The organism is Sorangiineae bacterium MSr11367 (assembly GCA_037157805.1).
In the GTDB taxonomy this organism is placed as follows: domain Bacteria; phylum Myxococcota_A; class Polyangia; order Polyangiales; family Polyangiaceae; genus Pendulispora; species Pendulispora rubella.
In genome coordinates this window covers 8,848,259-8,905,929 of sequence record CP089983.1, presented here as the reverse complement: position 1 = coordinate 8,905,929, position 57,671 = coordinate 8,848,259, and the positions used below count along the sequence as shown (strand labels likewise).

The following is a 57,671-nucleotide window of genomic DNA, read 5'->3' as shown; positions in this document are numbered from 1 at the left end:
GCCGACCACGCTCGTTTTGCCATTGCGCACAGCCGCCGTCCCGTCAAAGTCGCGCTCCCCAGTCCGTACCTTCTCAGCGTGCGGATGTGGGACGAGACGGTCTCCAAAAATGTGTATCCTACACGCGAAGACTTCGCCCGCGCGATCGTGCCGATCCTGCGTGCACAAGTCGAGGCGCTCGCCGCGGCCGGCGTCCACACCGTGCAGCTCGACGATCCGCACCTTTGCCTCTTCGTCGACCCCGAGGTGCGAAAGACCTTTGCCGACGCCGATCGGGAGGCCATGCACTGTGCCTCGCTCATCAATGAGGTCTTCGCGGGAATGACCGGCATCGTGAAGGCCGTGCATCTTTGCCGGCGAAACAAGGGCCGGCAGGGTTGGATCGGTGAAGGGTCGTACGATCGCATCATGGGGCCTCTCTGCGCGCTGGACGTCGACCAGCTCATGATGGAGTTCACCATCCCGGCCGCGGGCGACATGCGCTGCCTGCGCGATTTGCCGACGCACTTCCGGATCGGACTCGGCTGCGTCGACTGCCGGGGGGAGGTCATCGACACGCCGGAGACCATCATCGGTCGCGTGGAGAAGGCCATGGAGCACGTGGCCAAAGAGCGCTTGGTGCTCGCGCCCGATTGTGGCTTCGCCCCGGGCAACGCGGCCGATATCCCGCTCGACGAAGCGTATGCGAAGCTTCGCAACATGGTGAAGGCGGCCGAGGTACTGCGCGAGCGGTACGCGTAAGATGCCCGAGGTTGCGCTCGACCAGATCCACAAGCGCTACCCCGACAGCCCGGGCGCGGCGCTCGCGGGCGTGAACCTCGACGTCGAACGCGGTGAGTTCGTCGTCATCGTGGGACCCTCGGGGTGTGGAAAGTCGACGACGTTGCGGCTCATCGCCGGGCTCGACGAACCCGACGCGGGCACCATTCACGTGTCGGGGAAGAACCTGAAGAACGTCGCGCCGCAAGAGCGGGACGTGGCGATGGTCTTTCAGGGCTACGCGCTTTACCCGCAAATGACGGTCGGCGAGAACCTGGCGTTTCCGCTGCGCATGCGCGGCGTGGCGAAGCCGGAGCGCGCGAAGCTCGTGCGCGAAGCGGCGGAGCTTCTGCGCATCGAAGCGCTCCTCGATCGGCTGCCGGCGGAGTTGAGCGGCGGCGAGCGCCAGCGCGTCGCGATGGGGCGGGCCATCGTGCGCAAGCCGAAGGTGTTTCTCTTCGACGAGCCGCTTTCGAACTTGGACGCCGCGCTCCGTGCCGACCTGCGCGTCGAAATCGGCGCGCTCGTGCGCCGCCTGGAGGCGACGGTGATCTACGTGACGCACGACCACGTGGAGGCGATGACCCTCGCCGACCGCATCTGCGTCATGCAGGCGGGGAAAGTCCTTCAATTCGCATCGCCGCGCGAGGTGTACATGAAGCCGAGTACATCCTTCGTGGGCACCTTTCTCGGCTCGCCGAAGATGAACGTGCTGCACGGGACGCTCGACGGCGACGCCTTCGCCTGCGGACCGTTTCGTATCCCCAAGCCGGCCGGTACGCGCCTTCGTGAGGTCCACGTCGGCGTGCGATCCGAAGACGTGCGCATCTCGGAAACGGGCCATGCGTTCGAGGTGGTGGCCGTCGAGCCGCTGGGGGCCGAGACCCACCTGCTCGTGCGCCATGGCCAATGCGACATGCGCGTGCGCTCCCCGGGGTTCGATGCGCGCAAACGGGGGGATACCCTCGGGCTCGAGCTCGATCCGTCGCTCGTTCACCTCTTCGATCCCGCGAACGGCGGGGCGCGCGTCGAATGAGGCGGCGCGCGTTCTTGCAGGCGCTTTCGGTGCTCCCCTCTGCGGGTGCGGCGTGGGGCTGCCGACGAGAGCCGGCGCGGAAAGACGGACGAACGATCGCGACCCTTTGGTTCAGTTACGGCGGCAAGAACCGCGAAGTTTTGCTCGATCTGGTGAAACGCTTCAACGAGAGCCAGCCTTCGGTGCGCGTCGAGGCGACGTTCCAGGGCGACTACTTCGAGGCGCTCGCCAAGCTCCGCACGGCGCTGGCCGCGAAGGTCGCACCGACGTTCAGCCATGTCGTGGGGGAGGTCGTCCCGTACCTCGCCGAAGCCCAAGTCTTGGAGCCGCTCGACGGCTACGAAGGCGCCGAGGCCATCGCCTTCGTTCCCGCGCTGGCGCAGTCGGGGGCGTACCTGCGCGAGCGAACGGGAAGCTCCCGTTCGCTGGTGGCGATCCCGTTCAATCGTTCCACGCCCATCATGTACCTGAATGGCTCGATTCTCGAGAAGGAGGGGCTGAAAGCTCCGCGCACCTGGGACGAGCTCCGCGAGGCGGCGCGCGCGCTCACACGACGGGGCGAGGGCGCGCGATGGGGGTACGAGGTGCCCATCTCGTGGTGGTTCTGGGTGGCGATGGTCGGACAAGCCGGAGGAACCCTGATGGGCGACGATGGAGACCCGACCCTCGGCGGTGAAGCCGGAGAAAAGGCCCTCGCGTTTTGGCAACGCCTCGTTCACGAGGACAAGGTGATGCGGCCGCCCCCGGGTCGCGACTACAACGCATGGCAGGCCACGAACCAAGATTTCCTCGCCGGAAAGGCCGCCATCACCTGGACCAGCACGGCCTTTCTCCGTTACCTCGAGGAGAACGCGCGCTTTCCGGTGGTCGCGGCGAATCTGCCTTACGACGTCCGCCCTGCGGTTCCCACCGGCGGCACCTTCTTCACCGTTCTGCGCCAGGCGCCCCGTGAGGAGAAGGAGGCGGCGTGGAGCTTTCTCCGCTGGATGTGCGGCGCCGAGCAAACCATCGAATGGGCGACGCGCACGGGCTACCTTCCGGTCACCGAGCCCGCCGTCCAGCGATTGCGCGAAACAGGGTATTACGCGAAACACCCCAACGACGAAATTGCCCTTTCCCAGCTCGCGCACGTGGAACCGTGGCCGTGGGCCACGGAGCTTTTTCGCATTCAACGCGATGTGGTGGAGCCTCGTCTCGAGCGCGCCGTCTTCGACGGGACCAATGCCCGCTCCGTCATGTCCGAAGCCCGTGCCGTGGCCCGGGCGCGGGTGGTGAGGTCCCGATGAGGGCGCGCACGCCGAGCTCCCCGTGGATCCTGCTCGGTCCCTCGCTGGTCCTGCTCGTGGTCTTCGTGGTGTTCCCCGTGGGGCTCGCCGTGTACGAAAGCTTCTTCCAGTGGGATTTGCTCACCGACCCGATTTACGTCCAAATCGACAATTACCGCGCCCTCGCCGAGCGGCGTGAGCTCCTGCACCTGGTGTGGCGAACCCTCTCGTTCAGCGTGATGGTCGTCGCGGGGGCGATGAGCCTCGGCTTGGGCCTCGCCGTGCTCCTCAATCGACGAGGGCGTCTCTTTGCGTTTGCACGTGCCGCGATTTTCAGCGCCTACGTCGTGAGCTGGGTCTCGGTGGCGCTGTTGTTCACCTGGTTGCTCGATGCGGACCACGGCGTGTTCGCGGCCATGCTGAAGTTCGTGCATCTGCCCCGCGTTGGCTTCTTGACCGATCCGAATACCGCCCTTGCCACCTTGGCTGGGGTGACGGTGTGGAAGATCACCGGCTACGCGCTGGTCGTTTTCCTCGCCGGCCTCCAGAGTGTTCCGCCCTCGCTCTTGGAGGCCGCGGCGCTCGATGGTGCGGGGCGTTGGTCGCGGTTTCGATTCGTGGTGTGGCCGCTCCTTCGCCCGACGGCGGCATTCGTGGCGACGACCAGTTTGGTCATTTCGTTCCAGACGTTCGACGTGGTGCGGATCATGACCCAAGGTGGCCCGGCGAATGCGACATCGCTTTTCGTGTATGCGATTTACGAGCAGGTCTTTCTCGATTTGAGCATCGGCAAGGCCAGCGCCATCACCGTCATCTTCTTCGTCGTGCTGGTGGCCGTGGCGAGTCTCCAATTTCGCTTCTGGTCTGCGTCGGCCTCAGCCCGCGCGCGCGGCGAGAGGCGCACATGAACCCGCGGGCCAGTTACCTCGTTCGCATGGGTCTCGCGTGCGCGGCGGCCTTGGTTTGGCTCGCACCCTATGCCTGGATGGTCACGACCTCGTTCAAGCCGCTGTCCGAAGTCCTTGAGCACCCCGCGGGGCTCGTGCCCAAGAGCCCCACCGCCGCCGCCTACCGCGAAGTATTCAGTGCGATCCCGGTCGGGCACTACATGCTCGTGACCTTGGCCATGGCGGTCTCCATCGCCTTGCTGCAGATCGTCCTCGCGCTCCCGGCCGGCTACGCCCTCGCGAAGCTCCACTTCGCGGGGCGGCGCGTGGCCTTCGGCCTCGTTCTCGCGTGCCTCCTGGTGCCCGCGCAGGTCACGTTCGTGCCGGTATTTCTCTTGTTCGCGAAGGCGGGCCTCGTCAATACGATGCCGGCCCTGGTGCTGCCCTTTGCGGTGAGCGCGCTTGGAACCTTCATGGTGCGGCAAGCCCTCGCATCCGTACCCGACGAGATCATCGAAGCGGCCCGTCTCGACGGCGCATCCGAAGCGACCATCATTTATCGCATTCTCGGTCCCGTCCTTGCGCCCACCTTGGTCTCGCTCTTTCTGGTGAGCTTCGTCTTCCATTACAACGATTACTTTTGGCCGCTGGTCATGACCACCAACGACGACGTTCGCACCTTGCCGCTCGGTGTCGCTCTCTTGCGGGAGCAGGGCACGGGCATGCGATGGCACATCGTCATGGCGGGCAATGTCATCTTGTCCTTGCCCGTGATGGCCCTTTTCGCAGCGGCCCAGCGCCACCTGGTGCGCGGCGTCGGCGGCCGCGCGTAAGCCGTTAGAAGCGCCCCTCGACCAGGGCCGCGCCTCCCGTGACCGTGAGTCGCAGGCGCGGTGGTTCGCGTTCGACCCGTGTGCTTCGCCAAAAGAGGAACCCGGAGACCCCCAGGGTCACGATGCCCGCCCCGAGGAATAGGTCGGTGAGGAGCGCTTTCGTCTTGAGGGAATCGATGCGCGACTGATCGTGCGGGGCGCACTCGTTTCGGTTCGATCCGCAGTCGCGGGTGAGGTCGTCCGAATCCCCCATGGCCGTCAGGCCGAGGATGCCCCCCACCGCGGCCAGTGCGAGACCGGTCCCGCCCAAAATGTAGGACGCGGTTCGTCCGGGCTTCGGTGGGGGCGGCGCCGGTTCGAGCATCACGGAGGCCACCATCGTTCGCTTCTCGCCATCCTCGAGCTCGATGGACCTCTCCCAGACTTCCTTGCCCTGCCGGATGCGGAGGCGATGCTTCCCCGGGTCGATGGGGTAGCTGGCTTTGTCCAGCGGCATCTTTTCATCGTCGATGAGAACCTCGTCGATGTGCGCATGCTTGGGCGTGCGTCGCTCGATGGTGAGCGTGGCGATGCGCGCCTTCAGGGTGGGAAGTTCGGTGGCGGCCTGGCTCTTGGCCATGACGAACGCCTCCGGCGCATCGGCTGCGAGCTTGGACCCGACGATGCCTTCGAGCGTGGTGCTCGCCTCCACGACGTGCCCCAGCAGCGCTTGGCAGTGGGCGACGCGAAGCTCGATGGTCGGAGCGGGAAAGATGGCGTCGGCTTCCTTCCACAGCCGAATGGCGCGATCGCACCGGCCCGCGGCAAATTGCGCATCGCCCGCGCCCGCGATCGCGCGCGCCCGGGCCCGCGGATCCTCTTGCGGGGAGGGCGTTTGCGCGTGGACGGGGGCCGACAGGAAGACGAGTGCGGCGCCCAAACGAAGAACGGTGCGCGTCATATGCCGAGCGGGGGAAGGGTGAAAGGAGACGAAGACGACGGCGAAGGAGGTCGAGGTGGCGGTGCGGCCGAGCTGGTCGCTTTGCTCGTGGCGGACGGCTCGGCGGGGGGCACGTCGCGCGGTGAGCGACCGCGCCCTTTGCCCGCACCGGCAGAAGCCTTTGGCGCCGGCGACGTGGACGCTGCGGCGGACGCGGACAGTGCGGCCTCGCGCGCCGAAGCCGAAGGCCCCGGCGCCACGGGCGCCACGGGTGCAGGTTGCGTCGTGCTCGCGGTCATCGTCGGCATCGCCGATGGCTCGCGGGAAGGCGGCGCTTCCTCGTGCCGCCGCATCCGCAGAACACCGAGGACCCCCACCGTCACGAGTGCGACGGCGGCCAACGCCGCCCATGCGCGTGACGGTCTGCGCCGTTCGATCACCGGCGCCGGGAGAATGGCCTTGGCCAATTCGGTGATGGCCCGATTCGGATCCGCAAATCGATCCGCCGCTTCGAGCGCCGTAGCCCGCTTGAACCACGCATCGAACGCCGCCGGTACATCCGGATGGAGCTCGTGCGCCGAAGCCGACTTTCCGAGCTGAATGTTCGCGAAGAGTCCGAGCACATTCGGCGCGCTGAAGGGCGTGGATCCGGTCAAGCACTCGAAGGCCACCACCCCGAGCGCCCAAATGTCCACCGACGGTCCCATGTTCTGCTGGCGAATCTGCTCGGGCGACATGTATTGCGGCGTGCCCACCAACCCGTTCGTGCGCGTCAGGGTGCGACCCGCCTGGACGGCGAGATCTTCCGGGGTCACCGATGACCGGGCCTCCTCCAGGGTGCCAATCAGCTTGGCGATGCCGAAGTCCACGACCTTGACCTCTTCGCCGTGGTCGTCGCCTTCCTCGCTCACCGTGAGAAAGATATTGTCGGGTTTGAAGTCGCGGTGAACGATGCGCAACGCGTGGGCGCGGGAAAGTGCACGCGCCGCTTTTTGCAAGATGATGACGGTCGTTTCGGCATCGAGCTTGCCAGTCCGCTCGAGGCGTTTCGCCAACGTTTCGCCGTTCAGCAGCTCGAGCACGAAGTAAGGGTGCCCATCCACGGTTACCCCGAAGTCGTACACGTGCACGGCATGCCGCGAGTTCAACTGGGCGGTGACCTGGGCTTCGACGAGGAAGCGGTCGCGCGTCTCTTCCTTCTGGGCCAGCGCACCGGAAAGGAACTTGATCGCCACTTGGCGCCGCAGCGATTTGTCTTTTGCGCGCCAGACCTCGCCCATCCCTCCGACGCCGATGCACGCCTCGAGTTCGTAGCGCTCGTTGAGGGTCGCTCCGATGCTCGGCTCGAAGGCCTCGGTTGCTTGTGCGGGCGCCATCTTCACGGACACACCGAGTTGGTGCATCCACCATGAGCGCATACTTTCTTGCAGGCGCCGCAGTTCTTATCGTCGTTCGTCAGATTGACGCAGGTGTTGTCGCAGTTGGTCTCACCTTCGCCGCATACGACCACACAGTTTCCGTTGTCGCACAACTGATCGGATTTGCACGCTTTGTTGCACCCGCCGCAGTAGTTCGGATCGTACTTCGTGTCGACGCACGTGCCGAGTCCGCAGCGGGTGAGTCCGTAGAGCGCGCAATTCCCGCTCAGGCACTTGCCATTGATGCACACCTCCGCGCCGGCGCAAGCGTGCCCGCACGTGCCGCAGTTTCTCGGGTCGCTCTGGGGATCGCGGCACACGCCGTCGCAGGCCACTTGGCCGCCCACGCACCCGGATGCGCACGTCCCGCGCGAGCAGATGGTGCCCTTCTCGCATGCCTTGCCGCACGTGCCGCAGTTGGAGGGATCCGACGCGGTATTGACGCACGACGAATTACAGAGCGTCGTTCCGGCGGTGCACTGGGTTCCGCAGCTTCCCTCTGAGCAGACCGTCCCCGATGTGCAGGCCGAGTCGCACGTGCCGCAGTGATTTCGGTCGAACTGCCCGTCGAAGCATGCCCCGCTGCAGGCGAGGTAGCCTTCCGGGCAGTCGACCGTCGTCTTGAAGTCGCCCGAGTGGGTCACGACTTCGCACGCGGTGATGCCCCAAACCGCGAATGCCACCGAAAGATACCGGGAGAGCGCACGGCTCATGCCCCGATACTGTAGTCGGGATTGGGGCGGTCGGGCCACTTACTCCGCGGTCAGACCATGTACGCGCATCACGCGAAGGTCACTGACGTGCTCGCAAGGCCTCCAGGCCCTGGGCCCGCGGCGGATTTCATGCTTTTTGGTGGGATCGAGTGGTTCTCACGAAGGTGAAGCGAGCTACTTGAAGTATTTTTTGCGCTCGAGATTCTCCGGCGTGCACATTTGCTCGATCTGCGACTTGAGCTCTTTGGCCCTTGCGTCGCCCTTCACCTCCTCATCCTCGATGTAGGTCATCGCGCGCGTTCCCATGTTGCAATTGCTCGTAAAACCAGCCCAATAGAGTTGTTCGAAACTGCGGTCTTTCTCTTTCTGGGCTCCGAGCATTTTGTCATAGGACTCTTTGATGCTGGCGACGTGACGTGCCAGCCCGACCTCGAGTTCGCAGAAGACATGAATGTCTTTGAGTAGGGCTTTCCCTTCGGCGGATTTGTCCTTTTTTACGTCGTATTCGACCCTGGCCAAGTCGAGACAGTCTTGATGGGCATTCTCGTTACGGGCGTGCTTGTCCTTCGCGTCGGCCAGCTGCTTCTTGACCATGTCGACGACCAGCTTGTTGCCCATTTCTTCGCCGAGTTGCTCGGCCTTCTTCGTAAGTTCGGCATCGCTCTTTCCGCAGCCCGGAAGGAGTGTCAGTGTTGCGAAAAGACTGGTGGCGAGAAGAAATCGGTCCACGGTCATGATGAGTGCCTTCTGCTTTCGAGAAGTGTTGCTAATGATCGTATTCATTGCCCGACGGGGATTCGATTGGGCGTTCTGCAGCTACCTTACGCAGCCTCGATCGAACATCTCCCTCCTCGTCGACTGGGAAGAAATGTTTCCCTCGTGGCGCGCGATTGGCGTTGCAGTTGATGATTAAAATATAAAATAGTGTCGAGGAAGGGTTGGTCGAGAATGCCGTAGGAAGACGACATGGCATTTCGATTTACGGAGCAGCATGCGCTGTCTCTCATTCGTCCGCAGTTGTTTCCGGGAGAGCACCTCCTCTTTCGTATGCGCGGGGTGCAAAAACCTTGGTACAGCCGCATCCTCGCGAGGGCGGGCTCGCTTCTATGGCGCAACTTTCTCGTGGTGGGAACCAACCAACGCGTTCTTCTCCTCCGGCACCGCTCTCTGCTCGGCGGGTATGCGCTGATGAGCGTCGAGGGGCACGCTTATGGCGATATCGATTTCATGAAACTCGGTTGGGGCCTCTTCACCAAGAGCCTCAAATTGCGCCTCTCCGGTCAGCGACTGTCTCGAAAAATCGTCCTCGGCCGATTCTGGATGGCCGGCAACTTCAATGAGGCGGCAAACCTCGTCAAAGCTTGGCAAGAGCAGCGGCGAGCCCTCGCTTCGGGAGCCAGCCCTCTGAGCCTCGTCGGCCGAAACGCGGCGTAATCCGAGGGGCGGGGCTATCCCCCGGACGGCGATTGCGCGGCTGCGCGCGCGTAGAGACTCGCCGCTCGTTCGACTTCCCCGCCGAGGGCATAATGCTCCGCCAGTACGCGTAAATCGTTTTCTCCTCGCGCTTGGAGGAACTCCGCTGCTGCGCGGTGTCGCGCTTTCAAGGCTTCGTCGGTGAGCAGGCTGTGCGCAGCCTCGCGCACCAGCGCGTGGCGGAAGGCGTATTCGGTATCGCCGCGCAGGCGGCTCGTGACGCATTTGACGATGAGGTCGCGATGGCCGAGTTCCTCCAGGCATTCGTCGACGTTGGGCGCCGAGGCGCGCTCGCCCAACAGGGCGACGATGCCGCTGCGCCAGAACGTGCCGCCGTAGACGCTCGCGGCGCGAAGCACCCGTCGCAGCGCGGGTTCGAGGTTTTGCAGCCTCGCCTGGAGGATCGCGAGCACGGTGTCCGGCATGCCATCGGATGGGGCGTGGGCGACGTAGCGGATCAATTCCTCCAGGAAGAGCGCATTGCCCGCGGCGTGTTCGACGATTCGGGTCACGAGCTCCGGCGCCGCATCGGCCCCGAGAACCAGGGTGACGAGCTGCGCGCTCGCCCGCTTGGACAATCCGTCGAGGTGGAAGTCCTGCCGTTTGCGCTGGGTCCAGAGCCTGGGAAACACGTCATGGACGTCCGGCCTGGCCAGCGCGAGAACCATCACGGGCTTGTCGTGGCAGTCGCGCAAGGCAGCGTCGATGAGGCGCAAGGTGGGGCCGTCGGCCCATTGAACGTCTTCCAGGACCAAGAGCACCGGATGGGCGCTGGATTCGGCGCGCAGGTACGAGATGAAGCTGCTCGTTGTCTGCGCAACCATCTTGCGCGGATCCATGCGCGCCTGCCGGAGCTGCGGGCTTCTCTCGGAAGGGAAGGCGATTCCGCATAGCTCGCCGAGCAGCTCGGTGACCCATTGGGCTTCGCGCGCGGGCACATGGTGCCGCACACGTTGACCGAGTTTGTGCTGCTGCGCCTCGAGGTCGTCTCCATCCCGCGCGTCGACGAGGCGGCGCAGGGCATCGGCAAGCAGCGCATAGGGTGGGCCACCACAGGTCGGATCGGCCCGCCCGATCCACACGTCGGCCCGGTGGCTTCGTTGCACGCGCCGCACGAATTCACGCCGCAGGCAGGATTTCCCCATGCCCGATGGCGCCGTGACGACGGCGAGCCGCGCGACCGAATCTTCGCAGCATTCGTCGAGGAGCAACTGCAACTCGGTGAGCTCGCGGTCTCGGCCCACACAGGCCGCGGGCTTGCCGAGAAGAAGACGTGCTTCGTCGATGCCCAGCTCGGACTCCAAGACGTAACACCCCGCGTACGGTCGTTTCGTCACGTGAAATTGCGCGTCGAGCAGGTGCGCGCTCATGCTGTCGAGCCAAATGGCGTGCGAGGTGTCGTTCGCGTACGCCCCGATCCGCTCGACGTCACCGAGCAGCGTGTCCGCGCGGTCCAACACCTCGCCGGTGAGCAAGTGATTCTCGACGACGATGCTTCGGCCGGTGGCAATCACCATGCGGTGCAAGGGGAGGTGCTCGCGCAGAAAGATCGCGCACCGCGCGGCCTGCGCGACCTGATCGCTCGCCGTTCGGCGCGGGCTTTGGGCGATGGCGACCACCATCGAGCCGTCGAGCAAAATCTCGACGTGGGCATCGAAGCGACCCCGGAGCGCGTCGCCCAGGGCCCGCCGCTGCAATCGGCGGCTCGTGCCTTTGAGCACTTCCTCTTGCGTGGGCAGGTTCGTCACCCGCTCCTCGACCACCAAGAGCATGCTGACCAGCTGCAGTTCGTCCTCGCACGTGATGTTCACGTTGCGCTCGGCATGCCATTCCGGCGCCGATACGTCCGACAGCGCATCCAGCGCCTTCAACTCGTCGAGCAGCGCGCGCCCATCCGCAGGCCGCTGCCGCGGATCCTTGGAGAGCATGCGCCCGAGCAACGTGTCCAAGGCTTCGGGCAAGGCCGGCCGAACCGCTCGGAGCTTCGGATAATCGTCGAACACCAGGCTGGCCAACACGACGGTGGGGTGGCCATTCGGAACCGGAGTTCGCCCCGTCAGGCATTGGTAAATCACGCACCCCAGCGCGAACACGTCGGCGTTGGGCCCGACATCCCGGTCGCCCCGCGCTTGCTCGGGGGCCATGTAAAGCGGCGTGCCGAGCGCAATGCCCGCGGCGGTCAATTCGGACGCCACCAGCCGCGCGACACCGAAGTCGAGCAAGATGGGTGAATCCGGCGCGCCGTTGCGAAGGAAGATGTTCTCCGGTTTGACGTCCCGATGAACGAATCCGCGGCCGTGCGCCGCAGAGAGCGCGTCCGCCACCCCGCGAAAGAGCCGGAGGGTATCGCTCAGCCGGAGGCCGGAGTGTTCGAGGCGATGGCCAAGGTCTTCGCCATCGAGCCACTCCATGGCGAGGAAGGGGTGCCCGTCCGGTGTGACGCCGTGATCGACGTAGGCCACGATGCCCGGGTGCTGCAGCTGCGAGAGCATGTACGCCTCGCGGGAAAATCGCAGCAGAAAATGCCGATGGTTGCCAAAGGACGGGAGCACTTTGAGCGCGACCGTCGCATCATCGCGCGCCTGATCGCGGGCGCGGTACACGGTGCCCATGCCCCCTCGGCCAGCAACGCGCTCAACGATGAACCGGTTGGCGAAGACCGTTCCGGGCACGAGTTCCGAGCCCATAGGATGAGTTTTCCCCCTTTAGGTAAAGGTGTGAATATCACATCCTGTAGGTGCGCGCGAGCGAGCTCACGATTCGAGGCGTTTGGATGCCTCTTCGAGCACGCGCCGGCTGGTGGCGTTCTTCGTGAGGTAGCCCATCCGCACCGTCGGATCGGCGATGGCGTCGGCGCGGATCCGCACCTGTTCGACGGCGCCTTGGAGAAGTTGGTTGGCCCCGGCGTCGTCGCCCGAGGCGGCGTACGCTTCGAACGCCGCGAAGCGGAGTCGGACTTCGGCAAAGCCACCACCGCCGAGCTGATCGAGGTGGGCCAACGCCACGTCCGCGTGCGCGCGCGCTTCGGCGAGTCGGCCGCTGCGCAGCAGGATCGTCACCAGTGCCGCATCGGCGTACGGACGAACGACGATGAAGAGGGTCATCAGCGAGAGCGCGCGGCGGGCCTGTCGTTCCGCGGCCTCGAAGTCACCGCGTTCGAGGAGGATCTGCGCAAGGACGGAGTGGCCCTGACCGCGCAGGCCTTCGTCGCCCGCCTGGTCGTCGCACACGTAGCTTCGAAGCAGCTGCTCGGCCTCATCGCGTGCGCCCTCGTCTTCCCTGTCGACCAGGGCCATCGCCAGCTCGGTGGTGGCGATGCCGGTGGTGATCCGATCGCCGTCCACGAGCGCATCGGCGCGTGCACTTCGGAGCATTTCCTCGCCGGCGTCGAGGCTACCCATATGGGCGAGCGACGCCCCGCCATAGGCGCGCGTATGCGAGAGAAGTCGCCGATAGCCGATCGGCGCGAACGTCGTTTCGGCACGTGCGGCGGCCGTCGAGACGGACCAGGGATCGCGGGAAAGGTACCAGCTCGCGTGCGCGCGCGTGTAGTCCGACACGGCGCGGGCAAAGACGTTGTCGGTCATGGCGCTCATCTCGTCGATGCGGGCCAAGTAGGTCTGGACCTCCGCGGGATGCCCCATCCAGGTCATCATGGCGACCAGAACGCACAGCGCTTCGAAGTAGACCCCGAGGGCTGCGAGTTCGGGATCCGTCGTCCGAAGGGTATCGCCCCAGAGGATCACGTCGTCGTAGCGGCCTTGGGTGGGGGCGGCCCCGAGCATGGTTCCCACGGCGTAGCACCAGTCATCGCTCCCCCGGCGCAGCAACGGGAGCGCTTCGGAGACGCAGGCGTACGCCTTCGCGAAATCGCACTCGAACAGGAGCGCGCGTCCCTGGGCATTGTGGAGCGTGGCCAGGAGTTCACCCGTGGCACCGCACGCGATGCCTCGCTCCGCGAGCTGGGTCGCCTCCCGCAGATTGGCAAAGTCGGCCGCCTTCCGGGCCGCGCGCGCGTAAAGCGTGGCCGCTTGCTCCATCTCGTGGCCGAGCGCATGGTGTTCGGCCAAAACGGAGGGATCGCGTTCGCCCATGGATTGGAGAAACGCGGCCGCCGCGCGATGCCCTGCCTCACGGTCCTCGTCGGTCAACAGGCCGTGGGCCGCCTCGCGCACCAGGGCGTGGCGAAAGGCATATTCGATGTCGCTCAGCAGCCGGGTCGTGCTGTTCTGGGTGATGAGCTCGCGATGGACCAGTTCCTCGAGGCGCTCGTCGAGGCTGGCCATCGAAACCGACTCGCCGAGCAAGGCGAGAACGCCGCCGCGCCAGAACGTGGCCCCGTAGACGCTCGCGGCGCGGAGCACCCGTCGCACTTCGGGCTCGAGGCGCTGCAGCCTCGCCTGGAGCATCGCCAGGACGGTATCCGGCATGCTGTCGGAGGGGCCCTCCGAAACGAAGCGGATCAACTCCTCGAGAAAGAGCGCGTTGCCCGCCGCCTGCTCGACGATCCTCGCCACGGTCTCCGGGGCGACGTCGGCCTCGAGGGTTCGGCGGACGAGCTGTTCGCTGGCGCGCTTGCTCAACCCATCGAGCACGAAGTCCCGACGCTTTCGCTCGGTCCAGAGTTTCGGATACAGCTCTTTGACCTCGGGTCTGGCCAGCGCCAGAACCATCACGCGCTTGTCATGGCAGTCGCGGAGCGATGCATCGATCACGCGCACGGTGAGCGCGTCGCTCCAATGCAGATCTTCGAGGACGATCAGCACCGGATGGGCATCGCATTCCGCGCGCACGAACGCCACGAAGGCGCCCAGGATCTGCGACACCATCGCGCGCGGATCGGCGCGTGCGAGCATGAGCTTCGGGCTCGTTTCCGAGGCGAAGGGAATACCGCAAAGCTCGCCTAGAAATTCCGTCACGAACGCCGCTTCGTCGGGTGGCACATGCCGTCGCACGCGCTCACCGAGTTTGCGTTGCTGCTCCGCGAGATCCTCGCCCTCGCGCACGTCGATGAGGCGTCGCAAGGCATTGGTGAGCAGGTCGTAGGGCGCTCCCGCGCGCGTCGGATCGCCGCGGCCGAACCAGACGTCGACCCCGTGCACGTTGTTGTGGTGAACGCGGCGCAGGAACTCGTGGCGCAAGCGCGATTTGCCGATCCCGGGGGCGGCGATCACCACGGCGAGGCGCGCCACGGATTCCTCGCAGCAGTCATCGAGAAGCAGCTGCAGCGCCGTCAATTCGCGCTCGCGGCCGACGCACGGGGTCGGCTTGCCGAGCAGCGGGCGCGCCTCGTCGATGTCGAGCTCGGAGTCCAAGACGAAGACGCCGGAGTCCGTGTGCCTCAATTGAAAGCGCGAATCCAGCAGGTGCGCGGTCATGTCGTCGACCAGAATGCCGGGCGAGCTGTCGCGGGAGGTCAGCGCCTTCGTCGTCGAGCGATGGAGCAGCCCGTTGGCGCGATCGAAGACCTCCCCGTTCGGGAGGTGCTCTTCCGAAACGATGCCCCGGCCCGTGGTGATCGCGATGCGCTCGCCGCCGCCCAGCGACGACGCCTCGGGCGAAGCGAGGTTCTCGCGGAGAAAGAGGGCGCATCGCGCAGCCTGCGCGGCCTGATCGGTCGCGGTCATGCGCTCGGTTTGCGCCAAGGTCACGATCATCGACCCGTCGCGCATGACCTCGACGCACGCGTCGAAGCGACCTCGGAGCGCGGAGGCAAGGCCCTGACGCCGCATCCTCAAGAGCCGTCGGGCCGTGTCCTCTGGGAGCTCTTGCAGTTCTTGCAGCAGCTCCTCCTGGACCACCAAGATGACGCTGACCAGCTGCTGCTCGATGGAAAGCGGGATGGCGACCTGGGTGATTTTCTCGGGCGCCGGTTCATCTGAAAACGATCCCAGTGCGTTCAGCTCCTCGAGGAGTGCATGGGCATCCTTGGGGCGCCGCGCGGGCTCCTTGGCGAGCATTCGCTGGAGGAGGTGGTCCAGCGTCTCCGGCATGCTCGGCCGGAGGGTGCGCAGTTGCGGAACATCGCCGCGCAGGATGCGCGCCAGCACGACGGTGGGGTGCCCTTCGTCGGGAAAGGGCGTTCGCCCGATGAGGCACTTGTACATCACGCACCCCAGCGCGAAGACATCGGCGCTGGGCCCGATGTCTTGATCGCCGCGCGCCTGCTCGGGGGCCATGTACAGCGGCGTCCCCACGGCGACGCCCGCCGCCGTCAGGTCCGACGCCGGAAGCCGCCCCACCCCAAAGTCGAGCAGGATGGGGACCTCGGGACGCCCATCGCGGAGAAAGATGTTTTCGGGTTTGAGGTCGCGGTGCACGAACCCGCGCCGGTGCGCGGCGGAAAGGGCATCCGCCGCGGCACGGAACAGATGCACGGTCTCGACCAACGTGAGACCGCCGTGGTCGAGGCGTTGTCCGAGGTCTTCCCCTTCGAGCCACTCCATCGCGAGGAAGGGATCGCCTTCGGGGGTCACGCCGTGATCGATGTACGCGACGATGCCCGGATGCCGGAGCTCCGACAGCATGTACGCCTCGCGTGAAAATCGCTCCCGAAATGGCTGACGCTGCCCCGGCGTGCGAAGCACTTTGAGCGCGACCTTTGCACCGTCGCGCCGTTCATCACGCGCGCGGTAGACCACGCCCATGGCTCCTCGGCCGGCCACGCTCTCAACCGTGAACCGATCCGCGAAGACCATTTTCGGAGCGAATTCCGGATGGCTCATGGCGACGGCAATTCCAGCTTACACGGCGTGGACGCGACGTGATGGTAGCACGCGAAACGCATGCGACGTGGAGCTCGCCACTTGGGTTGACCTACCTACCGTCAAGCCTCGCATCGATGGGAGTTGGCGCGTGCGGCGCGTCGACGAAGCTCGAGTTCGATGCAAAACTCCGATGTGGGGGCGAGACATGAAGTCTGAGTCTCGAAGGCGTTTTCTCTCGGCAAGCGCGGGTGTGACCGCGGGCCTCTTCGGATGGGCCCCGCGGTTTCGCATTCCCGTGGCCAGCGCGGGGTCCACGCTTCCGGCGCCCCCGGGCTTTCCGCCAGCCATTTCACTTTATCAGCAAGCCTATCAAAATTGGTCGGGCCAGATCTTCGTCGACGGGGTGTGGACCTGCGCCCCAACGGATGCGGCCGATGTCGTGACCGTCGCCAATTGGGCTTACCAAAACGGGTACCGCCTCCGTGCCAAGGGAATGGCGCACAATTGGTCTCCGCTCCTCCTCCCGAACCGCGCGGACGTGTCGAAGACGCTCCTCGTCGATACGACCGCGCACCTCACGCACGTCCGCGTGGACACGGCCGGTGCGGGCAAGACGGTGACGGTGGGCGCGGGAACCACGATGGACCGATTGCTCGAACAGCTCGAGGCGCGCGGGCTGGGTTTCGCGGCCATCCCGTCGGCCGGTGATCTCACCGTGGGCGGTGTGCTGGCCGTGGGCGCCCACGGCGCGTCGGTTCGTGGGCGCGGCGAGTCTCCCGTCGCGGGCCAGAGCCATGGATCGCTCTCGAATGCGATCCTGTCGCTCACCGCGGTCGTTTGGGACGACGCGCAGAAGCTCTACGTGTTGCGCACCTTCCGGCGCGATCATCCGGACATCCGCGCCTTTCTGGTCCATCTCGGTCGCACCTTCGTCACCGACGTGACGTTGCAGGTGGCGAGCAACGCGCGGGTTCGCTGCGAGAGCTGGTACGATATTCCAATCGGTACCGTGTTTGCGCCGCCGGCGTCGGCGGGGCCGCATTCGCTTGCGGGGCTGGTGGAGCAGTCGGGTCGGGTCGAGGTCATCTGGTTTCCGTTCACCGCCACTCCCTGGATCAAGGTCTGGTCGCTGGCGCCGGACAAGCCCTCGATGTCGCGCGAAGTGCGGTCGCCGTACAATTACCCCTTTGCCAATGCGCTCGATGAACGAGCATCGAATTTTCTCGAGGCGATCAACGCGGGCAATGCCGCGCTCACGCCGCTCCTCATGAATCTCTTCATGGTGCTGGCCGCGACCGGATTGGCCTTTACTGGTGCGCGGGACGTCTGGGGATGGTCGAAGGACGTGATGCTCTACGTCAAGCCGACCACGTTGCGGGTCGGTGCCGCCGGATATGCCGTTGTCACGTCACGAAACAATACGCAGCGGGTCGTTTGGGAGTTGTACGAGGAATACCGACGGCGGATTGCTGCTTATCAAGCAAAGGGCCAATTTCCCATGGCCGGCCCACTCGAAGTCCGCGTGACGGGGCTCGACCACGTATCCGAAGTTCAAATGCCCGGGGCGCAACCGCCCCTTTTGTCGAGCAGCCGCCCGCGCCCCGATCATCCGGAGTGGGACACGTGCATCTGGTTCGATATGCAGAGCCTCCCGGCCATGCCCCATGCCGACGCGTTCTACGCGGAGATGGAACGATGGATATGGGCGAACTATTCGGGCAACTACGCCACCGTCCGGCCGAATTGGCCCAAAGGATGGGGCTTCACCCCTGCGTCGGGTTGGGCCGATAGGACCGCGCTCACGCGCTTCATCCCCGACTCTTTCCGAGCGGGACAATCCCAGGGGGACGATTGGGACACCGCGGTGGCCATCCTCGACGCCTACGACCCAAATCGGATTTTCGCCAACGCCTTCCTCGATACGCTCCTTCCGTAATCGAGCACCGCCCTCATTTGTTCGTCTGCGCAACGGTCTCTACCGACTGTTTCGTGGGCGGCCCGCTGCGGCAGTCGGGGGCGAAAGGGGGGGCGCGGCATTCGCAATTCGCAATTCGCGAATCGCGAATCGCGAATCGCGAATCGCGAATGTGCCGAACCCTCCATGGGCTGGCCCCGAGCGTTACGGATCCCCGAGAAAAATACCGTGCGCGCGCGATCGTCTGTGGTGCGAGTGCGCTGAGCCGTGCTCGCCGGGTCACGTTTCCGGATGGTACATATCTGGTACAGACTGTACCGAAATGATGGCGCTGGAGGGCAGACTCGCTCGTGCTCGTGCTCGTGCTCGTGCTCGTGCTCGCGGTCGTGCACGTGTTCGTCTTCGGGCACGGGCACGGGCACGATCTTTTGGAATCGGCAGATGCGAGCCCCGAGCGGCGATATCAAATATAGCCCGACAACGAATCGAAGTTGCCCCTCGAGAAGCGCTTTCTCGCGACCTCGAGTACGCGTCGGTTGATGGCGTTTCTCGTGAGAAACCGCGTTCGCGCGTCGCGATCGTCGATGGCTGCGGCGCGGATGGCAATCTGCTGGATCGTTTTCTCGAGGAGCTGGGCGGCGGCAGGGTCGCCGGCCTTGTCGTAGGCCTCGAATGCGGCGAACCGAAGGCGCACCTCGTGAAAGCCACCGCCGCCGCGCTGCTCCAGACGCGCCAATGCCCCATCGGCGTACGCGCAGGCTTCGGCGACCTTTTCGGCGCGCAGCAAGATCTTCACCCGCGCAGCATCGGCGTAAGGGTGGGCCACGACGAGGTACGTCAGCATGCCAAGTGCCTTCAAAATGTGCCGCTCCGCCGACTCGACCTCACCGCGGTCGAGCAGAATTTGCGCGAGGATGGCGTTGGCGAATCCCTTGAGGTCCTGATCGCCGGCGTGATGATCGGCCACGAAGCTTCGAACCATGGGCTCGGCTTCGTGGATGGCTTCGGGGGTCTCTTTGTCGACCAGGGTCATGGCCAACATCGTCGTGGCCACGCCGCTCGTCCATCGATCGCCGTCTTGCAGAGCATCCTCGAGGGCGGCTCGGAATTGTGGTTCTCGGGTGTCGACGCTTCCCAAGTGCGCGAGCGAGGCTCCTCGGTAGATTCGCGCGAAGGTGACGCTGCGCCGGGAGTTCGCCATTTCGAGCAGGTCCTCCGCGCGGGCGGCGGCGAGCGATGCCGCCCAGGGATCGCGGGAAAGGAACCAGGCCACGTGGGCGTGCGAATACTCGCGCAGACCTCGGACCAAGACGTTGTCGGTCGTGCCGGTTACGTCGTCGATCCGGGCCAAGTAGGTTTGGACCTGCGCCCGCCGCCCGAGAAATGTCAGCATGGCCGTCACGAGGCGCAGCGACTCCACGTAAAGACCGGCCGTGCCGGGCTCGGGATCCATGGCACGCAGGGTGTTACCCCAGAAGAGCATCTCCTCGTATCGATTGAGCGGGGCCCCCACCGCTGCGATCATCGTTCCCACGGCGTGGCACCAGGGGGCGCTGCCGCGGCGCAACAAAGTGAGCGCTTCGTGGACGCACTCGTAGGCCTTCACGTAGTCGCACTCCCACATGAGCGCGCGCGCCTGGGTGCCGAGGAGAATGCCCAAAAGCGCGCCCTGCGGACCACACGCGATTCCGCGCTGCGCGAGCTGGATGGCCTCCCGGAGGTTCACGTAGTCGAGGGCCTTGCCCGCCGCGAGGGCGTAAAGACCCGCCGCTTGGCCCATTTCATTGGCGAGCGCGTAATGCTCGGCCAGCACGTGGGGCTCTCGTTCGCCCATCGATTCGAGAAACGCGGCCGCACTGCGATGCCCCGCCTCGCGGTCTTCGTTGGTCAGCAGGCTGTGCGCGGCCTCACGCACCAGGGCGTGGCGGAAGGCATATTCGGTATCGCCGAGCAGGCGGCTCGTGTTGCTCTGCGTGATGAGCTCGCGCTGGAGCAACTCGTCCAGCCATTCATCGATGTTGGACGCGGAGACCCGATCGGTGCCGAGCAACGCAAGGACACCACCCCGCCAAAACGTGGTGCCGTACACGCTGGCCGCCCGGAGGACCCTCCGCAATTCGGGGGTCAGGCGCTGCAACCGAGCCTGGAGCATGGCCAGCACGGTGTCGGGCATCTCGTCGGATCCCCTCTCCGCGACGAAGCGAATCAACTCCTCCAAGAAGAGGGCATTGCCCGCCGCCTGTTCGGCAATGCGCGTAACGAGCTGTTGGGAAACGTCCGGCCCGAGGACCCGCGTGATGAGCTCCACACTTGCGCGCTTGCTCAATCCGTCGAGGTAGAGATCCTGCCGTTTGCGCTCGTTCCAGAATTTCGGATAGCGGTCGTCCACCTCCGGCCTGGCCAGCGCGAGAACCATGACCGGCTTGTCCCGGCAATCGCGTAAGGCCGCGTCGATGACGCGCATGGTGAGGCCGTCGCCCCAATGCAGATCTTCGAGGACGATCAGCACGGGATGGACATCGCACTCGGCCTTCAGAAAAGAGACGAACGCGGCGGTGACCTGCGCAACCATGGTGCGCGGATCGGAGCGCGCGAGCCGGAGGGTCGGGCTTTTGTCCGAAGGGAAGGGGACCCTGCAAAGCTCGGCCAGGAACTCGGTCACGAACTCCGCTTCGTGGGCGGGCACGTGGCGCCAAGCCCGCGCGCGGAGCTTGGTTTGCTGCACCGGCAGCTCTTCGCCCTCGCGCATCTCGATGAGGCGCCAAAGGGTGTCGGCGAGCAGACCGTACGGTGTTCCCGCCCGCGTTGGATCGGTCCGCCCGAACCAGACGCCGGTGGCTTGGTTGCGCCGCGCATAGCGCACGAACTCCTGACGCAGGCGCGACTTGCCGATTCCCGGCGGCGCGATGACCACGGCGACGCGCGCCACCGAATCTTCGCAGCATTCGTCGAGAAGCAATTGGAGCTGGGTGAGCTCCCGATCGCGGCCCACGCACGGAGTCGGTTTGCCGAGGAGCGGGCGCGCCTCGTCGGTGGTGAGTTCCGAGTCCAAGACGAAGGTCCCGGAATCCGTTTGCCTCATTTCGAATCGCGCATCGAGAAGAAGCGCGGTGATCTCGTCGAGCCGGATATCGATGAGGCTATCGTCCAAGTCGATTTGCAGAGGGCCACTCGACCGATTGAGCAGCGTGCTGGCGCAATCGAACATCTCCACGCTGGGCACGTATTTGCCCACGACCTTGCTTCGGCCGGTCGTGATGAGAATGCGCCGGCTGGGAGGGGGGGCACCGAGCTGCTCGCGGAGAAAGAGCGCGCAGCGCGCGGCTTGGACCGCTTGATCGGTGGCGGTCATGTGCTCGGTTTGGGCGAGGGTCGCGACCATGGAGCCGTCGCGCAGAACCTCCACCCGCGCACCGAAGAGCGTGTGGACGGTATCGCCGAGGGCCCGTCGCTGCGAGCGCTGGCTGGGCACGCCGGACTCGTCGGATTCGTCGGGCAGCCCAGGGGCATCGGCCGACCGCTCTTCGACCACGAAGATGACGCTCACCAACTGCAATTCATCGACGAGCGGCATCGGCTGCGATCCCGACCGCGACCTTCGTGGCGCCGGCTCGTCCAACAGAGACCCCAGCGCGAGCAACTCCTCGAGCAGCGCGTGCGCGTCCTTTGGCCGCCGCGACGGCTCCTTGGCGAGCATGCGCTCGAGCAAGAGCTCCACCTTTTCCGGCGTGGCCGGACGGAGCGTCCGCAGGGGCGGAAAATCATTGAGGAGAATGCTGGCGAGGACGACCGTGGGGTGCCCATTCGCCACGGGGGTGCGTCCCGTCAGGCACTTGTACATCACGCATCCGAGCGCGAACACATCGACACTGGGGCCGACGTCGCGTGCGCCGCGCGCTTGCTCCGGCGCCATATAAAGAGGTGTTCCGACGGCGATGCCTGCGGCCGTCAGGTCGGACGCCACCAGCCGCGCCGCCCCGAAGTCGAGCAAGGTCGGCGAATCCGTGCTTCCGTCCCGGAGAAAGATGTTTTCCGGCTTGAGGTCCCGATGAACGAATCCGCGACGGTGCGCGGCCGAGAGCGCGTCGGCCACCCCGCAGAACAGCTTGACCGTTTCCCCCAGCGTCAGGCTGTGGTGATGGAGGTAATCGCCGAGGTCCTCGCCGTCGAGCCATTCCATGACGAGGAAAGGCTGCCCCTGCGGTGTGATCCCATGGTCGATGTACGCGACGATGCCGGGATGGCGAAGCTCCGAGAGCATGTACGCTTCACGCGCGAATCGTTCTTGAAAATAGCGATGCCCATCGAACAGATGCAGCACTTTGAGCGCGACCGTGGCGCCATCGCGCTTGCGGTCACGCGCACGGTAGACCACGCCCATTCCCCCGCTGCCGGCAACACGGTCCAGCATGAATCGGTCGGCGAAAACCGTACTGGGCGCGAGCTCCCCACGCCCTAGGACCCCCTTGGCCATTGGTATTTCTTTAGACTACCTGCGCAATTGGCTCAAGCAACCTGGCGCGTGTTCCCGAGGCGCAAACCATTGGACTCAAGCGCTGTGGAGGCCGTGGCGGTTTGCCACGCGATGGCGTGCCTCGTTCGCTTGGCAGACGCCGTGGCGAAACGGCGCTTCGTCCGAATGGGTGATTCAATATTTCAATTTGGCGTATCCGGGATTGATTGCCATTTTGGATCGGAGTCTTGAATCGATTCGAGGCCACGCGAGGTTGCCTGACAATCCATCCGCGCACGCGCGGGCGAACTCGATGGGCCGATGTTAGAATAGCGCGGTGATCGATCCCGCCATGGTGCGCACCGAGACGCTGATCTCGCGCAGCACGATACGCCCTCGAGGTGGCCCGACCCCCACGTTCCTGGAGCCGGAGGACGTCGTGGACGGTCGGTACCACGTCGAAAAGCTCCTGGGGATCGGCGGAACCTCTCGAGTCTGGCTCGCCCTCGATGCCGTGGAAGGGCAGCGCGTTGCGCTCAAGGAAATCGAGGTGTTTCCAAGTTTCAACCGCGACGGCGTCCAGGAGAGCGCGCTGATGTTTCGCCGCGAATTCTTCGCGATGAAGAGGCTGCGGCACCCCTCGACACCCAAAGTCTACGACTGCGGTGTCCTCCCATCGGGCAATCGGTACATCACGATGGAGAGTTTCGAAGGGGTCGACGTCAACGCCCGCGTGCGCGAGCGGCCTCTCGATTCCAGCGAAGCGTTCGATCTGCTGATGCGGATTGCGCAGGTCCTCGCGTTCATCCACGCGCGGCTCTTCGTGCACTGCGATATCAAGGCCGACAATATTCGCATGCTCCCGACCGGCGACATCAAATTGATGGACTTCGGCCTGATGCACCAACTCGGAATCCCCACCGGGGGACGCCTCTGGGGAACGGCCGCGTACATCGCCCCCGAGTGGCTGGTCGGAAGTGCCATCGATGGCCGGGCTGATCTTTACTCCCTCGGCGTGCTCGGGTTCTTCGCGGTCACCGGGCAGTACCCCTTCCATGGGACGAATGTCACCGAGCTCCTGCGCGCGCACCGGGACCAGGAGCCGCCTGCACCGTCCTCGATCGTGCCGTCGATCGATCCGCACTTGGAACGGATTCTCCTGCGTCTGCTGGACAAAGATCCTGGGCAACGATTTCTCACGGCGAATGCGCTGATGGTCGCCCTCGCCGAGGCCAACGACCGGGTGTCGTTCGAGGAGCCGCTCGGCTCCCGTGCAAGCTATCTCCATGTGCCCACCGTCGTCGGGCGCAAGCACGAGTCCGCACGCTTGGTCGATGCGTTGCAGGGGGCCGCACGGGGTGAGGCCCGTGCGGTGTTCATTGCCGCCCCCGCAGGCACGGGCAAGTCGCGCCTCTTGTCCGAGCTCGAGCTTCACGCCCAGCTTTCCGATGTGACGGTCGCCCTCGGGCAATGCCACGCCGAAGGCCTCGCCCCGCTGACCCCGTTGAAGCAAGCCTTGCGGCTGCTGGTGCCGATCACGCCGGCGGAGATCCTCGCGCGCGTTCGCGAGCCGCTTGCACCGCTGCTCACGCCCGAATACGCGAGCACCGAAGGCTTCGCGCGGGCGCCGGCCGAGGCGAAGCTGATCGTGTTCGAAGCGCTTTCTCTGTGGCTCACCGAGTTGGCCAAGGTGCGGCGCTTCGTCCTTTCCTTCGAGGATCTGCATTGGGCCGACGATGCCACGATCGAACATTTGAACGTCATCGTTCACGCACTCCACGGCACGCGCGGGCTGGTGTGCGGGACCCTTCGGTCCGACGAGATAAGCCGCCTGTCACCGCTCTATCGCACGGTTTTCGCGGGCGCTGCCGAGATCTTGAACCTCCGTCCCCTGTCGCACGAGCACCTGCGCGAATTGGTCTCGTTGGCCCTGCCCGGCTTCGACGTCCCCACGGCGTTCATCGACAATCTGCACACCGCGACCCGCGGAAATGTCTTCTTCGCCACCGAGTGCTTGCGCGCACTGGTCGAGCAAGGTGCACTGAGCCGGCCCGGGGGCCAATGGCACGCCCATGCCGATCTGGGCACCATTGCGCTGCCGAATAGCATCGGGGAAGTGATTCGCCTGCGTCTTTCGACCCTGTCGCAGGTCCAACTCGAGTTTCTGCGGCGAACCGCGCCCGCGGGGCGTGTGCTCGATATGACGCTTCTGCGCGCAACCGTGGAGCTGAGTGAAGAAAAGCTCTTTCTCTCTTTGGAGGAGGCGGTGGAGCGTCAGTTTCTGCAATACGCAGGCGGGACGTACCACTTTACGCACGACACGATCCACGAGACGATTTACGCCGCCACGCCGGCGCTCGAGCGCCGCGTGCACCACGGGCGGATTGCCGAGTACCTCGATCTCATGGGGGGCAGCACCCCGGAAGGCGCCCGCGCGGTGGGCTATCACTTCGCGCGCTCGCTCGAGCCCGCGCGTGCCATCAAGCCGTTGTTGTTCGCGTCGCAGCATCTTCTGGCCAACAGCGGTATGCTCGAAGGATATCGAATCCTCATCGAGGCCGAGGCACTTCTCGAGAAGCATACCCATTATCCAAATCGAATCGCACTCCAAGTGCCCGCTTGGGGAAAGCTCATCGAAGTCGGGTACAACTGCAACACCCCGGCGTCGTTCCATTTCGCAGGAAAGCTTTTCGCGTATTGGGAGAGCACCCTGGACCTCGAGGCGGGGGGCGAGATCGTTCGCATGCAGATGCGCACCGAGCCGAAGAGGGTGCTCCGGGAAATTCTGGTTCATGCGAACATGAGCGCGGAAGAAGCTTTCCTCAAGCGATCCGAGTATCGAATTTTGCAATGCCTGGCGCTGGCGGTCATGGGGCGCAAGGCGGAGTTTCAAAAAGCGCTGGACCTCGCCGGCTCGGAGAATGGCAAAGATTCACCGCTTCGGGCCGGAGCCTTCATCACCAAGGGAGGGCTGACCGTCCACACCGGGCATTTCGTCGGCATCGTCGAAGAAATGTTGGAGTACTTGACCGTGCTTCGTGCGTTTCGCGCGGAGAAGGCGGTGGCGCCGGAACGGCTTTTGTGGGCCCTGGGGATTGGTAGCTATTTCTTGAATCTCAACTTGGGCCTCATGGGGCGAGCGCTCGACCCGCGCTCGACCTCGGACGGGATGGAGATTGCGACCGATTTCGGTATTCCGGAGATTCGCATTTATCATCTGTTTTCGCTGGTGGTGCGCGCATCGTTCATCGGGGATGCGTCCCAATTCGAGCCGTACCATGCCGAGATGAACGACTGGATGCGGCGGGTGGGCAGTCCCCCGCTCCCCGAACGCAACCTGGCCATCTACACGCCGGTTTACTATTTGGAGCGGCGTGAGACCGAGCTGGCCGCCGCCATCGTGCAACGTGGCGCGCAAATCAGCGAAAACGTAATGCCCGGCGACGAGTGGCTCAAACTCTACGTCGCTGTGTACCGCGGTTGTCTCTTGGTGCTCCGCAAAGAGTACGATGCCGCCCGCGAGGCGCTCTCCAAGGCCATTACGGCGGCGCACGCGCGCGATTTTCGGATGGAGACGCTCGCATGGATCTACATGTCCCGATTGGAGCGGATGCAGGACCATTCCGACGCCGCCCGAGAGGCCGCGGAACGTGCGCTCGCACGGGCGACCGGCCCGGAGCGCGCGAATCCCTTCGATGAGATTCTGGCTCGGCGTGCACTCGCCGCCGTCCTTCCCGGCGCGGCCGGCGATCGCGAGCTCGAGGCGGCGCGCGATCTGGCCGATGCATCGGACAACGTCCTCCAGCACGGCATTGCCTTGTTGAGTCTTGCAGAGCGCCGAGCGTCGGGCCACCGCGCGGGCGCCTGCGCGCTTCTCGCCTTGGCCCAGAAGCACTTCACGGCGGCAGGGGCGACTGTCTGGCTCGGGAAAGCATCTCGCCTTCGCGACTCGTGGCGTTAGCATCACGTTCCGGATCGGAGAGCCGCGCCGTTCCTGGAACCAAGAGCGAAAGGCCTGCGGCGAGCATTACGGCCAAGCCGCACCCCACCAACACCGGTTTTTCACCCAGCCACAGAAACAGGTAGGGAAGCCCGGCCAGCCCCACGGGCGCCAAGCCATACGAGACCAAGAAATCGAGCGCCGATATCCGTCCGAGCTTTTCCGCCGGTACCTCGCGCTGCAAGGCGGTAAACCAGGGAATATTGAACAATTCGATCCCCATTCCGCCAAGGGCATAGGCCGCGACAATCAGCCACGCGCGATCCCCGACCCACAGCGAGAGGGGCACCAGCCCGAAGAGGCTCAATCCCGCGAACGCCAAGGTGCCTGGATGCCGCGGTGTCCAGCGCGCGAGAAGGAGCGCGCCGGCGACGGCCCCCGCCGAATAGACGCCGGGAGCGATACCCATCATGAGATCGCCGCCAAAGTGTTCTTGGCTGACTTTGGGCAACATCAGCTTGCTCGCGGCCTCCCCGCAGGCAAGCCACACCACCAGCGCACCGAGGCCCGTGAGAAACCACCGATGGCGCAGGGCCTCGGCAAATCCTTCTTTGTAATCGGCAAACAAACTTCGTCGTGGCGGGGTAATGGCGTTCTTGGTCGCGTCGGTCCGGGCAGGTCGGAGCAGAATCGCCGCGCCGGCGGAAAGGAGCCACAACGCGGCGGCAAGTCGAAACGATGCGCGACCTCCGCATCGGCCATAAAGCAGCACGGCGGCGGTGGGCACACCGGTCAGGCAGATGCGCATGCTCAGTGCCGTCGCGGCGTTGGCCTGTTGGCGCTCGGGCTCCGGCACGACATGGGCGACGGTGGCTTGATAGGCGCTGCGGTAGACGCCTTCGCCCGTTCCCGCGAGCGCGGCGCACGCGCAGGCGAGCCATAGTGCCGAATCGAACGCGGGAACCACCGCGAGAAGCGCACAGCCTCGGAGGGCGCTGGACGCCACCAGCGCCCAGCGTCGCGGAATGCGATCGACCAGGAGCCCACCGAACAGAGCTCCCACGAGAAAACCCGCCGTGGTGGAGCCCAGCACCAACCCCACGGCGGTCAGCGCGCCCTGCGTGTGGAGCACGTGCAGGGTCAAGAAGGTGGGCAGCATCCCGGTGGCCGCGGCCGAAGCCGTGTATCCCATCCAGGCGAGACGAAAGTCGCGATGGCGCAAGACCCCGAACACCGCTCATCCCGCCCTTCGCAAGGTTCGCCGCGCCGTCGGCGAATCGAGCTGCTCGGCCAGCTCACGGCGGTAATTTGCGCAATCCACCTTGGGGTTCGTCGAGAAAGGCGTGAGCGAGGCCGCGCGGCGACGCAGCCCATCGAGCGAGGTGTCGGTGCTCATCCCGTGTTCGAGGAGCCATCGCTCGTCGAACGCCGTTTGCAGGTAGCGCTCCCCACGGTCGGTAGCAAGGAAGGCAATGTGTTCTCGCGCGCTCGCCTTCATCGCCAGACGGCAGGCGACCAAGAGTGCGGCGCCCGTGGAGACACCCGCCAGCACCCCTTCGGCACGCACCAAGGTGCGGCACGACACGAAGACGTCTTCGTCGGAGAGCAGATAGACTTCGTCGACGGCGGAAAGGTCGTCGAGGTTGTCGGGCGTCCAGCTCAGTCCGACACCAGGCGTGAGGTAGCCATGAGCCTCGCCACCGAACACGGTGGAGCCTCGCACGTCGACACCCACCACCTTCACGTGGGGGGCGAAGCGCCGCAGGTACCTGGAAATGCCGCCGAGCTGCCCGCCGGTGCTGACCGTGCACACGACGGCGGAGAGGCGCGAACCCATGGCTGCCAGCAACTCCCGGGCGGTCGACTGATAGTGCGCTTCGCCATTGAGCGGATTGAAACATTGGTCGGGGCGGAACGAGCCGGGGATCTCGCGGTGCAGTCGGTTCGCGTAGGCGATGCGGGTCTTGTGGTACGAGCCGCTATCGTCTTTTTCGTCGACCACGATGACCTCGGCCCCGAAGGCCGCGAACAGGCTGCGGTTCACGGCGCTGATCTTGGGATCGACGATGGCGATCACCCGGTAGCCCCGCGAGGCACCAATCATGGCCAAGGCAATGCCGAAGTTTCCGGACGACGACTCGATGATCGTCGCCCCACGTCGAATCAGCCCGCGTTCTTCGGCATCGCGGATGATGTGCCACGCCGCCCGGTCCTTGACGCTGCCACCGGGATTCGCCGATTCGAGTTTTGCGACCAGTCGCCCTTCTCCACACATCGTGAGGTTGTCGAGCCGGACGACGGGCGTATTGCCGACGGAGTCCAAGAGACCCGGGAGGTTTGGAAACGCATGGGATCCGCCGTGCTCGTAGGGCATGGAAAGGCCTCCAAGAGCTTCTTCGTGTCAGATCCCGAACCTGAACGCCCTGCGGCATGATGTCGCGCAGCGACGCACGGTGCGCACGGCGGGTGCGCAAAACGCCGCGCGGTGGGCGAACGTTGCTCGTACCGGCAGGTGTCACCATGGCATGTTGCGCGACCACGAGTTCGGCGGCCGCAAGGATGCGAGCTCGAGGCAGCGCAAATGATGCGCCTACATACGAATTCCTCGCGGTCTGCACGGTGCTGCTGGCGTCCCGCTCGTGTTCACCGGTTCGATCGACGGCACATTCCGAGGCGGCCTGCTTCGTGCAATGTCATCGAGCATCGCAGGCGCGCCCGGGGGACCGGGGCTCGTAAGGGTGCCGATGAGGCCCGCGGGGTTCGACTCCCCGGCTTGCGACCAAGTTGACAACTTCATTTGGCGGCACGGCGGACACCCCTTCGGGGGTCGCGCCGTGCCTCTTCTTCGCATCCGAGCACCACGCCGTAATTGCAAGCGACGAAAGAATCGCCGCCACAGTTGCATGGGTTGGCGGTTCCCCCGCAGCCTGGCGGTTCCGGCTGGGACGAATCGTACGAGATGCGGTACGAGTCCGGCAAGATCGTCAAGCCTTTGGTCTGAGGCCCCTTCGGAGAGAGGAGCGACGAGGCTCCCGTCGTATCCGAGGTGGTGGAGTCGAACATCAACGAGCCTCGATTGAAATTCGGATCTCCATCGGGCATCGGTTTGCCGTTGAGCGTGACGTTGGCCGAAATGCTGACGGGTTTCATATCGAGATCGACCGTCGTATTTTCGATGACCGGAACGTGCCCCAGCAAGCCGGACATGCAGGGGACGGCCGGCGGCGTCGGGCCGTCGCATGTGCCGAGCCCCGAGATCGAGATCGAATAGATGCCGGGCAGCAGAGTCTCCGAGATCGAAATGGGCCCCCCCGACGGATCGAGTCCTGCGGTGGTAAAACCCCCGTCGTGAAGAGACCACATGAGTCTGCCGCTGTACTGTCGGTTCGGGGGAAGGTTCTGTCCCCTCAAGGTCAATCGGGTGGTGAGCTGCACCGTGGGGATGTTCACGATCAAGTCCCGATCGCCGGTGATCTCGAGCTGCGGGACCACCGCGCCGCCCGCCCGTGGAAGAGGCAAACGATCCGAGAGCACCTTCGGGAAATAGCGAATCGCATAGGTTCCGGGCGAAACGGTCAGGGTGAATGACCTTGGGCCGCCCATGGGCATGAGCAACTGGCTGCTGCTGCCCGCTGCGCCTTTCAAAAACAGATATCCTGCGTCTTCCGCGTCCGGCAGGGGCGCCCCGTTGAGCGTGGCCTGAATTTTGAGATGGACCGCACGGATGTCGATGTCGATCCTTCGGTCCTTGTCGAATGTGACATTCTCCGCGATGCGCGTGGGAGCGCACGGCATGGGCGTATAGGCCGTGCCGTTGCAGGGGGCCGGATAGGTGAGCTCGGGTAGATAATCGATTGAATACGTTCCGGGAACCACCGCAATGTCGAGGCTCGCGGCACCCTTCGTCGGAAGGCGAAGCGCATAATTATGGGGTAGGAAGTCTCCGAACATCACGCCGCCGCGATCGCTCTCCGAGTCGGGGAGGGGTTGCCCGTTCAGCGTGATGTTGCCAGTAATGCGCACCGTGGGAATGTCGATCTCCAATCGACCATCCTGCATGAGCGGCACACCGCTTCGCAGCGTGGTCGCGAAGCACGGATAGGGGTTCGATGGAGTCGAAGGCGAACAAGCATGGGGGCGCATCGTGACGTCGTAGACTCCCGGAATCATCGTCACGTGAAACGCGCCGTTGGCCTCGGGAATAAAGTCGATACCGCCCACGAAAATTTGAGGGCGAAAGCCACCCGAGGGCAGAGGTTTTCCATTCAGTGTCACCGTTCCCGAAATGGTGACCATCGGGATATCGATGTGCAGCTCGTGCGGGCCATCTTGGAGGAGTGCGACGCCCCGCTGAAGCACGCCGAACGCGCTCGGGAAGTCGGGTCCCTCTACCGTGTTAGGTCCCGGATCATACGAAATGTCGTAAATCCCCGCGGCGAGCGTAATGGCGAATGTCGACGTGACAGGCATGTAGTACGACGCGCTCGTCAATGGATCACGAAACACCAACTGGCCGCGCCGGGAGGCGGGCAACGGCTTGCCCCGGAGGGTCACGGTGCCGGTGACGTGAACGGTCTTGATATCGATCTCCAGTCCCCCGTCTTCCCGAAGCTCGATGCCCTTGCAAGCCGGCTCGGGGCTCGGGTCTCCGGCATCGGAACCCGCGTCCGCCGTCCCGGTGTCGCCCTCGCCCCCATCGTGCGTCGAGCCGGAGTCCACCGTGCCTGCGTCGTCGCCGCCCCCGTCGGGTATGGGCGTTTCCGGTGCAGGGTCGTTGCACGCGACCCCCACGATGAGCGCGAACACCAGTACCAGGAGTCCCCAGAGCGTGAATTGTTGGCGGTTCATAGGCTCTCCGCATGGAGATTGGCGCCACCGACGCTTTTCCGTCACCGTGCGCGGAATAAAGCGACAGCGTCGTGGCGGGATGTCGACGGTCATCCATTGGCGCAAGTTGTCCAAGTACATCGATTCGATGTGGGTCGAGCATCGTCGTTATCGCCGAATTGGTGTCGTCAGCGCAGGCATCGTGAATGCGACGTGGCATTCTACGGGCCACCGATGAGGACGAGGACGAAACAGAACCTAGGTACGCCCGCCGCGCCGGAGAGTGCAGTTGGGACGCTGACGGACGGTGCTCGTCAGGCGTCGGACCGGCCTCGCAGCGACCCGCTCAAGCCCACGAGAATGGAGACCACGGGCCTGAAGCCCGGACGAAGGCTCGGCGGAATGACCCAAACCCGATTCGAGCTGATCGAGCCCCTGGGCACCGGCGGTATGGGGGTCGTGTTCGTCGCGCAGGACACCGTTCTCGATCGAAAGGTGGCGATCAAGTTTCTCACGCGCAAGGACCTGAACACGGCCGAGGCCTTGGAGCGCGTTCAGCACGAGGCGCAGGCGTGCGCGCGTTTGAACCACGAGAACATCGTCCGCATGTTCGACATCGGGCAAGACGACGGGCACCCCTTTCTCGTGATGGAGCACCTGGAGGGCCATCCCCTCGACGTCATCATGTCCCGCACCCGCGAGACGAATGACGCGGTCATCGATGTCCGGCGCGCGGTTCGACTCATGATCGACGTGGCGAAGGGATTGTCGCACGCGCACCGGGCCGGAATCGTGCATCGCGACTTGAAGCCGAGCAATGTCTTCATCACGAGGGACGGAACGGCAAAGATTCTCGACTTTGGTGTCGCGCAAATGACCGCGGGGAGCGACGTTGCCGGCGCGCATTTCCTCGGGACGCCCCAGTACATGTCGCCCGAACAATGGCGTGGCCAGGTTCAAGATGGCCGGACGGACATCTGGGCCGCGGGGGTGATGTTCTTCGAATTGCTCACGGGCGTTTCGCCGTTCGCCGGCAATCACCTCACGGAGTTGCGCAACACCGTGCTCTCGTCGGACCCTTCGCCGTCGCTGCGCGGGGCGCGGCCGGAGCTGCCCGAGGATGCGGAACGAATTGCAACGCGTGCGCTCGAGAAGGAGAAGGATGCGCGATTCGGCAGCGCAGACGACCTGCTGGACGCATTGGTCGCGTTGGAGGTGTTGCTCGTGCACGCCCTGCGCGGACAATCCAGCAGCATGACGGCCGCGGGGACGTCGAGCTTTCCGCGGCGACGAACGCCCAGGCTCACGGCGAATGCCGAGCGGCGTCAGATAACCGTCATGGCTTGCTCCCTTTCGCACGCGACGTCGACGGAGGTCCTCGACGACTCGGTGGGCGAATTCTTCGAGGCGTGTGCCACGATCGTGCGCCAGTTGGAGGGCACGATCTTGTTCTCCTTGGGCCGACAGGTCGTGGCGTGCTTCGGCTTTCCCAAAGCCCACGAAGACAGCGCCCAGCGCGCGCTGCGTGCAGCGTTGCTGATCGTCGATGCCTTTCGGCCCGACGGAAACGAACACGCGCGGGGCGCCTGCGTGGGGGTCGCGACAGGTCCCTGCATTCCGCTGACCGTGGACCCAGATGCGGCGCCCCCGAGGATGCAGGGCGAGGTGCTGGACGTCGCGCAATCGCTCGAACGCCATGCCCAGGCGAACGAGATTCTCACGGAACGGGCAACGCAGATGCTCGTGCAGGGCGCCTTCGAGCTTGCGCAGCTCGACGAGGTGGCCGCCAACGATGGCATGGCGCCACGACCTTGGTATCGCTTGTTGCGGCGAAAGGAGAACCGGATCCGCTTCAACCCGATTGCAGCCGGCAACGTCACGCCGCTGGTGGGGCGCACGTCCGAGCTCGATCAACTGCGCAGCCTCTGGGGCTCCGCGGCCAGCGGCAAAGGCCAATGCGTATTCATCGTGGGCGAAGCGGGAATCGGTAAGTCGCGCTTGCTCGAGCAGCATCTCGAGGGTTTGGCGACGGAGGAACACAGGTTGGTGCGGTGCCAATGCTGGCCCCACTCCCAGAGCAGCCCACTGCAGCCCATCCTCGAAGGGCTGGAACACTCGATGGGGTTGGATCCGAATGCCTCTCCGCTCGAGAAAGCGGCCCTCCTGGGGCTTCCCATGCAAGATGCGGCCGCCCTGCCGATGTCGCAAAGCGCGAATCTGCTCAAGCACCAGATGCTCGAAGCCGTCGTCGGCTTGTTCCAGCGGCTGGCCGAGCAGGAGCCCTTGCTGCTCGTGGTCGAGGACGCGCACTGGGCTGATTCCATTACGCTCGATTTGCTGGAGCGCTGGCTATCGGGGCTCGCGGGGGTGCGGGCCATGGTGCTGGTGACGGCGCGCCCCGAGTTTCAGCCGCTCTGGGCGCGTTCCTCGCTCCTGCATCACTTGGCTCCGCATCGACTTTCGCCGAGCGAGAGCGCTGCCATGGTCGGCTTCGCCGGTCGCGGGCGCCATCTGCCCGCGGCGATCGTGGAGCAAGTCGTACAGCGCGCCGACGGCGTCCCACTCTTCCTCGAGGAACTCACCTACAGCGTGGTGGACGCGCTCCAGAAGGGCGGAAATGAACCGTCGTCGTGGGTCGGCGCGGTGCCTGCGACCCTGGAGGCACTCTTGCGCGCCCGCCTGGATACCTTGCCCGAGCCCGGACGGGAGTTGGCGCGGGTTGCCTCCGTGCTGGGGCGTGAGATGAATTACGATTTGGTTCGGGCCATGTGGCCTCTGTCCGAGGAATCACTCCGGATAGGTCTTCTCCAGCTCGTCGAGACGGGGATCTTTCGCCCCATCGGGCCGGTATCGCGTGCGACCTGCAGGTTCAAGCACGCCCTCGTGCAAGAAGCCGCGTACCAATCCCTGGTCAACCAAGAGCGGCAGGAGCTGCACCGGCGAGCGGCCGAAGTGCTGGTTTCGCAATTTTCTCGAATTGCCGAGCAAAACCCGGAAATCGCGGCCAGGCATTTCGCCGAGGCGAAGCGCCCCGAGGAGGCTTGCGTGTACTTCGAGAAGGCTGCGAAACAAGCCATGCAAAGGTCGGCGAACACCGACGCGCTCACCCACTATGCCCGCGCGACGGCGCAACTCGATCTGCTTCCACCGACGTCGGCACGCGACCGGCGCGAGCTTTTGCTGAAGGCCCAGCTGGCGGGCGTGTACCTCGCCGAGGATGGACTCGAGTCGGACCGCACGAGGGAGACCCTTTCGCGGATTCTCGAGCTCGCCGAGAGGTATGACGGCGACGAACACGCATTCTGGGCGCTGTTGTCCTTTCAGCAGTTGAACCACGTTCGGGGCGAGCATCGCACCGGTCGCGATTTGGCCGCCAAACTGATCGCCCTTGCCGAGAAAACCGGGCATCAGGGCATGATCCTCGCCGCATACACGGCGACGGTTTCGACCGCTCTCTCCTGCGGCGACCTCACGGCGGCTCGCGACGACGCGGAGGCGGGGATACGGCTCTACGAGGCGCAGGCGCAAGGAGCGATTCGTGTCCATATGGGCGCCGACGTCGGCGCCATTTTGCACATGTACCTTGGTTGCATCTTGTGGCTGTTGGGCGAGCCGGACCAATCGATTTACCATTCGCAAGAATCGGTGCGTATCGCGCGCAAGTACGATCATCCGACCAGCCTCACGATACGGTTGCTCCTGCTCTCCACGTTGCACGATGAACGCGGTGAATACTCCGAGGCGCGAAGTCTTCTCGAGGAAGTCTTGCACCTGTGCGACGAGTACGGCCTCCATTTTCTCCGTACCGGCGCCGCGGTCGTGCGAGCGTGCACGCAAATCGAGTGCGGTGAGCGTCAGGGGGTCGACGAGCTACAAGCCGCCTTGGCCCGTCGAGCATCGATGGGCGCGAATCTCGCTTTCACGCGCTATCTTTCCGTGCTTGCCCAGGGACAGCTACAAATGGGCGCACTCGACGAGGCCATGCTTTCGATCCATCGAGCGATGGAGATCTCGGAACGGCGAGACGAACACTATTGCGATCCGGAGCATTTCCGCGTGAAGGGCGAAATATTGCTCGCCATGGGCCCGGAGAATGCCGATCATGCTGCCCGGGTCTTCGAGCGTGGCCTCGAAATCGCGCGCGCCCAGCATGCCCGGAGTTGGGAATTGCGACTTGCGTGCAGCTATGGTCGTTTGCTCGCCGGCCAAGGGAACACGTCCAAGGCAAAGGGGCTTCTTGCTTCGGTTCTGTCAACCTTCACGGAAGGTCACGGTACCCGCGACCTCCGTGTGGCGCACGCCCTGCTCTCCTCCTGGATGGCATCGCCGGATTCATGAACGCGCGCCGCCGTGACCGTGGCGGGAGGGCGCGACGAGGCCGATGCGCCGTCCGAGATCCGAAGTAAACACGCCATCCGGATCGTATTTCGCTTTCAGTTCGAGCCATCGATCCATATTCGGGTACATGGCGCGGAACGTGGCGGCGTCGAGGAACGAGTCCTTGCCGAGGTAAACGCGGCCTCCGGCATCGAGCACCATCGCATCCAGGCGCTTCAGCAGGGCCGGCGTGTTCCTTCGAATCGGAAAATCGATGGCGAACGTATAGCCTTCTTGCGGGAACGAGAGCACGCCGCCGCTCTCCTTTCCGAGGCGCTTGAGAACATTGAGAAACGGTAGCGCGCCCGAGGAAAGGATCGCCGTCAAGATGTCCCGCATGCGCTGCAGACCATCGGTGAACGGGATGACGAATTGATACTGCGTAAAGCCCGTGGGGCCATATCCGCGGTTCCAATGGGCCAACTTGTCGAGCGGATAGACGAATCCCTCGTAGTGGGCAATCGTCGATGCGTGGGCCTGGATCTGCTGGACGACCGCGTTGACGAGTCGAATGCTCAGGCGATTGAGGGTGAACGATGGCAACTCGAAGGGGACGGTCAACCGCGGCGAGCCCGAAACACGTAGCGGGTCCGATGCGAAACGCGACGGCAGATCGTCTCGGGTCGCGTGATCTCCGACGACGAGCACACCGCGCCCCAGTCGGGCACCCGTCGCAAAGACGTCGAGCGACGCGACCGAATAGGGAAAGGTGTGATCGTGTTCATCGAGGGCGGCCATCATGGCCTCGAGGTCGTTGACCCGAATGGCCTTCTGGCGAAAGTACGTCGTCTCGATCTTCGTCAGTCGGAGGGTTGCCGTAAGGATGATGCCTAGCAAGCCCATGCCGCCGAAGGTGCCCCAAAAAAGGTCCGGATTCTCGGTGCGGCTGGCCGCGACGATCTCGCCGCTCGCGAGCAGAATCGTCATCCGGTCGACGCAGTTGCTGAAGCTGCCCTGCGCGTGGTGAGCCTTTCCGTGCACATCGTTCGCGATGCAGCCGCCCACCGTGACGAACTTCGTCCCGGGCGTGATCATCGGGAACCAACCCCGCGGGGCGAAGTGCCGCAGGATGTGCTCCAAGCTCACGCCGGCTTCGCACTCCAACGTGCCGGTGGCATCGTCGAATGCGATGTAGCGATTGAGCCTCGTCGTTCCGATCACGCGCCCGCCACCGTTGAGGGCGGCATCACCATAGCTGCGCCCGAGCCCGCGTGCGATGGTCCCCTCGCGATCGATCCATGCGGAGACCTGCGCTTCGGTTTCGGGCTCACGGAGCACGCAATCGGCGCGCACGTTTGCGCCCCAGCCCGCCAACCGGGTCATCCATGGGGTCGTCGATTTTTCTCGCAGTGCGAGGCTCGTGTTCCTTTCCATACCTATCGGGTCCGCAGTGTAGTCGCCTGCATGCGCCCCCGGCTAGACGCTCTGGCCGCGCGCCCTTGGAGGGGACTCAGCCGTTGGCGCGGAGTGCGCCGTCGAGCAAGGTGCTGCGGTAAATCGCGAGGTCGCCGGAACGTGGGGGTTCGAGGGCGAGCCATGGGCAAGGCGGCAGCGGCAGGTCCACGCAGCACACACGGATCGTTCGCGTGCGCGCAATGGACTCGAGGGCGGCCAGCACGTTCGCCAAACGTTCGCCACTGAATGGACAATAGAGAAAAAACACCGAGCCAATCGTGATGCAGCCGGTGAGCTCCGCCGCGTCGCCCTCGATGCACGCCACGCGAGGCACGCGCAAGCGCGCCGCGAGATCGCGTGCGGCGGCCACGAGCTTCGATTGAACTTCGATGGCCATCGCTCCGGCCCCGGTGAGCAAATGCACGAACGCGGCGGCGCGTCCCAGCCCTCCGCCTACATCGACGAACACGTCCGAGGCCTGCACGCCGGCCTGCTCCACCACGCGCAGCAGGGTATCGACCGAGCAGGGTAAATAAGGGACGCAGCCCGGCGGCAAGTCCGGGCCGTCGTCCGGGAGCTCGGAAAGCCCGAAGACCAAGTCCAGCCAGGCATCGCGCGCGTCGGGCGGAACGCTCAGGAGCGACGCACGAAACTCCGCAGGATCGTGCGCGCCGCCTGCGATGCGCGAACGAATCCTCTCGGCATTCTCGCGAAGGCTCTCCTCCATCGACGCCGAGCGTATCGCACGCCCCCCGCGCATGCTGCAGCAAGATGGCCCCCCAAAGAGGATTTCGAAAAATCGCCCCCTGCCGATTCAATCTCTACACGATAGGCGCGCTCGTTGCGAGACTGGTTGTTTCTCGAGCCATGGCTAGCTTCCGCGCCTCACCAAGGAGGCGCTCCCATGGAAGACCTCAGCATTTTGTTCGGCCGCCCGCAGGGTGGGCCGGATGCCGATGATCGGTTCGAGCTCGAAGCCCTTGCCGCCGAGGAACTCGGCATCGAATCCTTTGCCATTCCGCTCGATTTCGTCGTCGACGGCGACGCGGATCGCGCCTTGAGGCGCCTTCCGCGCGCCGACGGTCGTACGTGGCTTTACCGCGGATGGATGTTGAACGAGGAGGAATACACGGGACTCTACGAGGCCATGGGAGAGCGTGGCGAAGAGCTCGTGGTCGATCCCGAGAGCTTTGCCGAGGCGACCTACGCGCCCAACTACATTCCTCTTCTCGGAACACGCACCGCGCCTGCGCGCTGGACGGAGGGGGAGAGCATCCGCGAGGCATGGGAGGTCGCGCAGGAGCTCGGCCCGCCGCCTTGGATCGTGAAGGACCACGTGAAGTCGGCCAAGGAAGCATGGCATCGCGCGTGTTTCGTCCCGGAAGGTGCAGACTTCGAGGACTTCGCCACCATTTGCGAAAAGCTCGTCGAGCTTCGCGGCGATCGCTTCGAACGCGGGTTCGTGGTGAAGAAGTACCTCGAGCTTGCGACGCTTCAGGGCTGGACGCCGGAGCAGCGTCGGGTCACCGACGAGCACCGCTTGGTCTTCTGGAACGGAGACCTCGTCGCGCATGCTCCGTATTACGACGTGGACACGGAGCTCGAAGCGCCCGCACAGTTCGGCGACATCGGTCGAATCCTGAGCTCGCCGTTTTTTACGGCGGACGTCGCGAGGCTCGCCTGCGGCGGTTACACGGTCCTCGAGATCAACGACGGCGGGTGCTCGACGTGGCCCGAGCAAATGGATCCTCGCGATATGTATCGTGCCATGCTGCGTCGAGGCTCATCTCCGGGACTGAAGACTGACCACTGAAGGCTGACTACTGAAGTGAGCCTCAGGGCCCGCGTTCCACCATGTACGTCTGACGGTACTTGGGACCGCGGTGGATCGTGTAATAGAGACGGCACTCATCGGGTGATATCCAGAGAGGGCGCTCCGCAATGGGCGAATCCACCTCAGGTGCTACCACGATTTCCGGCACACCGGCCAGGATCGGCGAATTCCAGGAGTTGAGGTCGTCGGACACGTTGTCTCGATGGGCTACCCATACGGCGACGTCGCCCTTGGTGCCTTTTCGGGACGACGAGAAGTAGAGATGATGGCCATCGGCGCTCAGCACCGGATTGTCATCTTGGGTGTTTCGGTCGTTGATCCCGACGGGAGCGGGGTTTCCCACGCCACCATCCGCGGTCATGCTCGCGACGTAAATGTCCCAGTTGTTGTTTCGAAACGAGGCAAACCAAAGCGTTCGACCATCCGCGGCGAGGAAGGGGGCCCACTCGTGGGCATCGGAGTTCAGCGGTCCCAATTCCCTTAGCTCGCCAAAGGCTTTCGAGCCGTCAAGCCATCGAGCGGCGAACAGATCATATTGTTTTTCCTCACGGTCGCTGGCCGCGAAAACCATGAGGCCGTCCTTCTTGGTCAACGTCGGATTGATCTCGTGCGCCCCGGCGTCGCAACACCCCAGCGCCTGTGCCGGTCCAAAAGGTCCGTGGCCTCCATCGCGCGCTGCGACATAAAGGTCGGCGATCCCACCATCGGGATAGCTCGAGAAATAGATACGGTCTTCCTCGGGGGTCAACCACGCCCCCCATTTGAGGCCATCGGGCGTGAGATCGACCCGTACCGGGGTGCGGAATGGCTTGTCGTAGCCGCAGGGGCCCGTGTCCGCCTGCTGCGCCGCGTCGGGGCCTCCGGAATCGGGCCCTTCGGCATCCCGTCCTTCGAGCGAGAGGTCTTCGAAGCCGAGAATTCCCGCACACGCCAGGAGTGCGCCCGAGAATCCCGCGAAGACAGTCGCCATCCATTTCCCTACGTTCACCCAGCAGTCCTCCGTTACCGATCAATCTCGCTGATGTCGCGAACGAGCACAACTCCGAGGAATGGACCGGCTCGCGCCCATTGCCGAATCGAACCGTAGACGCCAAGGACGCCAAGAACGATGACGCGCTGAAGCTCTGCTCTTTCCGAAACCCATCCTTGGCGCTCTTTTGGCGTTTTGGCGGTTTGACACGATCGTCACCCTCCTGTGAACCGAACAGAGCTTTCTTCTCGTGCGTGGATGTTGCTCATATGACTCCATTGGCACGGGGCGATGAGCGTTGAATGGTGCGCCAATCGATGGGAACGTGGAGACGCGAATTCACTCCCACGACGCGCACGCGCGCCATCACCTTGGTGACGTCATGGCACTTACTTTTCTAAACCGTCGAAACCTTCACGGTATTACTCCGATTACCGCGTTGCTTGCCCTGGCCTGCTCGGCATCCTCGGGGACGTCGCTGGGCGATCCGTCGCTGGTCACGGTGGCGGAGGAGAGCGGGTTCACGCGAACGGGCCGATACGACGAAGTCGTGCGGCTTTGCAATGAGTACCCTCGGCGCTACCTCGAGCGCGTTCGCTGCTACAAATTCGGCGACACGCCCGAGGGGCGCCCCATGCTGGCCTTCGTGGCCGGCGCGAAGAACACGCTGGAACCGGCCACTGCGAAAGACCGTCCCGTGGTGCTGGTGCAAGGAGGCATCCACGCCGGCGAGATCGATGGCAAAGACGCCGGGTTCCTGGTGCTGCGCGACATGCTCGATGGCGCCGGCGACTTGGGGAAGATTCTGGACAGCGTGACCGTGGTCTTCGTGCCCGTCTTCAACGTCGACGGCCACGAGCGCTTCGGGCCGAACAATCGTCCCAATCAGGTTGGGCCGGAGGAGGCGGGTTTTCGCTCGACGGCGCACAATCTCAATTTGAATCGCGACTACATGAAGGCGGAGTCGCCGGAAATGGTGGCGATGTTGCGTTTGATGCACAATTGGGATCCCATTCTCTACGTCGACACGCACGTGACGGATGGAGCCAAGTTCGAGCATGACGTCTCCATCGATGTCGCGCCCCGCCTCGGCGGAACCGAGGAGCTTCGGGAGCATGGCAAGAACTTGAGCAATGCGATGCTCCAGGCACTCTCGAGCACCGGGCATCTCCCCATCGACTTTTACCCGACGCTTCTCGAGACGGACAATCCGGCGTCGGGTTTCGGCGTGCAGCTCTATCCACCGCGGTACAGCCACGGCTATCGTCCGCTCGACAACCGTCTTGCGATTCTCGTGGAAACGCACTCTTGGAAGGATTATGCAACGCGGGTCAAACTCACCAGAGAGCTCCTGGTGGGTTTGCTTCGCGAGACGACCGCCAAGGGCCGCACCTGGCTCGACGCGGCGCATGCCGCCGACGGGCGAACGACGGATCGACTGGCCGGGACCGAGGTGCCACTCGCCTACACGACCACCGATCATACGGTGACCTTTCCGTTTCGCGGTTATGCGTATCAGCGCGTGCCGTCGGAGATCTCGGGGATGCTCTGGACGAAATACGATCCAAGCCGGCCGGAGATTTGGAATGTCCCGCTCCACGACGAGATCCGCCCCACGGTCACCACCCGGGTTCCCGCCGGTGGCTATGTGGTTCCCGCGGCGTATGCCCAGCGCGTGGCGGAAAAATTGGACGCCCACGGCATCACGTATGCACGCGTGGAAAACGGGCGCCGTGCCCTTCCGATGGAGGTGTTTCGCGCCGACGAGGTGACGACGGGCTCCCGACCCTCCGAAGCGCGACAGACCGCATCGGCCAAGGGCAAATGGGTGCCGGAGGCGCGCGACGTGCCCGCGTCGTCCCTGTTCGTGCCCATCAAGCAAGCGAAGGCGATGGTGGCCGTGCACCTGCTCGACCCGCAAGCACCCGATAGCCTTTTTGCTTGGGGCTTCTTCAATGGGCACTTGGAGCAAAAGGAATACATCGAGAACTACGTCATCGAAGACATTGCGCGGCAGATGCTCGCCAAGGACCCGCAGCTCAAGTCGGAGTTCGAGGGCAAGGTGGCCAGCGACGCGGCCTTCGCCAAAGATGGCGCGGCCCGCCTCGAGTTCTTCTATCGACGCACCCCATATTGGGACGAGCGCTATCGGCTGTATCCCATTTACCGCGTGGAGCAGGCCCCTTAGCCGCGCGATTCAAGGGACGACGTCGGCGGTGCGTGGGTCTTTCAGCAGGGCTCGGAAGGCCGTGAGCTGTTCGCCTTTAAGCTCCCACGAGCCCGTCGGCGAGTTGAGGCTCGAGTCGAAGGCCGCAAGGCCGACGACTCGGGCGCCTTTGCCATCTTGATTCGAGCCGGCGGCGTGGTCGTACCATGCGCGCACCCGTTTGCCGGCCGCCGCGTTCGTCCCTCGCATGCCCCATTCGGCCACGCCGACATCGACGCCGCGGTCTTTGGCCCATTGCCGGACCTCGAGCCAGGTACCGTCGACCAGCGTGCTCTCGTCTTCGATGTAGTGGTCCACGCCGAGGAAGTCGTAAATGCCCGAAGCCCACCACTCGTTGGGATTGCGATGCGATGCCGGATTCCACGTCCATGTCATCAACACGGGGGCCAATGCCACGTTTTTGACGCCGACGGCGGTCATTCGCTGGCGTACGCGCCGGTTCATGGCGAGGTGGCCCGAAGGTCCCGCCGGATCGTCCGGCTGGTGCACGCCACCGCCGCCCTCGGGCTCATGGTGGATCGTAAGCCACACGGGCCCACCTACCGCCTTCAGCGCCGAGAGCATCGCATCGATTTCGCCATCGTGCTTGCCCGCGCCCATGTCGGCCCATGACGGCGTTTTGACCGAGACCCACGGCAGGCGGCTATGGGAAAGGTCGTCCTTGACCGTCTGGACGAGGGCTCCGGTTCGTTGGTTCCATTGCCAGAACGTGCGCCGCACGGCGAGCGCATGACCCGCGGGCATTTCATGGCGTGCCACGGGATCGCCATTGCCACCGATGCTGGCCCCCCACACCAACTTTCCGGCCGGTGCGCGACCAGGATAGGCTGGATAGGTCGCCGCAAGCGCGTCCGACTCCGCCGAACCATCCACGTCCGCATTCACATTTGCGTCGGACTCGGACTCGGACCCGCCACATGCCATGAGCGCCGTGCCGAGAATCACGATTGCAAACGAACCCGTGAGCCCAGTCATGCCTCTGGCTTACACGGCGATAGCCGCGTTGTCGCGCGAAATCGACATTGAGCAAGTGTTGCTCAATCACCGGGCGGAGTGAATCCGTTGCATGCAGCGCTCGTACTCTTCGGCGCACGTCATGCGACCGGGGTCGTGCTCACCATGCAGGCATGATTTGTATTGATATTCGCAACTCGAAGCGCGCTGCTTGTCCACGTCGCCCTGCTGGTCGCGTAGCTCTTTTTCCGAAATGGGCTTGGACATGAGCTGCATCGTTATCGGGCCCGTGCCCAAGTCGTGGATGTGCGTCGCGTCGTCGGCGCTGCCCCAGGTGGCCTTAAGATCGAATTCGCTCTCGACGTTCTTTTGAGGACATCCCAGCGAGCCGACCCCGCCTGGACCATGCACCCCCGGCCCGCCGTCCGAGGCCGTTCGGCCTTCTCGGGAAATGAACGAGAGCCCCTTCTTGGCGTGCGGAGAGAAGCTTGCCCCGGATTCGAGGCGCACGACCATGGTGTAACACCTGCCGCGCCGCAGCTTGTGGTGCGACGTCGTGAATCCGTCCAGCTTTCGGGTGACGGCGGCGCCCTCCTTGACGTACCCCTCGGTGTTCTCCGCAATGAAGGCTTCGCGCTCTTCCACCGAATGTTCGAATTCGGGTTTCGAATACTCGGGTTTGGCTTTGTCGGCCGGCGGCGGTGTGTCATGGCGCGCTGCCGGCGGGGGAAGGGCCGTTGCGGAAGCGGTTGGCGCGGAGGAAGAAGGTGGGGGCGCGTTCGATTGGCTCGAAGGATAGGGAAATAACACTCCGCAGCCAATGGAGAAGCTCACCATCACGAGCCCGATCGATTGTGCCCAACGTAATTTGCGATGTTGCATGTTGGCGCAACCATCGCAGCGATCGTGCCACACGGCCGGAAAGGCGAAATGCGGATCGTTTCAGGCCTGCCCCGCGCCGTCGTTGGGGGCTCGCGTGCCCCGTGTTGGGTTCGTGCGTACCCGTCAGCGAACGCAGCGCACGCCGGCGACGGTGTTGCTCCAGCCCGGTGAGGAGTGACCGTCCACGAAATCGGTCAGGATGTATCCGTCGTGCGACCGGCGGTAGGTGCTGCTCCAGAGCGTCGTCGTGCCCTGCACCGCACGATCGAATACGCGGTACCAAATAGGTACCTCGGTCTGCGTTTCGTCGATCAACGTTTGAAGTTCACGCGCATTGGGAAGACGGTAACCCGGTGGCCGGAAACTTTCGCAACGATGTTTGGCGTCGGCGAAGCTTTGCTTGGGGGCCGTGCCCCTTTCCCAAACGAGCCCCGTGCGCGCATCCCGCACCGTGGCTTGGCCCTCCAGTACCGTGAAGCGCGGCTGGGCGTTGGAAACGTTCCCCGCGCGCACGCACCGGAAGGGCAGCGACTCGCTCGAAGTGTACTCGTCGTAAAACCATGACCATCCCGTGAAAGGGTCGGTGGCCCAGCGCGCCGCCGTTCGCCGCTCCACGACGTACGGGGATATGGTCCAATGCAAGGCATAGGCAGGAGCGGCCGGGAAAAGAACCGGATTGACGGCGGGCGCGTCCTCTCCGAAATCGAAGAGGCTCACCATCTCGATGCGGGTTGGCAGCCGCCAATCGTGGTAGCCCGCGAGTTCGAGCTTCGCGCACACGCGGGGTGGCTCGGGCCATATCTGCCGCGGTTGCCCCTCGATTTTCCGCTGCCACATCAGCCCGGTGGTCTTGTCCAGAACGGTATCGTCCGTTACTTCGTAATTGGATGGCGGCGGGGAGGCGACGGGGAGGAGCCACTGAGGCTCCGTGCGATCGATGTTCAGGAGGCTAGTGCCATCAGCGCCACCGTCCCCGCCGTCATCCGAGCGGCTCGCATCGAATGGCACATCGGCATGGTCGCCGCCGTCCATGTTCGGTGCGAGAAGCGGAGCATCGTCCTCGATGCCGAGAATGGCACGGCAATCGACCGTGGCGGCGACGACGCCGAGCGCAGTCACCAAGATTCCCGCCGTTCGTCGTGCGCGGGACGAAGGAAGAATATGATATGGCACGCCGTATCCTACGGGGCCGCCGGTCCATTCCTTCCTCGCGCGGTTCCATGGCCGTATGATTCAGAGAATTACTAACTTCATCGAGCGCGTCACTGGACAGCGAGGAAACCGCGTGCGCGTCGTTGGCGCAACGGAGCCGCTCGTTCGGGCGCGGATGGTCACCCTGCCCACGGTCGGCGTTCTCGTTGGAGCCGATTCCTCGTGCGAAGTGCGGCTCGAGGATCCCGCGGTGTCGCGCAAGCATGCGACCATCGTTCCCGTCGCCGAGGGATTCGAGGTGAGCGATCTTGGTTCCCGCAATGGGACATGGTTGGACGGCGCCCGGATTACCCGTGTGGTCGCGCCCGCCGGGGCCACACTGGGAATTGGCAATTCCCTCGTCCAACTTCTCCCCGAGGAGGATTCACTCGATATCCCTCCCAGCGAGGCCACCTCCTTTGGAGACCTCTTTGGATCGAGCGAGCCGATGCGCCGCATCTTCGCCATTTTGGAGCGCGCCAGCCGTTCGAGTGCGCCCGTTCTTTTGCTCGGCGAGAGTGGCACGGGCAAGGAGCTGGCTGCGCGTGCCCTTCACGCGAGCAGCCTCCGTCGCGGTGGGCCATTCGTCGTGTTCGATTGCGGTGCCGCCAGCACGACGCTCATCGAGAGCGAGCTCTTTGGCCACAAAAAGGGCGCCTTCACGGGTGCTCACCGCGATCATTCCGGCGCGTTTGCCGCCGCGCACGGCGGTACGTTGTTTCTCGACGAAATAGGGGACTTGCCCCTGTCGGTGCAGCCGAAGCTCCTGCGCCTCCTCGAGCGCAGCGAAGTCACCCCGCTCGGTGCGCGTGCGGCCGAGCGTTACGACGTACGCTTCGTGGCGGCGACGCACCGCAATCTGTGGAGCGATGTCGGTGCAGGGCATTTTCGTGGCGACTTGTATTACCGACTTGCCGTCGTGGAGATTCACCTCCCGCCCCTCCGCCAGCGCAAAGACGATATTCCCCCGCTCGTGCGCGCCCTGCTTCGGGCCAATGGTGCGAGCGATGCGGAGGTCGGGGGGCCGCAGCTCGAGCGCCTTCTTCGTTATGCATGGCCGGGCAATGTGCGCGAGCTTCGCAATGTCATGGCGCGCGCCGTGGCGCTTGGCATGCCGGGGGCCAAGTTTGGAGATATGCCCATTCTCTTGCGTACCGATGGGGCCACGCGGGAACCGATTGCGCAGGCGGATATGCCCTACATCGAGGCCAAAGAGGCCCTGCTCGCGCGGTTCGATCGGGACTATTGCGCGGATCTCTTGAATCGCTCGGGCCCCAATTTGTCGGAGGCCGCGCGCATGGCCAAGATCGAGCGCAAATACCTGTACCGCGTCCTGGAGCGCGCCGGAATACGCCCGCGCGATACGCAGGGAGACGAATGATCGCGGCGGGCGACGTGTTGGAGCTCGACTCGGTGCCATACCGTGTGGGCAGGGAGCTCGGTCAAGGTGGCACCGGGGTGGTCCATGAAATTCACCGTGTGGACGATCAGGGGGTCGAGCCGCTGGCCATCAAAGTGTTGCGCCCGGACATCGACATTTCCGAGCGCGAGCGGGAGCATTTTCTCCTCGAAGCCGAGCGAATGCGCCGGGTTCCGCATTCCGGGCTGGTGGGTGTTCTCGGTGCGGGCACCCTGGTGGATGGTCGCCCCTATTTGCTCATGCCGCGCCTGCGCGGTGAATGCCTTTCGGAGCGCCTGGAACGTGGGCCCTTACCGCCCGAAGAGGCCATTCGCATCTTCGCGAAGCTTGCGTGCGCGGTGCATGCCGTGCACGCGGCGAGTATGATTCATCGCGATATCAAACCGGAGAACGTATTCATCGTCGATGGCAATCCGGTCCTATTGGATTTCGGGATTGCGCGCGACATGCATGCGGCGCGTTCGACGACCACGGCGGAAGGCCGCATTCGCGGTACGCCCGCGTACATGGCCCCGGAGCGATTCTTCGGCGAGCCGGCGAGCGTGGCGTCCGATATTTACGAGCTCGGCGTGGTGCTCTATTTCATGCTCGCCGGCCATCTGCCGTGGAACTCGGGAACGGACGTGCGTCAGCGCCTCCATCCGGCGAGCCCGCGCCTCTCGGGCGTTTCGCCCGGATTGACTGCTACGGTGCTCGAGGCCTTGTCCACGAGGCCCGAGGCCCGCTTCCCGGATGCCGAGGCGTTCGCGGCGCGGGTCGAGGCCGTGCGATTCGATATCGATGCATCCGATTCACCGGACCGGCTTACCGTGGATATCGCGATACCGGTGTCGAAGCGCACGACCGTCGCTTGGACGCCGCCTGCTCGTGAGTGGCGCGGCCACGGAAGGGTGGCACTTGGCGTGCTGCTCCTCGCGGTGCCGGCCTTTGCGGCCATGGCCATGACCGGGGAGCATGTGGCGGTGCCTCTCGTCGTCACGGAGCCTGCGGAGCCCGCCGCGCCGGCGTCCGCGGTGGATGCCGCGGTTGCGAAGATAGAATCGGCGGCGCAGGCCGCGAGCGCGCCGCCGTCGGCCCCCGAACCGCCCAAGGTTGCTCGTCCCACGGTTCGCGCGCCGGCCGCGTCGGCGCGTGCACGCGATGACGAGGTGTACTTCGAGGATCGGAGATGAATGCCTTGCGAAGGGCCTATGCCTGCATACCGTTGATTCTTTCGTGCGCGGCCCCGGCCTACGCGGGCGACACTCCCGCGCGCGATCCCATGGCCGCCGAAGCCGCCTTCAGCGACGCGCGCAGCCTCATGAAAGAGGGGCGCTTCGAGGAAGCGTGCCCGAAGCTCGAAACGAGCCACCGACTCGATCCTGCTCTGGGAACCTTGCTCAATCTCGCCGAATGCTTCGTTCGCACGGGCCGGACGGCGAGCGGCTGGCTGAACTACCGCGAGGCCGCCGCCATGGCGCTCCGGCAGGGCGAAACGAAGCGTGAGGCCATTGCCCGCGAGCGCGCGCGCGGTTTGGAGCCACGCCTTTGCCGCCTCGTCGTGCATGCCCCCGACAGCGTCGAGGAGCTTCGGCGCGATGGAGTTCTCGTGCGTCGCGAGGATCGCGATCAGGGAGTCCCCATCGATCCCGGCACGCACGTCCTCGAGGCGACGGGACGCGGGTTTGCGCCGCTCGTCGTCCACGTCGAGATCGTTGGCGTGGGGCCGACCGAGGGCGCCTGCAAGCCGGTGGTCGTCGATGTCCCGGCGGAGCTCGGCGGCAGCCTCCCGGAGCCGGAGCCGCCACCCGTTTCGATCGAGATCGTGCCGCCCGTTTCTGCGCGCCGTGAGCCGGCGGCGCCGCCACAGGCTTCTCCGCGTTGGACATTGCCGCACACGCTCTCGGTCGTCGCCGCGGGAGCTGGGCTCGTCGCCCTGGGGGTCGGGGCCGGATTCGCCCTCGATGCGCGGGCCACGGAGCGCGACGCGGATGGCCTTTGCCGCGCCGAGGGATGCACGCTCGAAGGCCGCGATCGCCATGCCGACGCTGGACGCTCCGCCGATATGGCCACGATGAGTATCATCGCCGGCGCCGTATTCGTCGTTACGGGCGCCGTCTTATGGTTGACCGCACCCTCGCTCCACCGATCCAGTGCACCACCGAAAACCGCAGCCTGGCATTTCTGACCGGCCCCTGGGCTGCTCGGGTCAGGCCTCCACGGGAGCTTTCTCGAGCTGCGGGGGGCGGCCGAGCAGACCGAGGGCGCGAAGCACGATGAAGGGGTGAAAGAGCGAACTCGGCGCGCGGAGCAGGTGCCCGACATGAAGCAGCGCTTCGAAGGCAGCGGTGTCGTGCACGCTCAGGCGCGCGAGGCGCGCGGAGTAGCCCAGCGCGAATCGATGGACGAATCGCGTGAAACCGCCGACGGACATTTGCGTGTATGGTGCATCTGCCACCGTAGCGGCCATCCACGGGATTTGCAGTGCCTTGCCTTGTTGGGCGTAGAACGACTTGGCAAAACCGGGGGCCAACGGACCGCGGGCGTGGCGGCGGAGTTCCGAGGCGAGGACGGTGGCGGCCATCGCCGCCGTCGACATGCCATGGCCGTAGATAGGATTCAACGCGCACACGGCGTCGCCCAGCACGATGAAGCCCTCGAGCGGGCGCCGAAGGCGATCGTAGCGGCGAAGGCGGTTTTCCGTCCTGCGGTATCCATGAATGGGTGAAAGCGGCGTGGCATCGCGCAGCGCCTCATGGAGATCCGGGGCATCGAGGGATGCGGCGAACCGCAGAAAGCCCTCTTCATCGGTGGGCGGGTGGTCGCCCGCGTACCCGCTGAGGGTCACGTGCCAAAGGCCGGACTCGTTTGGAAAGATGGATCCCTGACGTCGATCGGGCGGCGTCGGGTGAAGGATGAGGCCTTTCCACGCGGGGCGCGCCGCCGGCGGCCGATAGAGGCGGCTCGCGTAGCCCATGGAGGCATCCACGTGAACTTCTTCCGGTGTGCTCGCACCGAGCGCCGCGAGCCATGCCGGGGCTTTCGACTCGCGGCCGCTCGCATCGACGATGAGCGCGCCCTCGAGCACGTCGTTCGAGGGCGGACCCTCGTCGGGCCGCCTCTCGATGCGGACGCCGAGGGCTCGTCCTCGGGTCGGATCGCAGACGAGCGCGCGGACGGTGGTCCGGTCGAGGATGCGCACCCGGGCATCGCTGCGCACGCGCGCGCGGACCTCGCTTTCGAGCAGCGGCCGGCTGCACGAGAAGGTGGTGACCCCCCTCGGGTGCTGGCGCTTCCATCCGCCCGTGTGATGCCAGCGCACGTCCGTGCCCCAGTGAAGCGTGGGCGCTCCTCGGGCGACGAGCGATTGGCTCAAGCCGGGGAACAGCGACTCGTAGAGGAGCTCGCCGCCCTTCAAGAGGACGTGGTACTGGCGGCCCTGGGGAACCCCGATGCGAAAGTCGGCACCTTCGGGGAGGCGATCGCGGTCGAGGAGCACGACCTCGTCGAAGTGGTCCAAGAGGACGCGCGCCGCGGCGAGGCCGGCCAAGCTTGCCCCGATGATGATCGCGCGCCCGCTCGCATTAGGCGACGGCATGCGCGCCAACGGTTTTCTCGGCGGGGGCGAGCTTCTGCGCCACCAGGCCCAACGCCGCGCCGGCAAGGAGCTCCTCGAAGAGCGACTCGAGCATCCAGTAGAAGAACAGGACATCGGGCAGGTTGAACATGACCGTCCAAAGCAGGATGACCATGGCCCCGAACACCCAGAGCAGGGCGCCGTACTTCACGCCCCGCAGCCACCCGGGGCCCTTCAAATACGCGCGCAGCCAATCGTAGACGCCGGCGAGCACCAACCCGCGAACGAGCCCGGTGCCGAGCGCCCGCGGGAGCAGATTCCCTTCGTTGGGGTCGAGGAATCCAGGGCGCCAGAATTGGGCGTGGGCCTTGTAGATCGGCGCCAGGATGCCGGCGTGAAAGAGGGGAACGCCGAGGATCGTAGAGATGAAAAAGACCACGGCGAAGACGACTCCGCCGATGACGACTATCTTCCAGTTCATGTTTCTTTCTCGAGGGTGAGGAGCCATTCGTGAATGGTTCGGGCGGTGGTGTGGGCGTGTTCGGTCAAGACGGTGAAGTGGCTGCCCGGAAGCTCGGCGGGCGTGTGACGATGCTCCCAGTGGGAGCGCCAATCACCGCTGCCCGGTAGTCGTTCGTCCTCCATGCCGGGCATGGGCTCTTGGACCCGGACGAACAGCGTGGGGCTCGAAAGCTCCTCGGGCTGCCAGTCTTGGAAAAGGTCCGTGTAGCAGGGGAGGGCGGTGAACTCCTCGTCGGTGCGCGGGATGGTGGGGAGCCCGCCCAGCCATGCACGGCGAAACACCGATCCGATGCCCGGCGTGACGTCGCGTATCAGGTACGTATCGAGCAGCACGAGGCCTCTCGGAACGACGCCGATGCTTTCGAGGTGCGCCGCGACCGCGTGCGCCACCCATCCGCCGGACGAGTACCCCACGAGGACGAACGGCGCGCCGCCGGCGCAGCGGACGATGTTCTCGGCGTGGGTTCGGACGACGGTCGCGCGATCGGTGGGCAGCGTCTCGCCTTGGGTGAAGCCCGGATTGGGAAGCACCCACACGTCGCGTTCGGGCATCGCCGGGGCGAAGCGCGCGTATTGGAACGAACCCGTGGGCGGTGCAATGGTGGGAATGCACAGCACCGACGATCGCGTGCCACCGCCGGCGAGTTTGATGGGGCGTGCGACGTCCGTGCGCGCTGGGGCTTTGGCCTCGCGGGCGCGGCGGATGCGAGACGACAGGACCACGAGCTCGTAGCCGAGATCGAACTCTCCGAGCTCGCTCAATTTCTGAACGTTCGCGGTGAGTGGATGCTCTTGGGCGGCGTTCGCGGGCGCCGCCTCGGTGCTTGCGGCGGGCATCCGCTCCAATACGCGGTCGGTGATGGCATGGGCCGTCGTAGCCTGGAAGAGCAGCGTGGCCGGCAGCGCGAGGTCGAGAGCGGCACCGAGGCGCTGACGGATCTCGATGGCCATGACGGAGTTGAGGCCCAGCTCGAGCAAGGAGCGCTCGGGATCCAGCTCTTCGTGCGAGCGCAGCCCGAGCTCGACGGCGATCTCCTCACGGACCCGTTCGAGGACGGCGGCACGCCGGTCGACGTCGGAAAGACGCGCCAAGCGGTTCCGAAGCTCGGACCCGCCCCGGGATGCGGAAGCGCGGGGCTTCACCAGGCCTCGAAGCAGCGCGGGGACGGGGGCTCGTGAGCGCTCCAAGGTTGCGCGCATTTGGTCGAGATCCAATGCCGCGGGCACCGAGAGGATCTCCTTGGCGGCCAGCGCGCGTTCGAGCAATCGCACGCCCTCGGCCGTGGAGAGTGCGCCCATACCGGCGCGCGCCAGGCGCGTGACATCCGCGCCGCTCAAGTGCGCCGTCATGCCGCTGCGTTCGGCCCAAAAGCCCCAGGCGAGCGAGCTCGAGGCGAGGCCCCGGGCACTGCGGTGATGGGCAAGGGCGTCGAGGAACGAACTGGCGGCCGCATAGCTGCTCTGTCCGGGCACGCCCACGATGCCTGCCACCGAGGAGTAGACGACGAACCAATCGAGCGCGAGGCCGCGCGTGGCGCGGTCGAGGTTCCAGGCCCCGGTGACTTTGGGGGCGAGCACACGCGCGAAGCGCTCCGGCGTTTGGCCGCGCAGGACGCCGTCGTCGACCGCGCCCGCGCAATGGAAGACCCCCCGCAAGGGCGCATCCGCGGTCGCGATCGTCGCGATCAGGGCCTGCACGGCGTCGAGGTCCGTCACGTCGCAGGCCGCGATGCGCACCGCCGCACCGAGCGCGTCGAGCTCCTGTTTCACCCGGTCGGCGTCCTCGGACGCGTCGCCGCGACGGGACGTGAGGACGAGGTGCGACGCACCCTGCTCGGCGAGCCAGCGTGCAGTGCACCGTCCCAAGAGTCCGAGGCCGCCGGTGATGAGGAACGTGCCCCCAAGCGGCACCTCGGGCAGGCCGTGCGCGTCGGCGGCCTCGCGATGGCGAAGCAGCCTCGGAACCAGGAGATGCTCGCCCCGGATCGCGATCTCCGGTTCATCGTCCGTGGCGAGCGCTCGAACCAATGCAGGCGCCATCGTGGCGGCGTCGTCCGAGGCCCCGAGATCCACGAGGCGCAGGCCGAGCTCGGCGTGCTCCTGGCGCACGCTGCGCGCAAGGCCCCAAAGGGGCGACTGCTCCAACGCCGGCACCCCGTCGTCGTGGGATGCCGCGACGGCACCTCGCGTGATCCACACGACGCGCTCCGCGGCCTCCGGGCGAGCGAGCCGCGTTTGAAGCTCGGCCAGCACCTGCTCGACCAACGAGGTGGTGCGCGCGGCGAGATCGGTGTCGGCAGGGGCGGCCTCCGGCCAGATGCGGAGCACACCGTCGAAGCCCTGAACGGCATCCGCGGCGACGCTTTCGACGTGAAGGCCGGCCTCCTTCAGGGCCTTCGCCAGGGCGCGATCGCCTGGGGTTCCGTCGCAGACGAGCGCCCAACGGTCCGACAGGCGACCCTCGGCCGGCGTCAGCTCCTGCCAGGCCACGTGGTACCGGTGACGATCGGCGGAGGTGGCACGCCGCAACGTGGCTTCGTCGACGCGTTTCAGATGCAGCCGACGGAGCTCTCCGATCGACGAGCCGTGGTCGTCGTACAGGGTGGCGTCGAGGCATCGCAGATCGTCCGCGTCGCGCGAATGCTGCAATCGTGCCCAAAGCGCGGATCCGCTCTTGCCCCACGCGCGCCATGCACCCAGGGCAAACGGCAAGAACACGCCGCGTTGGCGCGGGTCGGCCTCGTCGTGCCAGAGGCCCGCCGCGTGCAGAATGCCATCGAGAAGGGCGGGGTGGATGCCGTAGTCGCGCGCACTTCGTCGCGCAGCTTCATCGAGCTCCACGCGAACCCATCGCACGACGGAACCATCGGGCGTCTCTTCGCGCCATGACTCGCGCAGTGTCCGAAAGCGCGGACCGTATTCGAGCCCGTATTCCTGGAGAGCGGCATAGTACCCGTCGAGGGATTCGCGCTCGGTGCCCGGCGGCGCGCCGCGCGTGACGGCGGCCGGTGGAGCGTCGGTGGCCGGTTCCAAGCGACCTTCCGCGTGAAGCACCCATGCGACTTCCTCGAGGGCTTCGGAGCGTCGTGCGCCGTAGATGCGAACGCGGGCGGCATTCCCGGTATCGAGCGGCGCGACGCTCACCTGCAGGTGAACCTCGCCGGTCGGTGGGATCACCAGCGGCGTATGCACCACGACGTCGGCAAGCGCCGCGTCCTGGAATCGCAGGGTGGCGTCGGCCGCGGCGCGGGCAAGCTCGAAGAGGCCGGCGGCGGGAAACAACGTGGTGCCCCGCACCGCGTGATCGCGGATCCAGTCCGGCGTCTGGTGCGACACGGTGGTATCGAACGTCCACGTGCCGGTGTCGGCGGACACGCTCTTCGCAGCCAGCAACGGATGCTCGCCATCGGCCAGGGGGAGGCGATCGGACTTGGCGGCGTCGAGCCAGTAGCGCTCGCGCTCGAAGGCATAGGTCGGCAGATCGGCACGGCGTGGCGCCCACGGTCGAAAGAAGGCATGCCAATCGAGATGCCATCCGCGCGTGTGCAGCCCGCCCAGGGCGAGGAGGAGCCGCGTGAGATCGCCCTCGTCGCGCCGCAGCGAGCCGACGACGGCGGCTTCGACCTTGCGTCCCTCCAGGATTTCCTCGATGGCCAAGGTCAGCACGGGGTGTGGACTGACTTCGACGAAGAAGCGATGTCCATCGTCGAGGAGTCGCTCGGTCGTCTCTGCGAAGCGCACGGTATGGCGAAGGTTGCGATACCAGTACGAGGGATCGAGCTCCGCACCGGAAACGACGGCGCCCGTGACCGTGGAATAAAGGGGAACGCGGCAAGCGCGCGGCGCGAGGCCGACCCAATGCGAGAGCAACTCGGCCTCCACGGTGTCGACGTGGGCGCTGTGCGAGGCGTAGTCGACCCGCACTTTGCGGGCGAAGACGCCGGCATCGCCGAGCGTGCGAACGAGGGCATCGACCGCGGCGGCTTCGCCCGAGATCACGGTGGCCTGCGGGCCATTGACGGCCGCGATGGCGAGGCGCTCGCCAAAGGGTTCGAGGTAAGGGCGGAGCGCGTCGGGGCTCAGCGTGACGGCCGCCATCGCGCCCTTGCCCGCGAGCTCGATCAGTGCGCGGCTGCGGAGGGTGACGATTTTGGCGGCATCGTCGAGCGACAAGGCGCCCGCGACGTAGGCCGCCGCGATCTCGCCCTGACTGTGCCCGATCACCGCGTCGGGCTCCACGCCCAGCGATCGCCAGAGGGCGGCCAGGGACACCATGACCGCGAAGAGCGCGGGCTGCACGACATCGACGCGGTCCAAGGAGGGCTCGCCGCCGCGGAGGACATCGAGCAGCGACCAATCGACCCACGGCGCGAAGGCGCGCGCGCACGCTTCGATTTCCTCGCGGAAGACCGACGACGATTCGAGCAGCGATTGCGCCATCCCTTCCCATTGCGAGCCCTGCCCCGGGAAGACGAAGACGCGTTTGCCCACATGCGTGGCCGCCCCGACGACAGCGCCCGCCAGCGGCTGCCCGTGCGCCAGCGCGGTGAGCTGCTCCATCAGGGCATTCCGGTCGCGGGCGATCATGGCCGCGCGATGCTCGAAGTGCGTCTTCGCCGTGGCGAGTGAGGCCGCGATGTCGACGAGGTCGAGTTCGGGATGCTCTTCGAGGTGCTCGCGCAGTCGGCGGGCCTGCGCGCCGAGGGCGGCCTTGCTCTTGGCCGAAAGGAGCACGGGAAGAGCGCTCTCGGGAGCGTTCGCGGGAGCGGGAAGAGCTCGCGGCGCTTCTTCGAGGATGACGTGCGCGTTGGTGCCAGAGACACCGAAGGAGGAAACGGCGGCGCGCCGCGGCCCTTCGCCGCCGCCGTTCGCGATCCACGGAACGGGCTCGCTCGCGAGGCGGACCGCGCCGGAAGACCAGTCGACATGGGGCGAAACCGCGTCGGCGTGCAGCGTCTTTGGCAAGAGGCCGTGCTGCATGGCGAGGACCATCTTGATGATGCCGGCGACACCTGCGGCGGCCTGGGTGTGGCCGAGGTTGGACTTGATGGATCCGAGCCAGAGAGGCTGCTCGGGGGAGTGGGCCTGTCCGTAGGTGGCGAGAAGGGCCTGGGCTTCGATGGGATCGCCGAGTGGGGTTCCCGTTCCATGGGCTTCGACGGCGTCGATGTCGGCGGGGGTGAGGCGAGCGTTGGCGAGGGCTTGCCGGATGACGCGCTGCTGGGCGGGGCCGTTGGGGGCGGTGAGGCCTTGGCTCTTGCCGTCTTGGTTGACGGCGGAGCCGCGGATGACGGCGAGCACGGGGTGCCCGAGGCGCGTGGCGTCGGAGAGGCGCTCGAGCAAGAGCATGCCGGCGCCCTCCGCCCAGCCCACGCCGTCGGCCTTGGCCGAGAAGGCTTTGCAGCGCCCATCGACGGAGAGCGCGCGCTGGCGGCTGAATTCGACGAAGACCGCGGGGGTGGCCATGACGGTGACACCGCCGGCGAGGGCGAGGGAGCACTCTCCGTGGCGCAGCGCCTGGCAGGCGAGGTGGAGGGAGACGAGCGAGGAGCTGCACGCGGTGTCGAGGGTGACGGCGGGGCCCTCGAGGCCGAAGGTGTAGGCGATACGCCCGGAGGCGACGCTGGGCGCACTGCCGATGCCGACGAAGCCCTCGAGGTCCTCGGGCGCACGCGAAAAGCGCGCGGCGTAGTCGCTGTACATGACGCCGACGAAGACGCCGGTGAGCGATCCATGGAGGGACGACGGCGGGAGGCCGGAGCGCTCGAGGGCTTCCCACGAGGTCTCGAGCAGGAGGCGCTGTTGGGGATCGATGGCCAGCGCTTCGCGCGGACTGATGCCGAAGAAGGCAGGGTCGAAGTGATGGGCGTCGTGGAGAAAGCCGCCTTCGCGGACGTAGGAGGTCCCCTTTTGATCGGGGTCGGGGTGGAAAAGCTGCTCGAGCGTCCAGCCGCGATCCTGAGGAAAGGGAGAGATGGCATCGGTGCCCGCGAGGAGGAGTTGCCAGAGCTCGGAGGGACTTTGGACGCCGCCTGGGAAGCGGCAGCTCATGGCGACGATGGCGATGGGCTCGTCGGTGGAGAGGGAAGGCGTTGGGGCGAGGGCTTGGTGCGCGGCGGCGCGGCCGAGCAACGCGTGGCTCAGTTGGCGTGCGAGTGCATCGGGGGTGGGATGATCGAAGAGAAGGGTGGCGGGCAGTTGGAGGCCGGAGGCTGCGGCGAGGCGATTGCGCAGCTCGACGGCCAAGAGGGAATCGAGTCCAATCTCGTGGAGGGGGCGAGTGGGTTCGATGGCGTTGGGCGAGGGGTGACCGAAGACGGCGGCAATCTCGCCGCGGACGAGGTCGAGCAGGAGACGTTCGCGTTCGGGGAGAGGGAGCTCGGCGAGGCGCCGGGCGAGGTTCGTGTTGGGGGCGGACTTGACGCGTGCGGGAGCGCGGACGTCGAAGCGAGCGGGGACGAGGGAGGCCTCGGGGCGGGTGAGTGCGTTGTCGAAGAGGGCGAGGCCATCGCGCTCGGAGAGCGGGCGCACGCCGAAGCGTTGCAAGCGCGCTCGCTGGGAGTCGGAGAGGTGGGAGGCCATGCCGGTGGGCTCGTCCCAGTAGCCCCAGGCGAGGGAAAGAGCAGGAAGGCCGCGAGCCCTTCGGTGGTGGGCGAGAGCGTCGAGGAAGGAGTTGGCGGCGGAGTAGCTGGCTTGTCCGGCATTGCCGAGGACGCCCGCGAGGGAGGAGAAGAGGACGAAGAAGGCGAGGTCGTGATGTTCGGTGAGCGCGTGCAGGTGCAGAGCGGCATCGACCTTGGGTCGGAGGACGAGCTCGAGGCGGTGGGTGTCGAGGTCGCGCAGGAGGGCGTCGTCGAGGGTGCCCGCGGTGTGGAGCACCCCAGTGAGCGGATGGTCGGGCGAGATGCCGGCGAGCAGGCGCTGGAGCGCGCTCTTGTCCGAGGCATCGCAGTCGGCGATGGTGACGGACGCGCCTGCGGCGGTGAGCTCGTCGCGGAGAGCTTCGGCGCCGGGGGCGGAGAGACCTCGGCGAGAGGTCAACAGCAGATGGCGCACGCCATGGTGGGCGACGAGGTGACGGGCGAAGCGCGCGCCGAGGGCCCCTGTGCCGCCGGTGACGAGGACCGTGCCGTCGGACCGAAGGGGACGTGCCTCGATGGACGCGGAAGTCGGTCGTGCGAGCTTGGGCACCAACGCG

The 57,671-nt window shown here is 65.4% G+C and carries 33 protein-coding genes (2 of these 33 running past the window's edge); 14 read left to right on the top strand and 19 right to left on the bottom strand.

Annotation, left to right across the window (positions count from 1 at the left end):
* The 5 genes in view from LVJ94_34020 to LVJ94_34000 are tightly spaced (at most 1 nt apart) and all read left to right on the top strand, a layout consistent with a single transcriptional unit that may run on beyond the window.
* Positions 1–741, top strand: the 3' portion of a protein-coding gene (locus LVJ94_34020) for a cobalamin-independent methionine synthase II family protein (GenBank protein ID WXB01922.1). The gene continues 333 nt to the left of window position 1, outside the view; 741 of the gene's 1,074 nt are visible here — the last part of the coding sequence; its start codon lies off the left edge, out of view; the stop codon is at positions 739–741.
* Position 742: 1 nt separating this feature from the next.
* The gene (locus LVJ94_34015; protein ID WXB01921.1) at positions 743–1,795 is read left to right on the top strand and encodes an ABC transporter ATP-binding protein; all 1,053 of its coding nucleotides are present in this window, start codon (positions 743–745) and stop codon (positions 1,793–1,795) included.
* Positions 1,792–3,081: an ABC transporter substrate-binding protein gene (locus LVJ94_34010; GenBank protein ID WXB01920.1), complete on the top strand. Its 1,290-nt coding sequence runs from the start codon at positions 1,792–1,794 to the stop codon at positions 3,079–3,081. The genes LVJ94_34015 and LVJ94_34010 overlap by 4 nt, the downstream gene beginning before the upstream one ends.
* Entirely contained in the window at positions 3,078–3,968 is an 891-nt protein-coding gene (locus tag LVJ94_34005; protein ID WXB01919.1) for a sugar ABC transporter permease, read from the top strand. The genes LVJ94_34010 and LVJ94_34005 overlap by 4 nt, the downstream gene beginning before the upstream one ends.
* On the top strand, positions 3,965–4,780 hold the full coding sequence (locus LVJ94_34000; protein WXB01918.1) for a carbohydrate ABC transporter permease: 816 nt from the start codon (positions 3,965–3,967) through the stop codon (positions 4,778–4,780). Before LVJ94_34005 ends, LVJ94_34000 begins: the two co-directional genes overlap by 4 nt.
* Positions 4,781–4,784: 4 nt before the next feature.
* On the opposite strand, the gene LVJ94_33995 is transcribed toward LVJ94_34000, so the two are convergent.
* The 4 genes from LVJ94_33995 to LVJ94_33980 all read right to left on the bottom strand — a co-directional run bounded on the left by LVJ94_33995 (position 4,785) and on the right by LVJ94_33980 (position 8,565).
* Positions 4,785–5,720 (bottom strand): hypothetical protein, encoded by a 936-nt coding sequence (locus LVJ94_33995; GenBank protein WXB01917.1) that lies wholly within the window; start codon positions 5,718–5,720, stop codon positions 4,785–4,787.
* Positions 5,717–7,117, bottom strand: coding sequence for a serine/threonine protein kinase (locus tag LVJ94_33990; GenBank protein WXB01916.1), 1,401 nt, complete (start codon positions 7,115–7,117; stop codon positions 5,717–5,719). The genes LVJ94_33995 and LVJ94_33990 overlap by 4 nt, the downstream gene beginning before the upstream one ends.
* Complete coding sequence (locus tag LVJ94_33985) at positions 7,078–7,830, bottom strand: hypothetical protein (GenBank protein ID WXB01915.1); 753 nt, start codon at positions 7,828–7,830, stop codon at positions 7,078–7,080. The genes LVJ94_33990 and LVJ94_33985 overlap by 40 nt, the downstream gene beginning before the upstream one ends.
* 174 nt (positions 7,831–8,004) lie before the next feature.
* Positions 8,005–8,565 carry a hypothetical protein gene (locus LVJ94_33980; GenBank protein WXB01914.1) on the bottom strand — a complete coding sequence of 187 codons (561 nt, stop codon included), beginning with the start codon at positions 8,563–8,565 and terminating at the stop codon, positions 8,005–8,007.
* Positions 8,566–8,796: 231 nt separating this feature from the next.
* Between LVJ94_33980 and LVJ94_33975 the strand changes: the two genes are divergently transcribed.
* Complete coding sequence (locus LVJ94_33975; GenBank protein WXB01913.1) at positions 8,797–9,264, top strand: hypothetical protein; 468 nt, start codon at positions 8,797–8,799, stop codon at positions 9,262–9,264.
* A gap of 14 nt (positions 9,265–9,278) precedes the next feature.
* Here the strand turns inward: LVJ94_33975 and LVJ94_33970 are convergent, their stop codons facing one another.
* Positions 9,279–11,915, bottom strand: coding sequence for a protein kinase (locus LVJ94_33970; GenBank protein ID WXB01912.1), 2,637 nt, complete (start codon positions 11,913–11,915; stop codon positions 9,279–9,281).
* A 141-nt stretch (positions 11,916–12,056) separates the two neighbouring features.
* Positions 12,057–16,028 carry a protein kinase gene (locus LVJ94_33965; GenBank protein WXB01911.1) on the bottom strand — a complete coding sequence of 1,324 codons (3,972 nt, stop codon included), beginning with the start codon at positions 16,026–16,028 and terminating at the stop codon, positions 12,057–12,059.
* A 187-nt stretch (positions 16,029–16,215) separates the two neighbouring features.
* On the opposite strand from LVJ94_33965, the gene LVJ94_33960 reads away from it, so the two are divergent.
* Positions 16,216–17,946, top strand: coding sequence for an FAD-binding protein (locus tag LVJ94_33960; GenBank protein WXB01910.1), 1,731 nt, complete (start codon positions 16,216–16,218; stop codon positions 17,944–17,946).
* A 442-nt stretch (positions 17,947–18,388) separates the two neighbouring features.
* On the opposite strand, the gene LVJ94_33955 is transcribed toward LVJ94_33960, so the two are convergent.
* Positions 18,389–22,399 (bottom strand): protein kinase, encoded by a 4,011-nt coding sequence (locus tag LVJ94_33955; GenBank protein ID WXB01909.1) that lies wholly within the window; start codon positions 22,397–22,399, stop codon positions 18,389–18,391.
* 316 nt (positions 22,400–22,715) lie between these two features.
* Between LVJ94_33955 and LVJ94_33950 the strand changes: the two genes are divergently transcribed.
* On the top strand, positions 22,716–26,339 hold the full coding sequence (locus LVJ94_33950) for a protein kinase (GenBank protein ID WXB01908.1): 3,624 nt from the start codon (positions 22,716–22,718) through the stop codon (positions 26,337–26,339).
* Here LVJ94_33950 and LVJ94_33945 read toward each other — a convergent pair.
* The 3 genes from LVJ94_33945 to LVJ94_33935 all read right to left on the bottom strand — a co-directional run bounded on the left by LVJ94_33945 (position 26,275) and on the right by LVJ94_33935 (position 31,166).
* The gene (locus tag LVJ94_33945; GenBank protein ID WXB01907.1) at positions 26,275–27,552 is read right to left on the bottom strand and encodes an MFS transporter; all 1,278 of its coding nucleotides are present in this window, start codon (positions 27,550–27,552) and stop codon (positions 26,275–26,277) included. The two genes, LVJ94_33950 and LVJ94_33945, sit on opposite strands and share 65 nt — an antisense overlap.
* A 3-nt stretch (positions 27,553–27,555) precedes the next feature.
* Positions 27,556–28,692 carry a cysteine synthase family protein gene (locus tag LVJ94_33940; GenBank protein WXB01906.1) on the bottom strand — a complete coding sequence of 379 codons (1,137 nt, stop codon included), beginning with the start codon at positions 28,690–28,692 and terminating at the stop codon, positions 27,556–27,558.
* A 419-nt stretch (positions 28,693–29,111) separates the two neighbouring features.
* On the bottom strand, positions 29,112–31,166 hold the full coding sequence (locus LVJ94_33935) for a hypothetical protein (GenBank protein ID WXB01905.1): 2,055 nt from the start codon (positions 31,164–31,166) through the stop codon (positions 29,112–29,114).
* A 381-nt stretch (positions 31,167–31,547) separates the two neighbouring features.
* On the opposite strand from LVJ94_33935, the gene LVJ94_33930 reads away from it, so the two are divergent.
* On the top strand, positions 31,548–35,483 hold the full coding sequence (locus tag LVJ94_33930) for a protein kinase (protein WXB01904.1): 3,936 nt from the start codon (positions 31,548–31,550) through the stop codon (positions 35,481–35,483).
* Here LVJ94_33930 and LVJ94_33925 read toward each other — a convergent pair.
* Together LVJ94_33925 and LVJ94_33920 are read right to left on the bottom strand one after the other, a co-directional pair.
* Complete coding sequence (locus tag LVJ94_33925) at positions 35,478–36,845, bottom strand: FAD-binding oxidoreductase (GenBank protein WXB01903.1); 1,368 nt, start codon at positions 36,843–36,845, stop codon at positions 35,478–35,480. The two genes, LVJ94_33930 and LVJ94_33925, sit on opposite strands and share 6 nt — an antisense overlap.
* 127 nt (positions 36,846–36,972) lie before the next feature.
* Positions 36,973–37,644: a hypothetical protein gene (locus LVJ94_33920; protein ID WXB01902.1), complete on the bottom strand. Its 672-nt coding sequence runs from the start codon at positions 37,642–37,644 to the stop codon at positions 36,973–36,975.
* A gap of 177 nt (positions 37,645–37,821) precedes the next feature.
* Between LVJ94_33920 and LVJ94_33915 the strand changes: the two genes are divergently transcribed.
* Complete coding sequence (locus LVJ94_33915; GenBank protein WXB01901.1) at positions 37,822–38,730, top strand: ATP-grasp domain-containing protein; 909 nt, start codon at positions 37,822–37,824, stop codon at positions 38,728–38,730.
* 22 nt (positions 38,731–38,752) lie between these two features.
* On the opposite strand, the gene LVJ94_33910 is transcribed toward LVJ94_33915, so the two are convergent.
* Positions 38,753–39,721 carry a hypothetical protein gene (locus LVJ94_33910; protein WXB01900.1) on the bottom strand — a complete coding sequence of 323 codons (969 nt, stop codon included), beginning with the start codon at positions 39,719–39,721 and terminating at the stop codon, positions 38,753–38,755.
* 382 nt (positions 39,722–40,103) lie between these two features.
* On the opposite strand from LVJ94_33910, the gene LVJ94_33905 reads away from it, so the two are divergent.
* Positions 40,104–41,909 (top strand): peptidase M14, encoded by a 1,806-nt coding sequence (locus LVJ94_33905; protein WXB01899.1) that lies wholly within the window; start codon positions 40,104–40,106, stop codon positions 41,907–41,909.
* A gap of 9 nt (positions 41,910–41,918) precedes the next feature.
* On the opposite strand, the gene LVJ94_33900 is transcribed toward LVJ94_33905, so the two are convergent.
* The 3 genes from LVJ94_33900 to LVJ94_33890 form a co-directional block, all read right to left on the bottom strand.
* Positions 41,919–42,923 (bottom strand): hypothetical protein, encoded by a 1,005-nt coding sequence (locus LVJ94_33900; GenBank protein WXB01898.1) that lies wholly within the window; start codon positions 42,921–42,923, stop codon positions 41,919–41,921.
* 66 nt (positions 42,924–42,989) lie between these two features.
* Positions 42,990–43,784: an alanine and proline-rich secreted protein Apa gene (locus tag LVJ94_33895; GenBank protein ID WXB01897.1), complete on the bottom strand. Its 795-nt coding sequence runs from the start codon at positions 43,782–43,784 to the stop codon at positions 42,990–42,992.
* A 123-nt stretch (positions 43,785–43,907) separates the two neighbouring features.
* Positions 43,908–44,903, bottom strand: coding sequence for a DUF1566 domain-containing protein (locus LVJ94_33890; GenBank protein WXB01896.1), 996 nt, complete (start codon positions 44,901–44,903; stop codon positions 43,908–43,910).
* 166 nt (positions 44,904–45,069) lie between these two features.
* Here LVJ94_33890 and LVJ94_33885 point away from each other — a divergent pair, with 166 nt between their 5' ends.
* From LVJ94_33885 to LVJ94_33875, 3 genes are read left to right on the top strand one after another with little or no spacing between them, the layout of a single operon-like run.
* The gene (locus LVJ94_33885; protein WXB01895.1) at positions 45,070–46,356 is read left to right on the top strand and encodes a sigma 54-interacting transcriptional regulator; all 1,287 of its coding nucleotides are present in this window, start codon (positions 45,070–45,072) and stop codon (positions 46,354–46,356) included.
* On the top strand, positions 46,353–47,567 hold the full coding sequence (locus LVJ94_33880) for a serine/threonine protein kinase (protein WXB01894.1): 1,215 nt from the start codon (positions 46,353–46,355) through the stop codon (positions 47,565–47,567). The genes LVJ94_33885 and LVJ94_33880 overlap by 4 nt, the downstream gene beginning before the upstream one ends.
* A gap of 32 nt (positions 47,568–47,599) precedes the next feature.
* Positions 47,600–48,562 carry a hypothetical protein gene (locus LVJ94_33875; GenBank protein WXB01893.1) on the top strand — a complete coding sequence of 321 codons (963 nt, stop codon included), beginning with the start codon at positions 47,600–47,602 and terminating at the stop codon, positions 48,560–48,562.
* 21 nt (positions 48,563–48,583) lie between these two features.
* On the opposite strand, the gene LVJ94_33870 is transcribed toward LVJ94_33875, so the two are convergent.
* The 3 genes in view from LVJ94_33870 to LVJ94_33860 are tightly spaced (each overlapping or abutting the next) and all read right to left on the bottom strand, a layout consistent with a single transcriptional unit that may run on beyond the window.
* The gene (locus LVJ94_33870) at positions 48,584–49,972 is read right to left on the bottom strand and encodes a hypothetical protein (GenBank protein WXB01892.1); all 1,389 of its coding nucleotides are present in this window, start codon (positions 49,970–49,972) and stop codon (positions 48,584–48,586) included.
* The gene (locus LVJ94_33865; protein ID WXB01891.1) at positions 49,959–50,432 is read right to left on the bottom strand and encodes a hypothetical protein; all 474 of its coding nucleotides are present in this window, start codon (positions 50,430–50,432) and stop codon (positions 49,959–49,961) included. Before LVJ94_33865 ends, LVJ94_33870 begins: the two co-directional genes overlap by 14 nt.
* A protein-coding gene (locus LVJ94_33860) for an SDR family NAD(P)-dependent oxidoreductase (protein ID WXB01890.1) crosses the window boundary here: on the bottom strand, positions 50,429–57,671 show its 3' end. 14,642 nt of this gene lie beyond the right edge of the window; 7,243 of the gene's 21,885 nt are visible here — the last part of the coding sequence; the start codon falls outside the window, past its right edge — the gene reads right to left on this strand; its stop codon occupies positions 50,429–50,431. The genes LVJ94_33865 and LVJ94_33860 overlap by 4 nt, the downstream gene beginning before the upstream one ends.

Coding starts and splice junctions, on each gene's coding strand:
- LVJ94_33990 (WXB01916.1), bottom strand. CDS start 7,117: ATGCGCTCATGGTGGATGCACCAACTCGGTGTGTCCGTGAAGATGGCG.
- LVJ94_34000 (WXB01918.1), top strand. CDS start 3,965: ATGAACCCGCGGGCCAGTTACCTCGTTCGCATGGGTCTCGCGTGCGCG.
- LVJ94_33985 (WXB01915.1), bottom strand. CDS start 7,830: ATGAGCCGTGCGCTCTCCCGGTATCTTTCGGTGGCATTCGCGGTTTGG.
- LVJ94_33935 (WXB01905.1), bottom strand. CDS start 31,166: ATGAACCGCCAACAATTCACGCTCTGGGGACTCCTGGTACTGGTGTTC.
- LVJ94_33980 (WXB01914.1), bottom strand. CDS start 8,565: ATGACCGTGGACCGATTTCTTCTCGCCACCAGTCTTTTCGCAACACTG.
- LVJ94_33965 (WXB01911.1), bottom strand. CDS start 16,028: ATGAGCCATCCGGAATTCGCTCCGAAAATGGTCTTCGCGGATCGGTTC.
- LVJ94_33865 (WXB01891.1), bottom strand. CDS start 50,432: ATGAACTGGAAGATAGTCGTCATCGGCGGAGTCGTCTTCGCCGTGGTC.
- LVJ94_33920 (WXB01902.1), bottom strand. CDS start 37,644: ATGGAGGAGAGCCTTCGCGAGAATGCCGAGAGGATTCGTTCGCGCATC.
- LVJ94_33970 (WXB01912.1), bottom strand. CDS start 11,915: ATGGGCACCGTGTACCGCGCCCGCGATCAGGCGCGCGATGATGCGACG.
- LVJ94_34005 (WXB01919.1), top strand. CDS start 3,078: ATGAGGGCGCGCACGCCGAGCTCCCCGTGGATCCTGCTCGGTCCCTCG.
- LVJ94_33955 (WXB01909.1), bottom strand. CDS start 22,399: ATGGCCAAGGGGGTCCTAGGGCGTGGGGAGCTCGCGCCCAGTACGGTT.
- LVJ94_33960 (WXB01910.1), top strand. CDS start 16,216: ATGAAGTCTGAGTCTCGAAGGCGTTTTCTCTCGGCAAGCGCGGGTGTG.
- LVJ94_33900 (WXB01898.1), bottom strand. CDS start 42,923: ATGACTGGGCTCACGGGTTCGTTTGCAATCGTGATTCTCGGCACGGCG.
- LVJ94_33995 (WXB01917.1), bottom strand. CDS start 5,720: ATGACGCGCACCGTTCTTCGTTTGGGCGCCGCACTCGTCTTCCTGTCG.
- LVJ94_34010 (WXB01920.1), top strand. CDS start 1,792: ATGAGGCGGCGCGCGTTCTTGCAGGCGCTTTCGGTGCTCCCCTCTGCG.
- LVJ94_33870 (WXB01892.1), bottom strand. CDS start 49,972: ATGCCGTCGCCTAATGCGAGCGGGCGCGCGATCATCATCGGGGCAAGC.
- LVJ94_33975 (WXB01913.1), top strand. CDS start 8,797: ATGGCATTTCGATTTACGGAGCAGCATGCGCTGTCTCTCATTCGTCCG.
- LVJ94_33940 (WXB01906.1), bottom strand. CDS start 28,692: ATGCCCTACGAGCACGGCGGATCCCATGCGTTTCCAAACCTCCCGGGT.
- LVJ94_33930 (WXB01904.1), top strand. CDS start 31,548: ATGACCCAAACCCGATTCGAGCTGATCGAGCCCCTGGGCACCGGCGGT.
- LVJ94_33880 (WXB01894.1), top strand. CDS start 46,353: ATGATCGCGGCGGGCGACGTGTTGGAGCTCGACTCGGTGCCATACCGT.
- LVJ94_33915 (WXB01901.1), top strand. CDS start 37,822: ATGGAAGACCTCAGCATTTTGTTCGGCCGCCCGCAGGGTGGGCCGGAT.
- LVJ94_33925 (WXB01903.1), bottom strand. CDS start 36,845: ATGACCCGGTTGGCGGGCTGGGGCGCAAACGTGCGCGCCGATTGCGTG.
- LVJ94_34015 (WXB01921.1), top strand. CDS start 743: ATGCCCGAGGTTGCGCTCGACCAGATCCACAAGCGCTACCCCGACAGC.
- LVJ94_33895 (WXB01897.1), bottom strand. CDS start 43,784: ATGCAACATCGCAAATTACGTTGGGCACAATCGATCGGGCTCGTGATG.
- LVJ94_33905 (WXB01899.1), top strand. CDS start 40,104: ATGGCACTTACTTTTCTAAACCGTCGAAACCTTCACGGTATTACTCCG.
- LVJ94_33910 (WXB01900.1), bottom strand. CDS start 39,721: ATGGCGACTGTCTTCGCGGGATTCTCGGGCGCACTCCTGGCGTGTGCG.